At 47.9% G+C, this 52184-nt stretch carries 51 protein-coding genes, 1 tRNA gene, 2 pseudogenes and 1 riboswitch (1 of these 55 only partly in view); of the genes and pseudogenes, 4 read left to right on the top strand and 50 right to left on the bottom strand.

The genetic code is table 11. The features are described 5' to 3' along the window. Positions 1-127 (top strand): annotated as a pseudogene (locus BUA14_RS29020) (IS256 family transposase); the annotation flags it as partial. A 203-nt stretch (positions 128-330) separates the two neighbouring features. Here the strand turns inward: BUA14_RS29020 and BUA14_RS23010 are convergent. From BUA14_RS23010 to BUA14_RS22930, 18 genes are all read right to left on the bottom strand, one after another. Next, entirely contained in the window at positions 331-1683 is a 1353-nt protein-coding gene (locus BUA14_RS23010; RefSeq protein ID WP_242954740.1) for a hypothetical protein, read from the bottom strand. Then, positions 1658-1912 (bottom strand): hypothetical protein, encoded by a 255-nt coding sequence (locus BUA14_RS23005; protein WP_242954739.1) that lies wholly within the window; start codon positions 1910-1912, stop codon positions 1658-1660. The genes BUA14_RS23010 and BUA14_RS23005 overlap by 26 nt, the downstream gene beginning before the upstream one ends. Positions 1913-2035: 123 nt before the next feature. Continuing rightward, positions 2036-2713, bottom strand: coding sequence for a hypothetical protein (locus BUA14_RS23000; RefSeq protein ID WP_242954738.1), 678 nt, complete (start codon positions 2711-2713; stop codon positions 2036-2038). A gap of 370 nt (positions 2714-3083) precedes the next feature. Continuing rightward, a complete protein-coding gene (locus tag BUA14_RS22995; protein WP_072774751.1) occupies positions 3084-3362 on the bottom strand; it encodes a DUF4160 domain-containing protein in 279 nt (92 codons plus the stop codon). Beyond that, positions 3355-3624: a hypothetical protein gene (locus BUA14_RS22990; protein WP_072774750.1), complete on the bottom strand. Its 270-nt coding sequence runs from the start codon at positions 3622-3624 to the stop codon at positions 3355-3357. Before BUA14_RS22990 ends, BUA14_RS22995 begins: the two co-directional genes overlap by 8 nt. Positions 3625-3820: 196 nt before the next feature. Next, complete coding sequence (gene ppdK / locus BUA14_RS22985; RefSeq protein WP_072774749.1) at positions 3821-6463, bottom strand: pyruvate, phosphate dikinase; 2643 nt, start codon at positions 6461-6463, stop codon at positions 3821-3823. Continuing rightward, positions 6456-7277, bottom strand: coding sequence for a pyruvate, water dikinase regulatory protein (locus tag BUA14_RS22980; RefSeq protein WP_072774748.1), 822 nt, complete (start codon positions 7275-7277; stop codon positions 6456-6458). Before BUA14_RS22980 ends, ppdK begins: the two co-directional genes overlap by 8 nt. Before the next feature lie 37 nt (positions 7278-7314). Then, the gene (gene ccpN / locus BUA14_RS22975; RefSeq protein WP_072774747.1) at positions 7315-7962 is read right to left on the bottom strand and encodes a transcriptional regulator CcpN; all 648 of its coding nucleotides are present in this window, start codon (positions 7960-7962) and stop codon (positions 7315-7317) included. Between the two features lie 198 nt (positions 7963-8160). Further along, complete coding sequence (glyS, locus tag BUA14_RS22970) at positions 8161-10233, bottom strand: glycine--tRNA ligase subunit beta (protein WP_072774746.1); 2073 nt, start codon at positions 10231-10233, stop codon at positions 8161-8163. A 1-nt stretch (position 10234) separates the two neighbouring features. Next, positions 10235-11125 (bottom strand): glycine--tRNA ligase subunit alpha, encoded by an 891-nt coding sequence (gene glyQ, locus BUA14_RS22965; RefSeq protein ID WP_005816395.1) that lies wholly within the window; start codon positions 11123-11125, stop codon positions 10235-10237. Positions 11126-11214: 89 nt separating this feature from the next. After that, a complete protein-coding gene (locus tag BUA14_RS28160) occupies positions 11215-11352 on the bottom strand; it encodes a hypothetical protein (protein ID WP_178371781.1) in 138 nt (45 codons plus the stop codon). A gap of 166 nt (positions 11353-11518) precedes the next feature. Continuing rightward, positions 11519-11824, bottom strand: a complete 306-nt coding sequence (locus tag BUA14_RS22960) for a DUF2325 domain-containing protein (RefSeq protein ID WP_072774745.1) — start codon at positions 11822-11824, stop codon at positions 11519-11521. Position 11825: 1 nt separating this feature from the next. Then, positions 11826-12266: a heterodisulfide reductase-related iron-sulfur binding cluster gene (locus BUA14_RS22955; RefSeq protein ID WP_282433390.1), complete on the bottom strand. Its 441-nt coding sequence runs from the start codon at positions 12264-12266 to the stop codon at positions 11826-11828. 126 nt (positions 12267-12392) lie between these two features. Then, positions 12393-12525, bottom strand: a riboswitch (molybdenum cofactor riboswitch). A gap of 78 nt (positions 12526-12603) precedes the next feature. Further along, complete coding sequence (locus BUA14_RS22950) at positions 12604-13122, bottom strand: nucleoside-triphosphatase (RefSeq protein WP_072774743.1); 519 nt, start codon at positions 13120-13122, stop codon at positions 12604-12606. Next, entirely contained in the window at positions 13123-13821 is a 699-nt protein-coding gene (locus BUA14_RS22945; RefSeq protein ID WP_072774742.1) for a class I SAM-dependent methyltransferase, read from the bottom strand. Between the two features lie 15 nt (positions 13822-13836). Beyond that, positions 13837-14592 (bottom strand): DUF364 domain-containing protein, encoded by a 756-nt coding sequence (locus BUA14_RS22940; RefSeq protein WP_072774741.1) that lies wholly within the window; start codon positions 14590-14592, stop codon positions 13837-13839. A 52-nt stretch (positions 14593-14644) separates the two neighbouring features. Further along, positions 14645-15676, bottom strand: a complete 1032-nt coding sequence (locus BUA14_RS22935) for an ATP-binding cassette domain-containing protein (protein ID WP_072774759.1) — start codon at positions 15674-15676, stop codon at positions 14645-14647. Beyond that, complete coding sequence (locus BUA14_RS22930; protein WP_072774740.1) at positions 15663-16361, bottom strand: GTP-binding protein; 699 nt, start codon at positions 16359-16361, stop codon at positions 15663-15665. Before BUA14_RS22930 ends, BUA14_RS22935 begins: the two co-directional genes overlap by 14 nt. 329 nt (positions 16362-16690) lie before the next feature. Between BUA14_RS22930 and BUA14_RS22925 the strand changes: the two genes are divergently transcribed. The 3 genes from BUA14_RS22925 to BUA14_RS22915 are packed head-to-tail and all read left to right on the top strand — an operon-like array spanning position 16691 to position 19672. Further along, positions 16691-17704, top strand: a complete 1014-nt coding sequence (locus BUA14_RS22925) for a FecCD family ABC transporter permease (protein WP_072774739.1) — start codon at positions 16691-16693, stop codon at positions 17702-17704. Beyond that, a complete protein-coding gene (locus BUA14_RS22920) occupies positions 17701-18507 on the top strand; it encodes an ABC transporter ATP-binding protein (protein WP_072774738.1) in 807 nt (268 codons plus the stop codon). Before BUA14_RS22925 ends, BUA14_RS22920 begins: the two co-directional genes overlap by 4 nt. Before the next feature lie 49 nt (positions 18508-18556). Next, positions 18557-19672: an ABC transporter substrate-binding protein gene (locus tag BUA14_RS22915; protein WP_072774737.1), complete on the top strand. Its 1116-nt coding sequence runs from the start codon at positions 18557-18559 to the stop codon at positions 19670-19672. Positions 19673-19924: 252 nt separating this feature from the next. Here the strand turns inward: BUA14_RS22915 and selB are convergent, their stop codons facing one another. The 32 genes and pseudogenes from selB to BUA14_RS22750 form a co-directional block, all read right to left on the bottom strand. Then, a complete protein-coding gene (gene selB, locus BUA14_RS22910; protein WP_072774736.1) occupies positions 19925-21829 on the bottom strand; it encodes a selenocysteine-specific translation elongation factor in 1905 nt (634 codons plus the stop codon). Between the two features lie 4 nt (positions 21830-21833). Continuing rightward, entirely contained in the window at positions 21834-23264 is a 1431-nt protein-coding gene (gene selA, locus BUA14_RS22905) for an L-seryl-tRNA(Sec) selenium transferase (RefSeq protein ID WP_072774735.1), read from the bottom strand. Between the two features lie 90 nt (positions 23265-23354). Continuing rightward, positions 23355-23451, bottom strand: a tRNA-Sec gene (locus BUA14_RS28155). Positions 23452-23516: 65 nt separating this feature from the next. Further along, on the bottom strand, positions 23517-24323 hold the full coding sequence (locus tag BUA14_RS22900) for a formate dehydrogenase accessory protein FdhE domain-containing protein (protein WP_084078810.1): 807 nt from the start codon (positions 24321-24323) through the stop codon (positions 23517-23519). A gap of 41 nt (positions 24324-24364) precedes the next feature. After that, positions 24365-25048, bottom strand: coding sequence for a formate dehydrogenase subunit gamma (locus BUA14_RS22895; protein ID WP_005816420.1), 684 nt, complete (start codon positions 25046-25048; stop codon positions 24365-24367). Next, positions 25048-25863, bottom strand: coding sequence for a 4Fe-4S dicluster domain-containing protein (locus BUA14_RS22890; RefSeq protein WP_011460849.1), 816 nt, complete (start codon positions 25861-25863; stop codon positions 25048-25050). Before BUA14_RS22890 ends, BUA14_RS22895 begins: the two co-directional genes overlap by 1 nt. A 3-nt stretch (positions 25864-25866) precedes the next feature. Continuing rightward, positions 25867-28917, bottom strand: coding sequence for a formate dehydrogenase-N subunit alpha (gene fdnG / locus BUA14_RS22885; protein WP_143153494.1), 3051 nt, complete (start codon positions 28915-28917; stop codon positions 25867-25869). A 360-nt stretch (positions 28918-29277) separates the two neighbouring features. After that, positions 29278-29739 (bottom strand): UBA domain-containing protein, encoded by a 462-nt coding sequence (locus BUA14_RS22875; RefSeq protein ID WP_072774731.1) that lies wholly within the window; start codon positions 29737-29739, stop codon positions 29278-29280. Further along, positions 29702-30523, bottom strand: coding sequence for a DNA repair protein RecO (recO, locus tag BUA14_RS22870; protein WP_072774730.1), 822 nt, complete (start codon positions 30521-30523; stop codon positions 29702-29704). Before recO ends, BUA14_RS22875 begins: the two co-directional genes overlap by 38 nt. A 35-nt stretch (positions 30524-30558) precedes the next feature. Beyond that, on the bottom strand, positions 30559-31215 hold the full coding sequence (gene deoC / locus BUA14_RS22865; protein ID WP_178371780.1) for a deoxyribose-phosphate aldolase: 657 nt from the start codon (positions 31213-31215) through the stop codon (positions 30559-30561). Between the two features lie 5 nt (positions 31216-31220). Next, positions 31221-32132: a GTPase Era gene (gene era, locus BUA14_RS22860; RefSeq protein ID WP_072774728.1), complete on the bottom strand. Its 912-nt coding sequence runs from the start codon at positions 32130-32132 to the stop codon at positions 31221-31223. Positions 32133-32466: 334 nt separating this feature from the next. After that, a pseudogene (locus BUA14_RS22855) lies at positions 32467-32943 on the bottom strand (cytidine deaminase); the annotation flags it as partial. 735 nt (positions 32944-33678) lie between these two features. After that, positions 33679-34062: a diacylglycerol kinase family protein gene (locus tag BUA14_RS22845; protein WP_072774726.1), complete on the bottom strand. Its 384-nt coding sequence runs from the start codon at positions 34060-34062 to the stop codon at positions 33679-33681. Between the two features lie 17 nt (positions 34063-34079). Continuing rightward, positions 34080-34553 (bottom strand): rRNA maturation RNase YbeY, encoded by a 474-nt coding sequence (gene ybeY, locus BUA14_RS22840; protein ID WP_072774725.1) that lies wholly within the window; start codon positions 34551-34553, stop codon positions 34080-34082. 39 nt (positions 34554-34592) lie between these two features. Beyond that, positions 34593-36839 (bottom strand): HD family phosphohydrolase, encoded by a 2247-nt coding sequence (locus BUA14_RS22835; RefSeq protein ID WP_072774724.1) that lies wholly within the window; start codon positions 36837-36839, stop codon positions 34593-34595. 13 nt (positions 36840-36852) lie between these two features. After that, positions 36853-37824: a PhoH family protein gene (locus BUA14_RS22830; protein ID WP_072774723.1), complete on the bottom strand. Its 972-nt coding sequence runs from the start codon at positions 37822-37824 to the stop codon at positions 36853-36855. A gap of 36 nt (positions 37825-37860) precedes the next feature. After that, entirely contained in the window at positions 37861-39072 is a 1212-nt protein-coding gene (gene yqfD / locus BUA14_RS22825; RefSeq protein ID WP_072774722.1) for a sporulation protein YqfD, read from the bottom strand. Between the two features lie 32 nt (positions 39073-39104). Then, positions 39105-39377, bottom strand: a complete 273-nt coding sequence (locus BUA14_RS22820) for a YabP/YqfC family sporulation protein (protein ID WP_018212473.1) — start codon at positions 39375-39377, stop codon at positions 39105-39107. A 117-nt stretch (positions 39378-39494) separates the two neighbouring features. Continuing rightward, positions 39495-39962, bottom strand: a complete 468-nt coding sequence (locus BUA14_RS22815; RefSeq protein ID WP_072774721.1) for an NADH-quinone oxidoreductase subunit B family protein — start codon at positions 39960-39962, stop codon at positions 39495-39497. An 18-nt stretch (positions 39963-39980) separates the two neighbouring features. After that, the gene (locus BUA14_RS22810) at positions 39981-41636 is read right to left on the bottom strand and encodes a hydrogenase large subunit (protein ID WP_072774720.1); all 1656 of its coding nucleotides are present in this window, start codon (positions 41634-41636) and stop codon (positions 39981-39983) included. Beyond that, positions 41602-43101 (bottom strand): hydrogenase 4 subunit F, encoded by a 1500-nt coding sequence (locus BUA14_RS22805; RefSeq protein ID WP_072774719.1) that lies wholly within the window; start codon positions 43099-43101, stop codon positions 41602-41604. Before BUA14_RS22805 ends, BUA14_RS22810 begins: the two co-directional genes overlap by 35 nt. Positions 43102-43110: 9 nt before the next feature. After that, positions 43111-43767 carry a hydrogenase gene (locus BUA14_RS22800; protein WP_072774718.1) on the bottom strand — a complete coding sequence of 219 codons (657 nt, stop codon included), beginning with the start codon at positions 43765-43767 and terminating at the stop codon, positions 43111-43113. A gap of 1 nt (position 43768) precedes the next feature. Continuing rightward, a complete protein-coding gene (locus BUA14_RS22795; RefSeq protein ID WP_072774717.1) occupies positions 43769-44755 on the bottom strand; it encodes a respiratory chain complex I subunit 1 family protein in 987 nt (328 codons plus the stop codon). A gap of 12 nt (positions 44756-44767) precedes the next feature. After that, a complete protein-coding gene (locus BUA14_RS22790) occupies positions 44768-46681 on the bottom strand; it encodes a proton-conducting transporter transmembrane domain-containing protein (RefSeq protein ID WP_072774716.1) in 1914 nt (637 codons plus the stop codon). Positions 46682-46994: 313 nt separating this feature from the next. Continuing rightward, a complete protein-coding gene (locus tag BUA14_RS22785; protein WP_178371779.1) occupies positions 46995-47621 on the bottom strand; it encodes a GDSL-type esterase/lipase family protein in 627 nt (208 codons plus the stop codon). Between the two features lie 55 nt (positions 47622-47676). Further along, the gene (locus tag BUA14_RS22780) at positions 47677-48135 is read right to left on the bottom strand and encodes a YbaK/EbsC family protein (RefSeq protein WP_072774714.1); all 459 of its coding nucleotides are present in this window, start codon (positions 48133-48135) and stop codon (positions 47677-47679) included. Between the two features lie 62 nt (positions 48136-48197). Then, on the bottom strand, positions 48198-48650 hold the full coding sequence (locus BUA14_RS22775) for a GatB/YqeY domain-containing protein (RefSeq protein WP_011460866.1): 453 nt from the start codon (positions 48648-48650) through the stop codon (positions 48198-48200). A gap of 14 nt (positions 48651-48664) precedes the next feature. After that, entirely contained in the window at positions 48665-48841 is a 177-nt protein-coding gene (gene rpsU / locus BUA14_RS22770) for a 30S ribosomal protein S21 (RefSeq protein ID WP_005816464.1), read from the bottom strand. Positions 48842-48930: 89 nt separating this feature from the next. Further along, entirely contained in the window at positions 48931-49275 is a 345-nt protein-coding gene (locus BUA14_RS22765; RefSeq protein WP_072774713.1) for a histidine triad nucleotide-binding protein, read from the bottom strand. Between the two features lie 43 nt (positions 49276-49318). After that, positions 49319-50449, bottom strand: a complete 1131-nt coding sequence (locus tag BUA14_RS22760) for a PEGA domain-containing protein (RefSeq protein WP_072774712.1) — start codon at positions 50447-50449, stop codon at positions 49319-49321. 38 nt (positions 50450-50487) lie between these two features. Further along, positions 50488-51807, bottom strand: a complete 1320-nt coding sequence (mtaB, locus tag BUA14_RS22755; protein WP_072774711.1) for a tRNA (N(6)-L-threonylcarbamoyladenosine(37)-C(2))-methylthiotransferase MtaB — start codon at positions 51805-51807, stop codon at positions 50488-50490. A 24-nt stretch (positions 51808-51831) separates the two neighbouring features. Beyond that, a protein-coding gene (locus BUA14_RS22750; protein ID WP_072774710.1) for an RsmE family RNA methyltransferase crosses the window boundary here: on the bottom strand, positions 51832-52184 show its final stretch. It continues 385 nt past the right edge of the window; only the last 353 of its 738 coding nucleotides appear in the window; its start codon lies beyond the right edge, outside the window; the stop codon is at positions 51832-51834.

Genomic DNA, 52184 nt, shown 5'->3' with positions numbered 1-52184 from the left:
CTCCATTCGGAAAGTGGTCTTTCTTTCGACCAAGGAGATCACAAAAAAATGGACGCAGCCCTCAAGAGACTGGCCCATGGCCTACAGCCAAATGATGATCTTCTTTGCAGACAGGCTGACAGCGTAAGGTCTTGAGGGCGCTGCCCTCAAACTCCCGAGGTTTATCCGCTTGAAGCTTACCGATGAACAAAAAACGGCGGAAGACATCTCCACCGTTCATCGTATAAGCTGCGACAGGCGTTGGGTCGCTCCTCAGCGTGGCCCTAGTTATGCCGCAATAATAGTATTGCCAATTATCTGGATGATTATTCCATTTACACTGAAATAGATTCACACCCCTAAAACCAAGGCGTTAAAGTCAACGTGCAGGGTTATTTCATCTTCCTTTACTTGTTGGACCAGCGCCTTTGCATATCCATTCTCTGCAAAGCAAAAGGTAGGGTAGCCTTCCATGGGCAGAGTGGTGGAATCCGTGAGCTGTGCCAATTTTTTGACCATCAAGTCCTCTTCCTGAGTAAGTTGAACCCCATTCTTTTCAAAATGCTCAAGATAATCCCCGCTAGGAAACTCTAAGTAAACTTTCTCATTTTCTTTATCCTTGAATCGTAGTAAAGATTGAAATAGCTGATCATTGGCAAATTGACTTTGACTCGCCGGATTCTTTCCCATAAGGTAGGCAGATAAGTACTCTTGGTATTTGCCATCTCCCATCAGTTGCAGCAATTCATCTTTGGTGACATGTAGTTCTCCCCTTGCGTCTGCCAGGCAGACCATTTTTAGCAGCATACGCTGAACCGGCTCATATTCTAACTCCAGCCAATACTCCATGAGATAATCGAAGAAGCTTGCTTTATAGTTTGATTTCCTTACGAGGGCCATAGGGAGTACCACATGCTCCATGACCTGCAAGAGTGCATCTGTTACCTCATCCTGCAGCTGAAAGTAATCAGCATAAGTATAGGATGTACTATTAATAGTTTTCATGGCCTCTTCCAAATTGTAAATAACTTTTTTGGCTTTTAAATAGCATGGAAACGCTTTCGGGAACAAAAAGCAGACATCTTTTGCGGTGTTCCCTTGGAGCGCTCGCCTTATCTCACCCAGTGAGAGCTCTGCTTTCTTCTCCATTTTCGCTATAAGCAGCTTAAAAAAATCTCTCTCTACCCTCAGGTTGGTACTTATAATGTGTTTTTCGATTAGATCGTTATCATTTATGGGTTGATTGATTTTCGCTGCTTTGGGGTCTTCTCCCTTTGCGAAACTTTGCAAAGGAATGCACAAAAAATAGTTTATGACCCGTTCTGCCGATTTCTTTTCCAAACTGTTCCTTTGCGGAAAGTCCTTTCTAAAGTGCTTACAGTCACTAAAATTTCTAGGGCTTTTAAAACAGAAAATATCCTGACTTAAGAATAAGTCCGTAATTCTTTTGCCTTCATATACCTTTGTTGCCTTTGTTTCTTTAACTCTTTTAGTAAGATCATCCATAACAACGTACTCGTATTTTCCTAATTGCCTGTTGAGGGTCACGTCCTCATCCAGCTTTAAGGGTTGCTTATAGTATTTGTTTACATAATCACGCTTATGTGAATTTAAATCTTCGTTCGTGTAGACTTGATTCAACAGTTCAATAAAGTCTTCTAAATTTAGTTTTAAAGCATTAAATTCTTTTAATTCCGCTGACATGGTTTTCTGTCCTCCAATCCCATAGCCATACCCATTTTACTTCTAACATTTTAACATTATTTAACATTCTTATGGTAAGGCCTTTCGCTTTTGCTTCTTTCATAAATGACAATCGTTCCATGGATTGATTCATTTTCGTGCGTATTGTATATCTCGGCACATAAGCTACTAACGCATTATTGGCTTTATAGACAACAGGTTCAAATACCGCTTGCTTAAAATGCAGCATCTCTGCTTCCAGGAGTCTCTCTTAACGCTTTTAACTTCGCCATACTCTAACCAATTCCCCTTTTTAATCATAGATACCGGAAAACAAAATCAACCGGAACACATCAAATGTTCTGGTTGAATTCTATTTTTTCAAAAGAGAACCTTCATGATACACATATTGCTCCGGTTTATTTGGCTCGAAGTACACTTGAAATAATTTTTTATCGTTATCTTGCAATAATACCGATTTTGCTCCAATAGATTTATTAATATCAGACCCATATATTGTGCCTTCTTTAAACGTGAATATTTTTGTCTCGGGAATTGTGCCTAAAGTTGAAACTATTTCCTTCTTGCCATCATCATCTAAATCAATTTCCACTGTATACCCGTCTATCTGTATTATTGATTCTTCCAGCTTTTCTTCAACAAGAAAATAAAATGCCTGCGCATAATTGCTACCCAAAATCCCATAAATCTTTACTGCCTTCTTTCCAAACACCTGGACTTCTTCAATTCCCATTAAATCGTCCGGTGTGTTAGCGACTGACACTTCACCTAGATCATAAGATTTATCTTTCAAACTAATTCCACCGTTTATTTGACGATTTTCATTGTCCTTATAAAGAAATACACTAACTCCATTATCAATTCTTTTTTCTTCAATAATTTTATAACTATCATCCAAGTACAGGTTATCTACTTTAACTTTAATTACTTCAAAATAATCTAATTGATATGTATTATCTTCTGCTTTATTACATCCATTAAGTAAAAAAGTCAGAATAAATATTATAACTAATAACCTAAGTCTCATCATTTTCCTCTCCAATGATAATAATCTTTTAATTCTTTCCACGTCAGGAGTAACTTAAAGTTAAGGTCGTAGTTTCGTCCATGTTAGCCTTCTTCTAATAATACTGTAACGCTTTTGTCGTCACCCTTCAATAGGGACTTAACTAGTGTATACAACAAAATAGGATACTGACCCTTATATATTAAGTGTCAGTATCCCCGCTCTATATAGAAGTTTAAAGTCCTAGCGCATAAGGTTCTATAAGCTTTAGCTATTATTTTTTCTAATCCTACTTTGATTGGTCTCGGTTGTTAATCGCCGCCTGAGCTGCAGCTATCAAAATAGACCAATCGACCTTTTTTCACATTATGGAACACTTCTTCAAATTCCTTTATTAACAATAAAATTTAATCTCATTTACCTTAAAATGATTCTTCCACTCATCACATATCATAAAATGTTGGGCAGCTATAATTTCCAAGATCTCGTTTAATTCGTTTTGAGGTATTCTACTGGAATTATTAGCGACAATACAACCCCCTGAAGCCGTCAACCATACCTTAGTTGCGTTAGAGCTGGGTTTTCCTTTACCTATGTGCACATGAATTGGTTCAAAATTTTCATTTGACCAGAAAAATACTAAATAAGAACCAATACGAAACAGGCTAGGCAATTTTTATCCCCCCTGCCGCAGCATATCTATAAAGTAAATGAGCATTGCTGCGAAGAAATCTTTCAAATTTACTAATCTCTTGATCAGTGAAGCCTTCACGCCTAATCCACGTATATGTCGGCAAAACACACCTTGCCATATCAAAGCCTTCTTCGGTAGGGCGCTCAAAGTGAACCTCCACGCGTTGGACTCCATTATCTTCAATGATATGGGAATGCACTATCTCTGTTTCATCAGCAAAAGTCATATATGGATACATCATAAATAATCACTCCCTATTTCTTTTAAAATTCCTTAAAAGAAACAACAATTTACCAATATTCATATATTTCCAGTATAATACATTTCATTTCAATTATCAACTTGTTGATGAGTAACACAAAGAGGGTACCGCCACTTAAAATTAAGTGAGCGATACCCTTGTTCTCGTTGTTTATTCTAAATTTACTTCAAGTGGTCTATTTTGCATTGATTGCCGCCTGGGCTGCAGCCAAGCAAGCGATAGGCACCCGGAACGGAGAACAAGACACATAGTTCAGGCCGATTTGGTGGCAGAATTCGATGGATGAAGGATCTCCCCCATGTTCACCGCAAATGCCCACTTTGAGGCCTGGATTGGCTTCCCGGCCAAGTTGTACTCCCATTTTCATCAGCTTGCCCACGCCAATGCGGTCGAGAACGGCAAAAGGATTGTGTTCAAGGATATTTTGCTCCAGATAAGCCGGAAGGAACTTCCCTTCGGCGTCATCCCTGGAGAAGCCTAAGGTCGTCTGGGTTAGGTCATTGGTGCCGAAGGAGAAGAAATCGGCGGCTGTGGCCACTTCATCAGCGGTCAGGGCAGCCCGGGGGACTTCGATCATGGTGCCTATGGTATAAGAGAAAGTTACACTCTGTTCTGCCATAACAGTTTGGGCCGCCTCCTCGGTGACTTTGCGGAGTTTTGCCAGTTCCTTGACATGGATAACCAGCGGGATCATCACCTCCGGATAGATCTCATAGCCTTCCTTAACAAGGCGGGCCGCTGCCTGGAAAATCGCCCGGGCTTGCATAGCATAGATCTCAGGGAAGGTGATCCCCAGACGGCAGCCCCGATGCCCCAGCATGGGGTTCATTTCGGATAGGGCACGGACTTTTCTCAGGAGAGCCTCTTTCTCATTCAGTTCTTCTTCATGACCTCCCTGCAGTTTCAGCTTGGTGATATCCACCACCAGTTCCTCGACATTGGGGAGGAATTCATGGAGGGGAGGATCGAGAAGACGGATGGTTACCGGGAACCCGGCCATAACTTTAAGAATCCCGTAGAAATCCTCTTCCTGCATAGGCAGAAGTTTGGCTAAGGCTACTTCTCTTTCCGGCAGAGTCTGGGCGAGAATCATTTCCTGAACGATGGGTATACGGGCCGGATCCATAAACATATGCTCAGTCCGGCAAAGCCCGATGCCCTGGGCTCCAAAATCCCGGGCCTTTTGAGCATCACGGGGGTTATCGGCGTTAGCCAGGACCTTAAGTGTGCGAATCTCATCAGCCCAGCCCAGTAACTCCTTGAACTCTTCGCTGAGCTCCGGATCAATCATGGGAACCGCTCCCTTAATGACACGGCCGGTCGTCCCGTCGATGGAGAACAAGGTTCCTTCCGGATAAGTGACCCCATCAATGGTTACCGTATTATGGGCATAATCAATCCGCAGGGCCTCACAGCCGCATACCGCAGGTTTACCCATATGGCGGGCAACCACAGCGGCATGGCTGGTCATGCCCCCCCGGCTGGTCAGAATCCCCTGAGCTGCCAAGATCCCATGGATATCGTCCGGTGTGGTCTCAGTTCGCACTAAGAGGACCTTCTCGCCGGTGTGACCCAGGCGCTCAGCCTCATCGGCATCGAAAATAATCTTGCCGGAAGCTGCCCCCGGTGAAGCGGGAAGTCCTTTGGCAATAACCTCTAGTTTAGCTTCACTGTCCATACGGCGGTGGAGCAACTGGTCTAACTGACCAGGCTCAATCCGGGCAATAGCTTCTTCCTTAGAGATAACTCCTTCCCGGCACAGCTCCACGGCGACGCGGATGGCTGCCGGAGCAGTACGTTTCCCATTCCGGGTCTGGAGAATATAGAGCCGGCCCCGCTCAATGGTAAATTCAATATCCTGCATATCCCGATAATGGGCTTCCAGGCTATTGGAGGTCTCTACGAATTGAGCATAAATCGCTTTGTTCTCATCTTCGAGGCTTTTGATAGGCTGAGGAGTACGGATACCTGCCACCACATCCTCACCCTGAGCATTCATAAGATACTCGCCATAAAGAGCTCTCTCACCTGTGGAGGGATTGCGGGTGAAGGCTACTCCCGTACCGGAGTCGTTGCCCATGTTGCCAAAGACCATGGATTGCACATTGACTGCCGTGCCGATATTATCGGGAATGCTATTGATCCTCCGATAGATAATGGCCCGATCATTGTTCCAGGAACGGAAAACGGCTAAAATAGCCTGTTCCAGTTGCTTCATAGGATCTAACGGGAAAGGGCTGCCTGTACGGCGCTGAATGAGCCTCTTATACCCCTCCACGACTCCTTTGAGGCTCTCTGCCGTAAGCTCCGAGTCGTAATTGACATTTTGTTTTTCCTTGGCTTCTTCCAGAATTCTCTCAAATTCATGATGCTCTACTTCCAGCACCACATCACCGAACATTTGAATAAAACGCCGGTAGCTGTCATAGGCAAAACGGGCATTCTGAGTAGAGGCAGCAAGACCCTCTACTGTCTCATCATTAAGTCCGAGATTAAGGATGGTATCCATCATACCGGGCATGGAGAATTTCGCTCCGGAACGGACGGAGACCAACAAGGGATTGTCTTTGTCCCCGAATTTTTTCCCTGTAGCCTTTTCTATATCTCCTAAAGCCGGACCAATCTGCTCCCATAGCCCTTCCGGCAGGTTGCGACCCAGGGCATAATAGTCATTGCATGCTTCTGTGGTAATAGTGAACCCTGGAGGTACGGGCAGCCCGATATTGGTCATCTCTGCCAAATTGGCACCCTTACCGCCTAATAAATCCCGCATGGAAGCCTGACCTTCACGAAATAAATAAACAAACTTCTTAGACATTTCGCTCCCCCTTATACAATATCTCCAGTATTCTTGATGCCGTTTCTTCAATAGCCTTTCCCGTGGCATCAATGATCGGGCAACCTACTTTACGCATAATCCCCCGGGCATATTCCAGTTCTTCCACAATGCGCTCATAATTTGCATAATCCGCACTGGATCCTAATCCTAAAGTCCTTAACCGTTCCGTGCGAATTTGATTCAATAGATCCGGCTTTAACGTCAAGCCAATGACTTTCTGTGAGGGAACTCTGAAAAGTTCCTGAGGCGGAGAGACTTCAGGGACCAGAGGAATATTGGCCGCCTTGATGCCTTTATGGGCCAGGTACATGCTTAAAGGGGTTTTTGATGTCCGGGAAACTCCGATCAGCACCACATCCGCCAAAAGCACTCCCCGGGGATCCTTGCCATCATCATATTTTACCGCAAATTCAATGGCATCCACTTTACGAAAATACTGTTCATCCAATATATGAGTTACATTAGGAGTATAACTCGGCAAAAGGCCGGTCTGATCGGCAAGCATCTTAATCAGAGGGCCGAGAATATCCACGGTTCGCAATCCATAGTCTTGGGCTTTTTCTTCTAAATAATTCCGCAGTTTTTTTACCACAAGGGTGTAGGCAATAATCGCTTGCTCCTTGGCTGCTTCTTCGAGAATTTCGTCAATGTGGATTTCATCCTGCACATAGGGTACCTTGCGGATTTTGGTCCGAATCCCCGAAAATTGAGCTGCCGCTGCCCGGCTGACATATTCAGCCGTCTCACCCAAAGCATCTGAAATTATGTATATGACAGGCATTTCCTTTGTCACTGTACACCTCCGAGGTCAATTATTAGGGTCCAAAAGGTCATGATTGGGCACCTAATGACCCGATCTGAACAAAGAGTTTTGTAACGTTCGTCTTGGTGAAACGTCCTATGACTTCATAGCGCTCCTCACCTTTTTCATCAATAAAGGCTTCTACAACAGGCAAGGTGTCAATTTGATGCAGGGTTAATTTCCTTGCTGCTTCGAGAACCGGTTCGTCCGCTGTCGTCATAATAATATTAGGCATCCGGGTCATAATGATACTCACGGGAACCTGCTGAAGATCGGTTTTACCCAGGGTAGATTTAAGCAAATCTTTCCGGGACACCATTCCCCTTAAGGTTTGGCCTTCCCCAACCACTGTCAGACTTCCCACATTTTGGGTAAACATAGTGACTATGGCATCATAAATACTGATGCTTTCCCGGATAGATATGGGAAGGGATTTAAAATCACCCACCCTGAGCTGGCGAAGTCGATCCATATAAGGTGATGTTTTCTTCTTCTCCTTATAAAAGTATCCTACCCTCGGTCGGGCTTCGAGGACCCCTGCCATGGTTAAAATCGTCAGGTCAGGACGCAGGGTCGCTCGTGTCAAATCAAGCTTTGCAGCGATTTGTTCCCCAGTAATTGGGCTTGAATTCTTTACGATTTCTACAATTCTTGCTTGACGTTCCGTAAACTCCAACCCTTTTCACCTCATTCATCTCTCACTCGTGTATACATATATTCCTTATACGTGCTAAATGTGACATACTAATCTGCGCAATACAGATAAATATTCCACACAATTTTTCTATTTCCTTCAACTTATAGTATCCAATTCAAAAAAAAATAACGGCGCTTCTGCTGAAATTATGCAAAAGCGCCGCAGTGGTTTATCCAATTATGCTAAGAGGCTGAGATCTCCCAGGCAGCCGAGGATGGCGACGCATTCACCGAGGAGAGCCAGACGGGCTTGCTTGAGGCTCTCATCTTCCACCATGATCATGACCGCATTAAATAATGCTTCAATCATGGGGATGAGTTCAGAAGCCAAAGCATAGGCTTCTGCGTAGTCACCCTTTTCAATCAGGGCGGCAAAAGCTTCCTGTCTCTGGACAAGAGCTGCAGCCAGGGCAATTTCTGTAGGATCGATAAGATTCTTAGGGTCCAAAGGCTGAGTTTGAGCCTTTTTACTGAGATTCAAGCAGCGAATATAAGCTTGGGAGTAGGGAATGAATTCCGTTGTTTCCCGCTTGGCTGCCAGAACTTGGGCCTTCCTGGCTGCCCGCGTGATTTGATTGCTGCCCTGGGCGAGGACCGCATCAAGGGTATCGTAACGCGCCCCTTGCTCCTGAAGCACAAAACGCAGCCGCTGCTGGAAGAAATCCTGGAGAGCACTTTGCAGATCGGCTAAAGGAAGCAGACTGATTCCTTGCTCAGCAAAGCTTACATAAGAAGCAGCAATCAGCTGTTCCAAAGAGATATCCCAGCCTGCTTCCAGAATGATCCCTACGACCCCTTGAGCTTGACGTCTTAAGGCATAGGGGTCCTGAGACCCGGTAGGCTGAATCCCGATGCCAAAGGCACCCACGATCGCATCCAGCTTATCGGCAACACTGACGATTTGTCCGGTGTAGGATTGCGGCAAGTCATCTCCAGCGAAACGCGGCTGATAATGTTCAAGAATGCCTGTGCAGACTTCGGGCTTTTCACCAACCATGCGGGCATAATCCGCTCCCATAATCCCTTGAAGTTCCGGAAAATCATAGACCATCAACGTCACCAGATCCGCTTTGGCCAGCAGTGCCGTCCGCTCAACCAAGTCCTGCTTTTCGCTCTCCATCCCCAGCCGAGCTGCTATCCCCCGGGCCAGGGTCCGCATCCGCTCGACCCGCTGGCGGACACTGCCTAATTTCTCATGGTAGGTGACTTTATCCAGCTTTTCGACTAACTCAGCAAGAGGTGTTTTCTGGTCTTCACGGTAGTAGAAGGCCGCATCTTCCAAGCGGGCTTTGAGAACTTTCTCATTCCCGGCCTTGACCTTCGCCAAGGCATGATCATCCCCATTGCGTACGGTAATGAAATAGGGAAGCAGCTTGCCTTCTTTATCCCGTACGGGGAAATAGCGCTGATGCTCTTTCATCGGAGTGGTGATCACCGGTTCCGGCAGATGCATATAGTTCGAAGCCACTTCGCCGAGCAGAGCGGTAGGATATTCGATGATATGGGTTACTTCATCCAAAAGATCGTCATCCTTTTCCACATCTCCGCCCACTTTAGCGGCGAGGGCATGGATTTGCTCCCAGACGGATTGGCGGCGCTGCTCCGGGTCCACCATGACAAAGGCCTGCAGCATTTGTTTTTCATAGTCCGCCGGATTATCCAAAGTTACAGGTCCGCCTAAGGTACGATGTCCCCGGGAGGCTTTTCCTGCTACCAGCCCCACAAACTCAAAGGGGATGACCTCACTGCCAAATAAGGCAACGATCCAGCGAATGGGGCGGGCAAAGCGGAACTCCAGATCGGCCCAGCGCATGGGCTTGGGAAAATGCAGTCCGGTGATCAGATCGGTGCAAAGCTTGGGTAATAATTGCAAAGTAGACTGGCCCAGCTCAAATTTCCGGGCATAGACATAGGACACGCCGTTTAATTCCTGAACGAAAAGATCCTTGGGCTCCACCCCTTGCCCCCGGGCAAACCCTTGAGCAGCCTTGGTAGGGTTCCCCTCCGCATCATAAGCCGCTTTGACGGCAGGCCCTTTGACCTCTGCTGTAAAATCCGTTTGTTTTTCGGCCAGGCCTTGAATAAGCACGGCAAAACGCCGGGGTGTAGTGTAAACTTTCAGGTCTTGATAATCCAGACGCAGATCCTGACAGTGTTTTTGGGCTTGCTCACGAAGTTGGTTCAGCACTCCCGGGGCAAATTTCGCCGGGATCTCTTCTGTGCCAATCTCTAAGAGAAAATCCTTAGCCATCTTATTCGGCCTCCTTTCCGGACTGTTCTTTGAGTAAGGGGTAGCCTAAGCGTTCACGTTGCTCTACATAGGCCTGAGCGCAAAGACGGGCCAAATTGCGGACCCGGGCGATATAGCCCGTTCGCTCGGTCACACTGATGGCTCCGCGGGCATCGAGAAGGTTGAAGGTATGGGAGCATTTCAGGACATAGTCATAAGCAGGAAGGACCAATCCTTTCTCCACGATCCGAATGGCTTCCTTCTCATACATTTCAAACCAGGTTTGCAGGGCTTCTACATCGGCGGCTTCAAAATTGTAATGAGAATAATCGATTTCGTTTTGGAGGTAGATATCGCCGTAAGTGATATCTCCTACATACTCAATATCATAGACACTCTCTTTGTTTTGAATATACATGGCCAAACGCTCGAGACCATAAGTGATCTCGGCACAGACCGGTTTGCAGTCAATCCCCCCGCATTGTTGAAAGTAGGTGAACTGAGTAACTTCCATGCCATCCAGCCAAACTTCCCAACCTAACCCCCAGGCCCCCAGAGTCGGAGACTCCCAGTTGTCTTCCACAAAGCGAATATCATGCTCTTTGGGATTAACGCCTAAACGCTCCAGACTTTGCAGATAGAGCTCCTGAATATTATCCGGCGAAGGCTTAATAATGACTTGGTATTGGAAATAATGCTGTAAACGGTTGGGGTTTTCCCCATAGCGTCCATCCGTAGGACGACGGGAAGGCTCGATATAAGCCACTTTCCATGGTTCAGGCCCCAGGGCACGTAAAAAGGTGTTGGGATTAAAGGTTCCGGCGCCTTTTTCCATATCATAAGGCTGAGCAATGATGCACCCTTGTTCTCCCCAAAATTGATTCAGGGAAAGGATCATGTCCTGAAATTTCATGGTTAACCTCCCTATTTTTTACTACCTAATCTCTTGAGCTACCACATTAAAGAAAACTTGGCTAGGTGAAGGCGGCTGCCTGGTTGCCTTTATGCTTCCTGTAAAGCAAAAAACTCCCGCCCCGTAGCTTTCGCTACAGGGACGAGAGTATCCTTCCCGCGGTTCCACCCTGCTTGATCTCCATATAAGCCACCTGGTTCCCAAACTCCTGAAAAGGCAGCTTTCAAGGAAATCCTCCTTCTTTAAAACGTGCTCCAAGTGCCCTGATCCGCTTACCCGTCTGGTTTCCACCCTGCCAAACTCTCTTAAGGGATACCCGAATCTTCCTCTCATCATCGCACCATAGGATTCAATTTGGAAATAATTATAGTATGATTTGGTTCTTTTGTCAAACTAAGCTATCCTAATCCCATGCTCTTTTTCAATCATAGTCAGCACTGAAGCAAGTCCCTTCGCCTGGGAGTAGTAGATCTTCTTATTATATTTTCTGGCCACATCTTTGGCATCCCACATGCTGGAATGGGAACAGACCATTTGCACGATAATCACACAATCTGTGTCCTTGATGAGATTTTCCAGTACCTTTTTGTTGTTTTTTTTGGGTACGCCGTCGTGGAAGCGCAGTTCGATATTTTTCAGCTTGCCCATGGATTTGCTGTGCCGCTCAAAATTATATCCGCCTATGATCGCTAACTTCATTTTACCAAACTCCTTCCTGTAAAGTCTGGATACTCGATTTCTTTTCATTGCTCGTCTCAGCCTCATTGTATTGAAACTCATCACAAGGTTCAGAAAGCAGGATAACTTCGAAGTTTCCGCCATACCGGCGATATTTATGCTGGAAGTTATAAAAACAACGGGGACAACTTGTCACGATCTTCTTTATTTTCAACTCATGCCAAGCCGTAATATTTCTTTGGCTTATTAAATCTGAAAGCTCTCCATAGCCCAATTGGCAGGCTTTATCCCCACAACACCACTGATCTTTACCCAGAACGGCAAAATCGATTTTTCTATCCCTAAGCAACTGCATACAGACCATGTTCCATTCCCATTTTGATCTGTCAGCAAAGGAATTACATCCGGGAAAAAACAAATATTCGGCATCAGGTCTTTCTGCAAAAGTCGGTATCCCCAACATTTTTATACAATTTAGTCCCATCGTTGACCAACCTTCTTTCTCCGTGTTTGCGGACTCCAATCCAACCGCCCTTTAAAACGCTAAAAGGCTCCACTTTAACGAAAGTGGAACCTCTATTAAACCCAACATATTGGGAATCCACCTCCTTTTCAAACGTGAAGGCATAGCCATTTCTGGATATACCCCGAGGGCATACAGCCCTGGCCGACCAACCATGGATGACTCTTTAGGTTGTTCCGGCTCGGAGATCATTATGAAATTTTTCTCAATTATTATTTTCATTATATATTGAGTTTAGTTATGTTTCAATAGGTTTTGATCATATTGATTTTAATCATTAAAAACACTGCTGCAGATATAAAGCAATGATGAGAGGGAGAGCATCCCGATTTTCCCGACACACAGAAACCAGCTTTACCTTGGGATGGCATCTTATCCGGTCTGTCCAGCCGCTGCTGGCCTGCTTGAGCACGCCAAGAATCGGAACCGGACCTTCTATGGCCGCTAAGATCTCCTGCTGAAAGACAAGAGCTTCCCGCTCCAGACTGCCGCATTCATCCATCACGATAAGCCGGGCCTGGTTTCCGGCACAGCGAACGAGCTCTGCCCCATACCCATCGAACCGCTCCGTAAAGACTTGGGGGGGACTATTTTCACAAAAATGAACCACACTGTTTTCTTCCTGATAGACTTTCTCTCCCGAGGCCGCAGCCAGATAAAGCCGCCGGTTGGGAGAACCTCTGTCCGGGCCAAAGTAGGTTCTGAATCCTGCGTAGGTTACGTTGCAAAGAGCCAGTGCCTTATCGACGATAGTACTTTTGCCCACTTGGATCTCACCGGTCAAAAAGATGTGCATTTACAGCCTCCCTTCGATTTCAAATATTCCTACAGCCTTTTGGCGCGGCAGATAGAAGGGAAAATCTTCTTTGCCTGTTTCCACAAGACGTTCCGATAGAAAATCTTCCAAATCTCCGGGGTTGATATCATGGGATTGAGTCCTGATAAAGTCCCGGGCATCTTCCTCCGACCGGAAGGGCTGGCCAAATTCAAAAGCCGTTTCGGTAAGGGAATAAGGTATGCCCTTGCTGTTCAAATTTTCCTCTACCTCTTCAGACGTGTTTTTCTGGAATTTCCGATACTTTTCCGGATAGAGCTCTGTCTGGCTCTTTCTGCCCACCACAGCGATAAGTCTTTTACAGCGGGGCAAGAATTGTTCCAACTCACGACTGCCGAAAAAACTGATAAAGATAACATCCCACCGCTCCTCGATGGCGTTGCAATCCATCAGCACAGGGGTGATATTTCTGATCTTTTCAGCCTGAATCCTTTGTCTAAGCATCTCAATGGCATAGGGATGACTGTCGATGCAGGTAATGCGGTCAATGTATTTGCTCAGTTGTGAATCCACCAGTCCTATTCCGCAGCCAATATCACATAAAGAAGAGTACTCAGCCACTTTAGGGCCTACCAACTCAGCAATATTCTTGAAAAAACCGGTATACCTTTCCGCGTCCTGATACCATCTCACCGTATTTTCATTCCATTCGAAATTCATCCTGCTCCCCCTTGCTTATTTTTTTATCGTCACCTTCTGTCCCGCGGAATATATCTTCACTTTCTCGGCCCCGGCTACGATTCGAAAAGCCCGGGCATTATCTTTAACCATAAAGCCTGAAAGCTCTTGAAGCCCATGCTCAAAAAGTACAGGAGCCAACGGGGTCCCCGGGCCAACCAACGTGATCCGTCGGGCGTTCCTTGACAATTCCAGGAGCCTGGGCAGCGTCTTATCCACTACCGAAGCGCAAGTGATATAGACATAGTCACACTCCGGCAGAATAAACTCACTGGCCGGCAGGGGATAGTCCCCTTCCTCCGGACTCCATTCCAGAATAGAAAGATCGCAGATCGGCTCCAGAAGGCTTTCCAAATGGGGGAAGTGACCCACTACTCCAACCTTTTTACCTTTCACTTCATTCTGGGACATGATAAAGGGGTCGTTCATACGGTCCTCGACCCTTTTGGCATCCGGGAAGACGACACCATGTTCTCTTGCTACTTGAGGATTGTTGTAATAGGCGTTGATGGCCGCCAAACCGATGGAAGCTTCAACATAATTCCAGGACTTGACGCAGCCGGCTGCTACCCGCAATGGCAGGCCTAACAAGTTTTGGGTGAGCATGGGCATTCTTGTTTCAAAGGGGCGATTGGGGCCCAGACCCACTCCGTTCCCGCTGCGAATCACCGAATGGGTCGTTCCGCAGACCAGCTCATCCACCAAAAAATCTTCAGGAATCCCGTTGAGCATGGCGTCATAGATTTCCCACATCTTCCGCACCTCTTTTCCTCATTGTTCCATCCTTATAGTTATTGTTCACTCCTTATTCAATGACCGCCCAATCCGGCAGCTGGTCAATCATCTCTCCCAAGCGCAGACGGTTTCTCAATTCCCCCAGGACATTATCCAGTTTTTCGATGGTTTTTAGGCTGGCTCTTTCTTCCTCTGTTGTATGGATGACTTTGGCAATTCCACCGTCCTTAATCACAATCCGTTTATCGGCGCTTAAGCCCAGGAGGGGATCATGAGTGGAAATCAAGATAATCTTTTCCCGATCGGCTAAGAGGGTGATGGCTTGCCTCCGATCAATTCCCGCGTTCTCTATTTCGTCGATCAAGACAATGGGAGACTCGCTGATAAACGCTGTGTCGGCGATCATCAAGGCCCGAGATTGTCCGCCGCTGAGTTGGGTTACTTTTGTCTCCTCGGCAAATTTTTCTCCAGCCAGATTATTGGCGCATTGAAAGCATCGATCAATTATATTCTCCGCATGGTGAATCAACCTGCTCTTGGCATGCATTTCTAGGAACTCACGAACCGTCAAATCCATAACGAAGTTCATGTTTTGGGACAGCTGGGCCACCAATTTCCCTTCCATCTCAAAACGCTGAAGATCATCCAGTTCCGCTCCGTTGATCCGGATCACTCTGCCGGTCGGCGTATCTCCTTGAGCCAGGCACTCGATATCATTAAGCAACCGGCTCTTTCCCGATCCGGTGGGGCCGACAATACTGATAATCTCACCGGGATAAATGGTGAGATTGATGTCCTCAGGTTCTTTCCGCTTATTGTATCCTCCGTGAATGGTCAGAAAAGAAATCCCTTCACGAGAGCCTTTCTGCTGCGAAAAGGTCTCCAGAAACTGGCAAAAACCCTGCACTACTCCGAAAGGATCCATGCCAAACTCGGCGAGAGCTTCCTGATCCGCCTCCTGCAATGCTTCCGGCAGGGTCAGTTCGGCCTTGATATCCCCCAAGCGTAAATTAGTCAGGAAATCGACTCCAATCGGATACTCCTCAAGCACATCCTTTAGGCTTTGGTTATGGACCAGATGCAAAAAATCATTGCTTTTCATCATTGCCAAACTCCATCTTCTTCATCATTCCCATCTGATAGGGCTCCCCAATCCTCGTCTCACCTGTGCAGTAGGAACAGACCGCTGCCGGTGTGGTGAAGCGCAGTTTCATATCCCGGGTGGTTTCAATGTCCCTGGCCTGTTGCAAATGCTTGGCAAGGATAAAGGCCCCCTGTCCGGTGATGCCATTGACAAAGACAATCCGGGCGGCGGGATTAACCTGGGTGATATTAAAGGCAAAGACCTCCCGCTCGGCCTGGGAGACAATATCTCCCTTAGTGACCACAACGATATCGGCAAATTTCAGCATCGGCCCAATTTTGCGGGGGGTATTGATACCGGACAGATTATCGATGACACAAATGGACAGAATGCCTTTTATATAAGGGGAACAACGGTTGCATAACCCCGCACTTTCTGTGATCAGCAGTTCATAACCTGATTGAATCCCCCACTGCACTGCATCTTCAATATTGCTGACAAAGAAATGATCCGGGCAGATTTTCCCCGAAAAGCCGGTCTGCACAGGGATCCCTGCCTCTTCATAGCTCAAATTATCAAAAGAAGTCAAACAGTCAAATTTAACGACACCAATCTTCTTCTTTTCCGGCATAGACTCGACCAGCCTTAAGATGACTGAAGTCTTGCCTGATGACGGGGGCCCCGCCACAGTAATAAGCTTCATGGACAACCTCCTCCAAGCCCGGGTGCCACATCACCCACTATTTTAGGAAATATCTCTGCCAAGAACTGGCCTTCTGCATGAACCCTATATTCAAACTAATATAAATATATATAACAACATATATTTCACTTTGTTTTTATCTTACAACCAATCAAACTCTATTTCCAGTTTATTTTAATCAATTTATATCTATTTTAGTTCGTCCATATTCGTTGACTTAATTTTTTTATACTTGTATAATCTTAGTAAATATTAAATTCCCAACAATTACCCTTCCTAACTTTCCTCGTGAAAAATGTCTCCAGTTAATTTTTAAAGGCGGTACCAAAATGAAGCATAAAAACCAAGGCATCTCTATGGTTATAGGTCTTGGGCTCCTTTTACTGATAACCATCATTATTTCTTTTCAGCTTGGCCGTTATCCCATTCCACCCAAGGAATTGTTCGGAATTCTCTTATCTAAAATTTTTCCCGTCGAACAATTTTGGGCCGACCGTCTAGAGATTGTCCTGATAAACATTCGCTTACCCCGGATCCTTTTGGCTTGTTTAGTCGGCTGCTGCCTATCGGCTGCCGGAGCCGCTTACCAGGGCGTTTTTCAAAATCCCATGGCCTCTCCCGACATTCTGGGAGCTTCATCAGGAGCTGCTTTTGGTGCTGCTCTGGCTATACTTAATCACGGCGGCAATAGCTTAATCATCCTGAGTGCCTTTACGTTCAGCCTCCTTACCGTAGCTATTATTTATTTTATCAGCAAAAAAGCCAAGGGCAATAACCTGCTTGGTCTGATCTTAGCCGGAATTATGGTGAGTTCACTTTTTTCAGCCGGTACCTCGTTTATTAAGTTAGTCGCCGACCCTAATGATCAGCTGCCGGTGATCACGTATTGGCTGATGGGCAGTTTATCCGGGTCGAAACTGAGCGATATTGCTTTCGCTGCTCTGCCCATGGCCGTCGGCTTAATCCCCTTGCTGCTCCTGCGCTGGCGGCTCAACATTCTCACCCTTGGTGATGATGAAGCTAAAACGATGGGGGTTAATGCCAAACAAATCCGCCTGCTGGTCATTATCTGTGCCACCTTTATTACAGCGGCCAGCGTCTCAGTAAGCGGTGTGATCGGCTGGGTCGGTTTGGTCATTCCTCATCTGGCCCGCAGACTTGTGGGAAGCAACTATACGACACTGATGCCGGCTACGATGCTTACGGGAGCAATCTTTCTCCTTATTGTCGACAATTTTTCCCGCAATTTGCTCACCACAGAAATTCCTCTGGGAATTCTTACCGCCTTAGTCGGAGCTCCCTTCTTTATCTATCTGATTACACGAAGGGGGGAGACCTATTGAGTATTGAAGTATCCAACCTTAGCTTTGGCTATGACGAACGGCTTATTCTCAAGGATATTAGTTTCTCAGCAGAGGATTATGAGCTGTTATCGATTTTAGGCCCCAACGGAGTAGGGAAAAGTACTTTATTTCGTTGTATACTCGGTTTGCTTCATGGGTACAAGGGACGAATCTCTCTGAATAACCTGGATGTAAAACATATGGGGATCAAGGACATGGCCAGTTGTGTCGCTTATATCCCGCAGTCTCATTACCCCTCATTTAATTACAGCGTATTTGACATGGTGCTGATGGGGACCGCCATACAGGTATCCACCCTCTCCAAACCAGGCAGCAAGCAAATTCACCTTGCTGAGGCAGCTATGGAAAGGCTGGGAATCACCCATCTTAAAAACAGAGGCTATACTCAGATAAGCGGCGGGGAGAGGCAACTCGTACTCATCGCCCGGGCCTTGGTTCAGGAAGCTAAAATACTTATTCTTGACGAACCTACCGCCAACTTGGATTTTGGCAATCAGATCCGGGTCCTAAACCAGATCAAGGCTCTGGCCAAAGATGGCTACACGGTTGTTCAATCCACCCACAATCCCGATCAAACCTTTCTCTTTTCCGATAAAGTATTGGCGATGAAGGATGGCAAGGTTCTCGCTTATGGACAGCCTCATCAGATCTATTCGGAAAACCTGATTAAAACCCTTTACGGAGTGGACGTTGAGATTCAAAGTCTCTACAAGGATCAGGTAAGAGTCTGCGTTCCCAAGAGCATTCTTAAAGCGGATTCTCTCCGTGAAAGCTGCTCTTAACTATCTTAAAAAACTATATTAAAAAGAAAAAGGAGGCATTATCCACATTATGAGGAAAAAACTTATTTCCATGCTCTTGGCTGCTTCTCTCCTGGTAACCTTCACCACTGCCTGCAGTCCAAGCGCATCCACCCCCGGCGGCAAGGAATCCGCTCCGGAAACTTCCGCTCAGGGAGATCCTGGCCAGGACAAATTGATAAGCTTTACAGATTCAGCCGGGCGCACTGTAGAAGTTCCCGCCAACATCACCCGGATTGCAGCCTCAGGCACCATGGCTCAAATCGTACTCTTTCCTTTAGCCGCCGATCAGTTTGTCGGCTTAGCCGGCAAGTGGGACCCTTCTGCCCAAGAATACCTGGACCAGCAATATGCTAACCTGCCCATACTGGGACAGTTTTATGGCAAAGGCGACCTCAATCTTGAGGAAATCGCCAAAGCAGATCCTCAGATCATTATCGATATTGGCGACACAAAACCCAGCATTGCTGAGGATATGGATGGCATCATGAATCAGGTGGGCATCCCCACAGTCCATATCGGAGCGACCACCGAGACGATGCCCGAAACCTACAGAACTTTAGGCAAGCTGCTTAATAAAGAGGCAGAGGCTGAAGTCCTTGCCCAGTACTGTGAAGAAGTATTTAAGAAGACCGAGGATATTATGGCCAAGGTCGGAGAAGACGGCAAGGCTAATCTGCTTTATTGCCTCGGTGAAAATGGCCTGAATGTCCTGGCGAAAGGCTCTTACCATGCTGAAATTCTCGATCAGATAAGCAATAACGCCGCCGTTATCAATGATGTCTCCAGCAAAGGCAATGGCAACCCTGTGGATATGGAGCAAATCATTTTATGGGACCCCGATGTGATTGTCTTTGCCCCGGATAGCATCTACAGCACTGTCTCCGGAGAAAAATCCTGGCAGGAAGTAAAAGCCATTAAAAACGGCAAATATTATGAAGTTCCCCTGGGTCCCTATAACTGGATGGGAAGCCCCCCTTCAGTCAATCGTTATATCGGCATGATTTGGCTTACCCAGCTTCTCTATCCGGAGCAAGCTCAATACGATCTCTATAAAGAGACAGCACGCTACTATAAGCTATTCTATCATAGTGATCTGACCGAAGAGCAATACAAGGCTCTTGTAGAAAACTCTGTTTTTAAATAATCATCGCACCATTAGCAATGAATAATAGGTAAATAATAGGGACAGGTCCCATTTTTCAAATTAATCGTCATATCATACATAACAATCGTCGCAGGTGTGACAAAAGACGACTTCCACGGAAGCCGTCTTTTGTCATATTCCAGACTGTCTTAACCGCAGCAGCCCTTTTCCTTTATCAAAAATTCAAAAAACGCTGCCATTTGTCATCTTGATCCATGGATTGAAAAATAGGACCTGTCCCCTTAATTCACCCTAGTAGTGAGCTCCCGGTACGCGAACGTCCTCTTTTCTCAAGGTGATTTTCAGTTTGTCTAAATACTCTAAATAAGCGACGACGGTCTTTCTGCCAATATTCAGGGCATCCCTGACTTCCGCCACGCTGATGGTTCCTTGGACGTCCATTAACGAACGGATGGTTTGGCAGACTTTTTGTAAAGCTTCTTTGTGGACGAGAATTCCTTGCCCCAGATCCACCAGGTTGCCTGATTTCAGCAGGAATTTCACTACCTCCTCAACGTCCCCTGTTTTCATCGTTGTATCTTTGGCGGCCTGCTGAATACTTCCTGTATTCATGTCATAGGCCAAAAATGCCTTTTCCATAAGGGCTGTTTCCTTTGCTGCCAGGATTCTGGCTAAGGCTTTACCATCAGGTTCCGACAGGTAGTTTCCATCTGAAAGCAGGCGCTGATTGGCAATAAAATAATTCAGCAATGCTGCAAAATCTTTCGGATCCATCCCGGAAAAAGCCCCGCTTTTCAGTTCTTCCTTATCCATTTGGTAGCGGTAGGGATATTTCTGATACATTTTCCGGAAAGCGGATTGTATTTTATTAAAATATTTTTCATATTGGTTGATGCTTAAGTATTTACGAGTTTCCTTCAAGATAATTAACTTTCCTGAAGAGACTTCCTTATCCAAGGTTTCCTGTAATTCAGCCCGTTCCGTATTCAAAGCCTGCAAAAGGTCACCCGAACTAAGGGGTTTTTCCGAGGAATTTAAGATTAAGGTGACTAACTCTTCCCTGGTGCCATGCTCACCGATGCTCATAGCATTCATACTTTCCTGAGAAAACCGCTGTCTGTTTTTCGTGGTATGATACAAAACCCAGCCCCCGCCGATGGTCACAGCAGGCGAGTAGCTGCGGATAATAAATCGATCTTTACGCAGGATGACGATGGGTTCTTCAAAACGCAACTGTGCGTAACCTTTCTCCCCCTCAGGGATTTCATCAGTACCCAGAAGCCTGACCCGGGCCAGAACCTCTTTCGTTCCGGTGTGCACATGAACTCTTTGATTGTGTACCAAATTTCCTTTGCCTTTGACGATATAAATCAACACATCCGCAATCCGGATTGGGATCAGGGTTCCTTCACGAGCAATGGTGTCGCCCCGCTGTATTTCAGATTTTTCGATCCCGGTGAGATTCAAGGCGCACCGATCGCCGGCAGTCCCTTCGTCGACACTCATATTATGGACCTGAATTCCCTTGACCCGTGCATTAAGTCCGGAAGGATAGATGGCCAGGGTATCGCCTTTGCGAACCACTCCGCTGGTTATCGTGCCGGTGATTACAGTCCCGTGACCTGACATAGAAAAGACTCTGTCTATGGGCAATCGGAACAGTTCCTGGCTTTCCTTGGTTTGAACTTTCCGGGCAAGCTGATCCAAGGTTTCCCTCAGTTGAGAAATCCCTTCCCCGGTCACGGAAGATACATGGACCATGGGGCTTTCTGCCAAAGTTGTCCCTTGCAGTGTATTCTGAATATCTTCAATGATCATTTCCAGCCACTCGTCGTCCACAAGATCCGTTTTGGTCAGGGCGATAACCCCGGTTGTAACATTGAGCAGGTTTAAAATATCCAGATGCTCTCTGGTTTGCGGCATAATACCTTCATCAGCGGCAATGACCAACATCACAAGATCGATACCGGTGACACCGGCCACCATGGTCTTCACGAATTTCTCATGTCCGGGCACATCAATGATGGATACAGTTTGACCTGAGGGCAGGGTCAGGGAGGCAAAGCCCAGTTCAATGGTCATCCCCCGCCGCTTCTCTTCCTCAAGGCGATCTGTATCAATACCAGTCAGTTTTCTCACTAAGGATGTTTTGCCGTGGTCAATATGCCCGGCGGTTCCTAAGACAATCTTTTTCATCAATTCACCCCACGATGCTCTGCATGGTTTGCGTAATGAGGGGAAATTCCTTTTCTGACAGAGTGCGGACATTCAGCAGGACTTTGTCTTTAACGATCCGGCAAATAATCGGGATGGGCTCTTGTCTGAGGAGGTCCTGGAGCCGGTTGGCCGATAAACCGTCGATCGTTAAGGATACAGCCTTGCCTTTTAACAGAACATCCGGCAAAGAACCACCCCCTGCTTCATCATCAACATCCACGATTTCCATTTGACAACGTTTACCCAGGGCGGTCTGGAGCTGCCGTTCCAGTTCCTCCGCCCGCAGCAGCAAATCTACCTCTTTTAAGGCCAGCATGTTTAAGGCGGGGATCTGGGCAAGGGCTTTTTCAGGATTCAGATAGAGTTTCAGAACTGCAGTTAAAGCCGCAATAGAGCTTTTATCGCAACGGACAATGCGGGCAAAAGGATTCTTTTTAATCTTGTCGATCAAGGTCTTTTTGCCGGCGATGACACCAATCTGCGGACCGCCCAGCAATTTATCCCCACTAAAGGTGACAAGATCCGCACCGCCGGCGATGACTTCCTGTACGGTCGGTTCATGGGGCAGTCCGATTCTGGTCAGATCATAAAGGCAGCCACTGCCCAAATCCTCCATCACCAGTACATTTTTTATTTTGCCCAGCTCCACTAAATCCTGAAGTGGCACTTCTTCCGTGAAACCGGAGATTTTATAATTGCTAGTATGAACTTTCAACAATACGGCCGTATTTTCCGTAATCGCTTTGGCATAATCATCTCGCTTCGTTTTGTTCGTTGTGCCGACTTCGAGCATCGTGCAGCCACTGGAGGCGATAATATCCGGTATACGGAAGCTTCCGCCAATTTCCACCTGTTGCCCTCTGGAAATAATGACGTCTCTCTGCTTAGCTAAGGTATTAAGGCTTATAAACACTGCCGCAGCATTATTGTTGACCACCATGGCGCTCTCAGCGCCGGTTAAACGGGTAATCAGAGGTTCGATATGGGTATGGCGGGAACCCCTGTTGCCGGTTTCCAGATCAAATTCAAGATTGCTGTAACCTTCATTGACTTCTTGAATTAAGCCGATGGCTGAATCAGGCAGAGGGGCCCTGCCCAGATTCGTATGCAGAACAATTCCTGTGGCATTGATCAATTTTTTCAGGCAGGTACTATCCTGTGCATCGAGCTTATCTTTGAGTTCCTGAACCAAATGCAAGGTGATCTCCTGGCGGGACTGGTGGGACATAGATGCCGCAAAGGACTTATCTCCAAGCAACTGTTTTCTGTAATCATCGATGACCTGGGTTATTGTTTCACCAAGCACAGCTTTGCCAATCCGCTCGGCCAAGGCCGCAACTTCAGGATGATCCAGGATTTCATTCATCGGAGCGATGGTTCTCAGCGCCTTTAATCGTTCTAAATCCTTCTCCAAAAACAGTGCCTCCTCATAGCAAAGGGACATGAATTGAGCAGAGAGCACACTGCGTTGATCATGTCCGCAAATCACCATTATTACATTCTTTGGCGGGAATGTGTAGGAGTCGAACCTACCTCGGCCGGATCACCCACCCGACAACGGATTTGAAGTCCGCGGAACCCACCGGGATCCATCCATTCCCATAGTGTATTATATATCATACCTGGTATGCTTTTCAAATAGGCATCTCAATTTCTTAAATGTTACCTAATTCCAACCATGTTGCCCGGCCAGCCATTTTTCGGCAGCATAGTTGAGTGGCATAGTCCGTATATCCTCCCAGACCAGATCGTCGACACTTAATTCTCTCAGATCCACCTGCTTGAAATAAGAGCCGCAGTCAGCACAGACCGCTACTTCCATCCCAGGATACTGTTCAGATTTAAGGTAGGTTTGTTTTTTGGCATCCATGCTGCCGCAACAAGCACAGCCGGAAGCATCAACAGGCCGCTGATAACCGCAGACCAGGCATTGCTGGTAGCGTTTGCCGACCGGCGGAGCCAAAAGGGTCATAAAATGTTTTTCTCCGCAGACCGGGCAAGTCCCAAAGGGTTGATTATCTTCCCCGGGTTTGGGAACCAAGTGTTGGCAGAGCATCTGGGCAACACCGGCCAGAGCCAGTTGCAATCGGGCAGCAGCTGGATTATCCAGAGGATCGCCCTGCTTAAATTGTTCCAGGAGGGTGCGCAAATCAGCTTTTTCCTGTGGTTCATCGGCAACTTGATTGAGTCTTTGCCACAAATCAATAATGCTTTCTTCAGGCAAATTATCCAAAGTAAACCGCGGGGAGGCAGGCTTAAGCTGGAAATCAGCCGCCAGGCTGGAAGCATGCTCCTGCTGCCAAAGCTTTATTTCCCCCTGCAACTTCAGATAGTTATCTTTTACTGCAACCAAATGCTGTTCTTCTTGTTCAGTGGTCAGAATATTTTTCCGCACAACGTTTCCTCCTATAGGAAGTCTGCCGCCAACCCTTAAGCCCAAACCGGCACCCGGGCCGGCAGCAGACCGGATCATTTATTTGCTGATGAAGCTATCATTATAAGCAGCTGATCAACCTATTTCCCCGCCTTTTCCTGCTTTTCAATCTCCTCATACCAAGCGCCATGATGGGACTTAGCAAAGCCTTTGGATACATAACCCTTAAGCATGCCCGGCAGAGCAGCCCGTGATTCCGGATGGATCAGGGCCAGGTAGAGATGCCCGATCAGAGCCGTGGTCATGAAAATCATGGATAGGTCGTGAACAGGATAGGCTATGCGCACTAAGCCTATGGGGAAGTACTGGGGAAACCACATGATCAACCCGCTGATGGTGATAAAGATAGAGCCAAAAATCGTGAAGAGGGAGTTGATTTTTTCCCCTCCGTTGAATTTTGCCTGGGGAGGGTAATTGCCATGCCCGCCGAAGAATTCCACGGCAAAGGCTTTGACATGCATCACATCGGCCTTCGTCCAAGTAAAGACAGAACGAATCCACCCCCAGTGATGTTTGGTGTCACCGATAAAGAACTTCATGCCGACAGCAACGGCAAAGAAGAGGGCCGCAACCCGGTGAATCATGCGGGCGTTGTCAATTCCTCCGACGATGGCCATAGCCGGCCGAAAGGTTACAGAGAGAACCGCTAAACCCGTAAAGAGAAGAATTAAAAAGGAAACTGCATGAACCCAGTGACTGAATCGTTCCCCATCTGTAAATCTCAGAACTTTTCCTTCCGGGACTTGTTTGGAGTTTTGTGCCATTACAGTGACCCTCCTTTCCCCTGGTGGTCATCTTCAACAAAATGCTCCTTGCTGTAATTTCCTTTAGCCACATTGACCAAAGTTCCAACAAGAACTGCTGCCGCCGCGCCACCGCAAGCAATCGCACCCAGCGGGCGGGCGATATCCTTCCAAAGGGTCAGGGTAAAGGGAACCGTGGGATTGGCCGGCAAACCATAGGATTCCGGAGTATCCAGGAGGATGTACTTATAAAGTGTTCCTCCTACGACATCCTTGCCATAGAGATTGGCCTTGGGATATCTCTGCTTCAGCTCAGACAAGCGCTGTTCAGCCTTTTGCATCATTTCGGCATCATCCCCAAAGGTCAGGGTTCCCGGCTGGCAAATGGCGACACAGGCGGGCTCAAGGCCATTTTCCACCCGTTCCCAGCAGCCGGTGCACTTGGTGGCCTTTTGGGTTGTCTGATCAATCCTGGGAATATCAAAGGGGCAGTTGGTCACGCAGTATCCGCAGCCGATGCATTTGTCCTCATCAATGATTGTAAATCCGGTCTCCGTTTTGGAGATAGCCTCAGAGGAGCAGGCTTTTAAGCAGGCAGCATCGGCACAATGAAAGCATTGAGCTTTCCTCATCATCCAAAGCATGGTATTGTTTTCGTATTTTTCATCGAAGGCAATATAAGTGTAGGTGTTAGGATCCAAATCTTTGGTCGACTGATAACTTTTGACCAATGATGTCTTAACAGCCGGTAGCTCATTCCATTCCTTGCAGGCTGCGGAACAGGCCTTGCAGCCGGTACATTTAGAGGTGTCCACGAGAATCATTTTTTTACTCATCTGCTACGCCCTCCTTATGTTGACCAGGCAGCATTTATATTCCGGGGTGCCTGCCGTGGGATCGATGGCGCTGATGGTCAGGTTGTTGGTCGTCGGTCCGGGACTTAGGGATGCGAAGCCCCAACTCCAAGGCATACCAATGGTTTCGGAATCCTGACCGTTGATCTTTAAGGTCTGAATTCTGTCCGTTACCAGTGCAACTACTTGAACTTTGCCACGGGCAGAAGATACTTCTACCATGTCCCCTTCTTTGACTCCGATCTTTTGGGCCAGATTTTTGCTGATCTCGGCAAAGGGCTGCGGCATCAGCTCATTGAGCATGGGAATATTTCTCGTAATCCCGCCTGCGCAGAAATGCTCAACTAAGGCATAGGTCGTTAGTACATAAGGGAAATCTTCCTTGCTGCCATGGTTCGTAACACCAGGCAGGAAGTTCGGGATGGGCACGGTAGGATTAGAGCTTACATCCGGATGCAGACTATTGACCGTCGGGCTTTCCACCGGCTCATAAAACTCCGGCAAAGGACCGTCATTACATTGACCGGCCGGCCTAACGCCAATATGCGGCAAGCCATCTGCTGCGGGTGTGGCAGGAATTCCACTGAAATATTTCGCAGTGAATAAACGTCCTACTCCTTCAGGATTCATGCGGAAAACTTGTTTTCCTTCCGGGGTATCCGGGCCTTTGGTTTTGTCCGGTACATCAGCACCGTCATTGCCTTCCCAAGAATTCTTGGCCGCATCCCACCAAATCAGCTTGCGGTTTTCATCCAGTGGCTGACCGTTCATATCACAGGAGCCACGGTTATAGAGGATGCGGATGTTACCCGGCCAGGAGAAGCTCCAATTACGGTATAAACCGAGCTCCGAGGGATCACTGTTGTCCCGGCGGGCAGCCAGATTACCGTTGCCTGTAACACCTGCATAAATCCAACAGCCTGAGGAGGCTGAACCGATAGGAGCCTTTAAATAATCAGCCAAGGTAGGCAGCACTTTACCGGTTGTTTCATCATAACCACTGATCTCCTGAAGAACTTTCAGCGGATCCGGTTCATGACCATAATCCCACCGGGCCTTGAGAATAGGCTCATCCTTAGGATCGGTACTGCCGGCATAAAGCTCTTTAAGCTTATGATAGATATGGTCCAGAATATCCAGGTCGGGCTTGGCTTCCCCGGGCGGCTTCAAGGCAGCATCCTTCCACTGAATCCAGCGGCCGGAATTGGATAGTGTTCCCCCTTTTTCATAAACAAAAGCTGCGGGAAGCAGAATAACCTCCGTGTTGATTTTGGCCGGATCGACCAGGAGCTCGCCTGTGGTCGGATCCTTTTCACGCCAGAATTGGGCGGTTTCAACCTCATAAACATCCGCGATGACCAGCATATCCAGCTTTGCCAAGCCTTCACGGACGATTTGCCGGTTAGGGATGGATACCATGGAATTCGAGCCAAAATTAAGCAGCATTTTGAATTGTCCGCTATTGGCAGCTTCCCAAAGTTTTACCATGCTGTAATTCTTGCCTGAGTTGTACTTAGGCAGGTAATTAAAGCAATAATCATTTTCTTTGGTGGCATTTTCGCCAAACCAAGCTTTGAGCTGAGAGACAATATGCCTTTCAAAAGCCGAGCCGCTGCGCACCAGATAACTGCGCAGATCCTTATCCGTATGAACCGGGGCCGGCAAGTAACCCGGCAGGTTATTAAAGAGATTGGCCATATCGGTGGAGCCTTGAACATTGGGCTCACCACGCAAGGCTTGGATGCCGCTGCCTGCTTTACCCACATTGCCCAAAAGCAGCTGGATGATTGCGTAGCTGCGGATTCCCTGAACACCGGTGGTGTGTTGGGTCATGCCCAGTGCATAAAGAATACTCCCCGGTCTGGTGTTGCAGAAGGTATCCGCGATCTCTTTGATCTTTTCGGCAGGTATACCGCTGATATCGGCTCCTACTTCCAGAGTGTAACGGGAAAAATGCTCTTTAAGCTTGCCAAATACGCAATCAGGATCATCCAGACTTTCCGCCATGACCGGTTTGTTTTCAGCATTGAGCTGGTAAGCCCAGCTATCAAAATTGTACTTTTTGTTCTCGGGATCAAATCCGGAAAACAGTCCATCGTCAAATTTAAAGTCTTTACTGATCTTGTACAGTGCATTGGTGTGGTTGAGTACATACTCTTCATCATAGAGTTTGTTCTCCAGAATATAATTGATAATTGCATTTAAATAAGCAATATCTGCACCGGGACGAACCTGGGCAAAAATATCTGCTTGGGAGGCGGTACGGGTAAACCTTGGATCCACCACGATCACCTTGGCGCCGTTTTCTTTGGCTTTATTGATCCAACGCATGGCTATGGGATGGTTCTCCGCACAGTTGCTGCCGGCAATCAGGAAGCATTTCGTGTTTTGCATATCCGTCCATGAGTTGGTCATAGCTCCGCGGCCAAATGAAGGTGACAAACTTGCCACCGTGGGAGCGTGTCATATCCGGGCCTGGTGTTCGTTATAAGGTGTTCCGATCAGCTCGGACAGCTTTTTGATCAGGTAGGACTCTTCATTATCCACTTCGGCTGAACCCAAAACGGCAATACCCTCGGCGCGATTTACAGCATAAGTCTTACCGCCGATTTCCTCCGTGTCCATCCAGGTCGCCTCACGCACTTCCTTGATCTTTGAAGCAATCTTATTAATCGCTTCATCCCAGGAAATATCCTGCCACTCACTGGACCCGGGAGCTCTGTATCTGGGCTTTGTGACACGGTCCTTAGAATTGGCCACGTGACCCAGACTGGCCCCTTTCGGACACAGGGCACCGGAATTCACTGGATTATCCGGGTCTCCATCCAGATAAACGAGTTTTCCATCTTTAATATGAAGCAGCAAGCCGCACCCACCAGAACAGAAATGGCAGATGCTAGGAATCTTTGTTGTTCCTTCAATTCTAAGACTAAATCCCTGGGCTTGGGCGATCTGTGGATCAAAGCCAAGACCGGAAGCCAAAGCAAACAGAGATGCCCCAGAAAGCTTCAGGAACCCACGACGAGTTACTTCCATTTTCTCTCCCCCTCTTATTATTACAATTGCTCCGGCTTTCGCCGAAACAAAAATTTACGTAAAACCCCTCTTTAGCCGTCTTTTCCAGTGTTGAGAAAGCAGCTTTGTATGTGAATAGTTTAAATAACTATCTTTTTTTAAATACAAAAATCACTCCTATGAATTTTAGATTTATTTTTAATAACGAAAAAATATATTTTCTATTTTGCCATAGGATATAGAAATTGTCAAACAATTTAGACAATAAAGAAAGTGATAACTTTCAGTTACTTTCTGTTTATTCCGTAAATAGTACAGATAAGCACTGAGGACTTCAATAAGAAAAGACTCCGGAGAGTACATTTCTCCGAAGTCTTTTGCTTATTGAAGTCCTATTTCATTTTCATGATAGTTCATTGGGTAAGATGCATGATAATAGGGTTCAAATTCATGATCATCCATCATGGATTCCAGTTCCAGTTCATAATTCTGCATAGCTGCCATGGCTGCCCCCGCCAAGCCGAGTACCCGCAGAGCAGGCCGTCTCCACATCATATACCCTATAGCAAGGCCAAGAGGGGCAGAGATGCTGAATACGGTATGGTCATTGTGCTTGAGTTTAACCTGGGTTTGCCAAATCTTGTTGAAACGATTCTTGGTGCCGCTCCACATCTTTCCCATCATCCCATCTTCAAGGGCTTTCTCTCTTTCGCAATCTGCCAACGCTTGAATTACATCCCCGTTGGACCTTAGCAGGGCACGGCGTGCTTCTTCATAGCTTAGATTTAAGCGGTCGCATAGAATATCAACTTTCTCCAGTTCCGTCCACATCTCTTCGCTCATTTAAATCATCCTTTCCGCTTGGGTTTTGTCCCACGTTAACCAAGCGGTTCCCCATACTCCAAGATCTTAAGGGCTTATCTAAGGTTTGTTCGCAAAAATACTGTGAGGCATCAAGGATTTCTTTTTTGCTCCATTGGTTCCAGCGCAGTCGGTTCAATTTTTCCAGCTCTCCTTGAAGAAGCTGGCGCATCAGCCCAAGGCTTCCCCCACTGACCCATCTCCCGACGGCGGGAGAGCTCCCCTGAGTTTGACATTGCCGGCAAACCACCCCGCCGGCGTTCGGGCTGAATAATAACCGCTCCCCTTGAACTCTTTGCCCGCACTCAGCGCATTCCATTAAACGCGGGCGATAGCCGAGATAATTCATCAGCTTCAAAGCGTAGGTACACTGAACCAAAGCCGGATCACAGCTTTCCACAAGAAATAAACTGGAAAAGGTGAGGGTAAACAGTTCCGGATGAGGTTGTCCGGGAAGAGTTGCCAGATCGAGAAGCTCTGCCATTGCCGTAGCCGCCATGCTCATATCTAAGTCCGTCCATAAATGGGGAAAGCTCTCCCTGGGGCTGACCTGGTTGACAGTATCCAGCGACTTACCCTTATGTAATAGGTATTCTGCATAGGTAAATAGCTGGGCTCCTGCTCTTTGACGGCTTTTCGGTTTACGCACCCCTTTAGCAATAGCTTGGATTTTCCCGTGTTCTCTTGAAAATAAAGTGAGTAAACGGTCTGATTCTCCATACTCCCGGCTTCGAATCACCAAAGCATCGGCGTGGTAAACTCCCACATCTTCACCTCATAGTCTTTGTAAATATCCCGTTCTTATACCGTGATTATTTGCACGCCGGAACTCGTTCCCAGGCGATCAGCTCCGGCCTCCACCATCTGCAAAGCGGTCTTACGGGAACGTATTCCTCCTGAAGCCTTCACTTTGACGGATTGACCCACCCAGGCTTTCAGATTGCGTACATCTTCCACGGTAGCTCCGCCGCCGGCAAAGCCTGTGGAGGTTTTGATATAGTCCGCTCCCGATGCCTTGACGATCTCTGCCGCCTTTTGCTTCTCCTCTTCAGTAAGCAAAGAGGTTTCGATGATGACCTTGATCGTGACACCACAGCAATGAGCCGCTTCCACAGCCCGTGTTATATCTTTCGCCACGGCTTCCCAATTACCCGATTTCGCCCAGCCTATATTGATCACGATATCCACTTCCCGGGCACCATGAGCTTTAGCGGCGAAAATTTCCTGAACTTTAATCTCCGTCATGGTCGCTCCCAGAGGAAAGCCGATGACTGTGGCTACTCCCACACCGCTGCCGTGTAAAAGCTTGGCGGCAGTGCAGATATAGGCCGGATTAATACAGACTGTGGCAAATTTGTGCTGCTTGGCTTCATGGCATAGATTTACGATATCTTTTTCCGTGGCCTCCGGTTTAAGAAGTGTATGATCGATCATGCCTGCTAAATTCATTGTTCTCATCCTTTCTAGCTCCGATCGGAATATCCGAATTCCCGGAGACTTCTTCCCCGATTGCGCCAATCTTTCTCAACCTTGACAAAGAGCTCCAGAAAGACCTTGCTGCCCAACAGGGTCTCAATATCCTGGCGGGCCAAGCGACCGATTTCTTTGAGGAGACTTCCCCCATGGCCGATGATAATGCCTTTTTGGGAGTCCCGTTCCACTACAATAAGGGCACGGACCTTGATCAGGGTTTTCTTTTCTTCCACACTCTCCACAACGACGGCAATAGAATGAGGGACTTCATCCCGGGTAAGCTGAAGCACCTTTTCCCTCACCAGCTCCGCCATAATAAAGCGTTCCGGCTGATCCGTAACTTCATCCTCTGGGTAATACATAGGACCTTGAGGCATTTCTTTGAAAATCAGCTTCAGCAGTTCATCCTTATTCTCTCCGGTTTTAGCTGAAATAGGAAGAATCGCCAGAAAATCTTTCAAAGCAGAGTAGTCCTTGATCAGCTTCAATAACTTATCTTTTTCAATAAGATCGATTTTATTCAATAGAAGAATACAGGGAGTCTTTACATGCTTGAGATTTTCCAATATGTATTCCTCACCGGCACCGAATTCAGCGGTCGTATCCACCATATACAGGATAAGATCCACTTCCCGGAGAGATTCTAAAGCTGAGTCAACCATAAACTCGCCTAATTTGTGTTTAGGTTTATGGATTCCCGGCGTATCCAGAAAAACGATCTGCCCTCTTTCCTCGGTCAGGATACAATGAATCTTATTCCTGGTGGTCTGAGGTTTATCGGACATGATTAAAATCTTTTGCCCTAAAAGTTGGTTAAGCAATGTGGATTTTCCGGCATTAGGACGGCCCACCACTGTGACAAATCCCGAGCGAAAATCTTTATTGGGTTCAGAACCGTGCAAATTTGCTCACTTCCTTAATGTTTTATTGTCATGAATGTTTAATTGTTATGAGCCTTGGTATCTATGTTAAGGATAGGCTGCAAAGGCAGTTAAAAAATCCGGCCATTCTGAATTCTACTAAGCTAGCTTCGCAAATTTCCGCAAAGGGCAATTTTAACGGACTAGCCCCGTTTGAATAAGAAAACCCGACCTCGCCCGCATTATCTTCACACTTTGCTTGCCTTAACCCTATACTCATAAATGAAGCGAAGGCGCTGGTTGCACTTATCCTTGGCAAGTTATCCAGCGCCAGCCTATGCTTTCTGACCGTTTTAGAAAAGTTCAAGCCAATCACTTAACCTAAAAATTCGGGACCAAAGGAATCAGGGAGTAAAACGCTCAAGCGGGTTGTCTTAGTTTGCCCCTTGCCATTGACTAAAATAACCAGGCAATCTTGAGAAAACTCCCGTAATACTTGGCGACAGGCACCGCAGGGTGAAGGAAAGGTATCCGTCGGCACCGCCACCGCCACCGCCTTCAAGCGGCGCTCCCCGTGATAGGCACCGTGAAAAACAGCATTGCGCTCAGCGCAGATGGTCAATCCATAGCTGGCATTTTCCACATTACATCCGGCTGAGATCCGCCCGGATTCCCAGAGGGTAGCGGCTCCTACCGGATAGTGGGAATAGGGGACATAGGCGCTTTGATAGGCTGCCTGGGCCCGTCGGATTAGTTCTTCGATTAGCTCCGGAGAAATTTGTTCTGGTGAGTCCATAGCGGCTCCTTTCGTTTGCTTGGGTTTTAGCCCCAGGTCTTGGATCTTAGAACTTTGGGTCCTGAATCTTGGTTTTGCCCGGGTCGCGTAGCTTTACGCACAACGGTCACTCCATAGCTCCAGGGCTGGTTCACTCGCTTTCCTAACAGCATCTGCGGCGGATAAGTATGCTTTGTAGCATGCCGCCTTGAGCGAAACTGTCCACCGGACACTTTCGTCGCCAAACCTCCAGGTAATACCTGATGTGAACCGTGGCTCCGCTACGTTAAGAAAGCTTCGTTCACCCGACCGCCCCTCCGCTAAAGCCGTTCCCTTTTGTGCGTAAAGCTACGGCTTACGGGTTTTTTTCAAAGCTGTGTTTGCGGGTCTTTTTCAGCTCTGCTGTTCAGCTTTCCCGAGACCTTCCTGGAGCTTTCTCCAGGTCGCCGACCCTGCCGCTTAAGCGGCATCGGTAAAGACGGAAAAAGCCGCTCAGGCAGGCTTCCTCCCCCGCATTTCCCACAACGGCTTCCCCACTCAAACCTGCAAAGCAGCCCAAGGATTTTGCTTTACGTATAGGAAGCGAATTTAAGCGAGCGGAGACAAAACTTCGCGAAAAGCATGCAGCGGAGAAAGGTTGGAAACAGGACGTTTCCAACCCGCCATTGAGCAGTAGCGATTTGGCGGGGCACCTTTCGGAGCGGCAGGCTTTTCGCGGTAGTTTTGTCCGCGCAGTTTATGGAGCGACCGGTGTAAAGCAAAATCCTGGAGATCTCCGGAGTCCTCTGGAAACTCCGCTTCCGAAGACCTTTTTCAACCCAGCCCCAACAGACCGGCTAAACGCGGCCCAAAAATCACAACCCCGACAGCAACCGCTATGATCGCCGTAATCAAAACCGCCCCCGCCGCCACATCCTTAGCTAACCCGGCCTGTGGATTAAAGTCCGGCTCAGCTAAATCCACAGCAATCTCCACCGCCGTATTAAAAGCCTCTGCCGCCATGACACTGCCGATGGTCAGCAATAAAACCACCCATTCCCAGCGCTCCAGTCTCAGCCAAACAGCAATGAGCAGGACCAATGCGGCGGTGAATACGTGGAAGCGAAAATGTCTCTGGGTTTTGCAGTTATAGAGAATTCCCTGAAAAGCATCGCCAAAGCTTTCCCAGTTGGAAGGTTTTTTATGATGTTGTCCCATAGTCATCTTCCTTTACTTTAACGCAAAAGACCGATTTGACTCATTACCGCTTCTTCCTGCCGGCGCATTTCCTCTTTATCCTCTTCTTCCAGATGATCATAGCCCAGAAGGTGGAGAGTTCCATGGACCGCTAAATAGACCAGTTCCCGTTCAAAAGAATGCCCATAATCAGCAGCCTGAGCTCTGGCCCGCTCCACTGAAATAATTATATCACCCAACAGATGGTCCTCGTAATCCAGGATGTCTGGTTCATCTTCTGTTTCCTCCTGCAGGGCAAAAGACAACACATCCGTCGGCCGATCCACGCCACGATAATCTCGATTCAGTTCATGGATTCTGGCATCATCCACTAAAGTCAGGCTGACCTCAGCTTCCTCCGACCCCGCCGATAAATGGACGGCCTTGGCAATTCCCTGTTCTAAAAGCCCTGTAAGTGATCCGCGCTCATTTTCAGGAATGGAGTCTTCTTCCCAATTAATATCCAAATACATCGGTGTGGAACCGCCTAAACGGCTCCTCACCCCCTTCCATTACGAATTATCCGCTTTTCCCGTCTCTTCTGCAGATTCTCCTTTTGCTCCCGTGGATTCTCCCTCCGCAGCAAGTTCCTTTTGCTCCATCTCCCGGACATCCTCAAGCTTCCCCGGTTCCGGCAGCTGTTTGGTTTGCATATCAGGGTACTCTACCCGGGAATGGAAAATGCCGCTCAGAATCCGGACAAAAGCGGTGGCAATTTTATCTAAATCCTGGAAGGTCAAATTACACTGACTAAGCTGATCATCATTAAGCTTGTCCTTGATGATTTTACGAACCAAGCCTTCAACACGCCCTGGCGTGGGCTGCTTCATAGCACGAACTGCCGCTTCCACACTATCGGCCAGAAGGACCAGGGCGGCCTCTTTGGTCTGGGGTTTAGGCCCTTCGTAGTGAAAGGCTTCTTCGGGAACATTAGCGTTATCTTCCATAGCTTTATGGTAGAAGAAGCTGACTACACTATCCCCATGGTGTTGTGCGATAATGTCCTGGAGAACCTGGGGCAGATTCTCTTCCTTGGCCATCTCCAGCCCGTCTTTTATATGGGAGGTGATGATCAAGGCGCTGAGAGTGGGAGCTATTTTATCATGGGGGTTATCCTGAGCGAACTGATTTTCAATAAAGAAATAGGGCCGCTTCAGCTTGCCGATGTCGTGATATAGGGACCCTACCCGAACCAAAATTGCATTGGCCTGTACCTCTTCTGCCGCTGCTTCCGCCAGGTTGCCCACCAGCACGCTATGGTGATAGGTACCCGGAGCCTCCATCAAAAGCCGCTTCAACAAAGGGCGGTTAGGATTGGATAGCTCCAATAAGCGCACTGCCGACGTAATTCCAAAACCGGTCTCAAACCAATGAAGGGTTCCTACTGCAAGAACTGAGGAAAAGATCCCGTTCACGATCCCTAAGCCTATGCTGACCAGCCAGGCGGATATGCCCATCCCTGAGATCAGAGCAATACAGCTGGCCGTAATCACATTGAACGCTGCAATATAAAGTCCTGCCCGGGCCAAATCGGATCGCTGGCTTAATAGGGAGACACTATGAACACCGATAAAGCCGCCAAACAAGGCGATCAGAGAAATCAGCCAGCCTGAATTGGTAGACATGGTGGGATCAGCCAATAACCCGACAAATACAGACAAAAGTGCCGCCGAAAAATAGGCTATCTCCACATCCACCAGAATGGCGATGGTCATGGTGGCCCAAGCTACAGGGATCAAGATGCCGGTCATGGCATTATATTCGGCATCCCCCAGATTCAGGGAGATGACCGCCTTACCCATAACCAGAACCAGGAACATCATTAAAGCAATGAGCAGCAATTTTTTAGATATATCGGCAACGTTTTTCCGGTATTGATAAGCATAGAATGTCATAGTAACGATACTGGCTAAGACAATCAAGGCGATACCGGCAACAGAACGCCAAGGAGACCGGTTCTCAACCAGTCCGTAGCCCACCAGAACCTGCATGATTTTCTCGTCAACAATTTCTCCCGGTCCGACGATCTTTTGATTGGCTTTATAACGCTGCGATTCCATGAGTACCGAAGCCCGGGCATTCTGCCTTAATTTCTCTGTAGCCTCTGTATCTTCCAGCAAGGTGGGTTGAGTGATTTTAGCATCCACGAACTCGCTGAGAAAAGCCTTGAACTCATCCGGGAAAGAGGCTTCATTAATATCCTGCTTAATCTTTTGGCGTAAGGCAGGGACATCTTGAGGACTGCGGGCACCTGTCTCCTCACCGCGGGCATTCACTAAAATAACTTCCGTGGCTTTCTGTTCTTTTTCTTCCAATAAATCCAGGGAGGAATCCAACAGGCCTTCCAGTGCTTCCTGGGGCAGAACATTAAAAGGAGCAACTTGACGCAGTTTTTTCAGCGCATCTGCCTTATCTTCATTGCTGGCTATTGCTTCCTCCAAAGCAATAAAAGCCGTGCTCAAATCCCGGGAAATGCTGGTCAGATACTCTTCATCCTGGGTATAAACCGGCTTAACCGCCTCAGCCGCCGCTTCTTGATCCTGGTAATACTTTTTTAAATCCTCAATATTCTTTTCATAAGGAGCCGTCACAAGCTGAGGGCTGGGATCACCCAGCTTCAGGTGAAGTTTGGAGACAAAGAGTCCTGAAGACAGAATACTTGTGAACAGCACAAAACACACCACCAGTACCTGGATATGCCGCCAAGTGGTGCTTATATCAGAAAAAAGCTTTAAGGAGCCTAATCTACGAATGTTCAAACGCATCCTTCTTTCACTGACCTGGTTCCGAAGTTTCTTCAGCCTTTTCATAAGCCTGAATAATTTTTTGAACGAGAGGATTGCGTACTACATCGGCAGCAGTAAAGTAATGAAAAGAAATATCCGGTAGGCCTTTGAGAATATTTTGGACTTCTTTTAAACCGGAATAATGACCCCGGGGCAAATCCACCTGAGTCACATCTCCGGTAACCACGGCATGGGATCCATACCCCAGACGGGTCAGGAACATCTTCATCTGCTCAGGAGTAGTGTTCTGAGCTTCGTCCAAAATCATAAAAGAACCATCCAGAGTACGGCCCCGCATATAGGCTAAAGGAGCAATCTCAATGGTTCCCTTTTCAACATAGCGCTGAGTCGTCTCCGGTCCAAGCAAGTCATAAAGGGCATCATAGAGAGGCCTTAAATAAGGGTCCACCTTTTCCTGCAGATCTCCTGGCAAAAAACCGAGCTTTTCCCCTGCCTCAACTGCCGGCCGGGTCAGCACAATCCGGTTAATCTCTTTAGCCCGCAAAGCCAATACGGCCATCACTACCGCTAAATAGGTCTTTCCCGTACCTGCCGGTCCGATGCCGAAGACAATGGAGTGATTTTCCAATGCTTCAAGGTACTTTGCCTGGCCCAATGTCTTCGCCTTAATGGGGCGCCCCCTGTGAGTGGTGGCAATCACCTTGGCGAGAGCATCGGCCATGCCTTGACCATGACCTTCTTCCACTTGGGAGATAACATAAGCAACGCCTGCAGGAGTCAAAAGGTGCCCTTGCCGGACCATGTCCAACAGCTCCTTAACCACAGCTTCCGTCATGTCAACCACATCGACACTTCCAGTAATGGTCATTTCTTCCCCCCGCACCACCAGCCGTGCCCCCAAGTGTTTCTCCAACATCTTCAAATGAGCATCTTCCGCCCCCAGCAAGTTCATTGCTTCAGTGGCATCCTGCAAATAGACCTTTGCTTCTTTCGTCAATTTTTCGCCCCCTGGTGCTAAAACTCCTTACACGAATTATTCCTCCGGGTAAACCGCTAAATCCTCATACGACTCTACTTCAATGCGCACGCGCTCACCGTCGGCCTGTGCCAAGACACGAACCTTTTCCTCCAAAATACGGGCTCCCGGGGAAATCGTCTCATGGACTTCCGCCCGTGCCAATTCCTCTGCAGCCTGGCGAGCTTCCATTTCATTTCGTTCAATCTGCTTCTTCTGCAGTTCATTATACTGCACAGATACTATTTCGACAGGAAGCCGCCAATTCCTCCATAAGGTTACCCCATGATATTGAACTTCCTCTTTGACTAAATTAAAAGGCGATTCCGGTGTTGTTACCATTATGACTCGTGCACCGAATTTTATACCCCATCCCTTGGCAACATTTCCGCTCTCAATAATTCGTTCCTCATAATAAGGCACCACAGCTTCGGCACTGTACCAGACCCTCCCACGCACAAAACCTTTAGCAGCGGGAACTATTTCAGGAATATAATCCTTTTGTTGCAGCTGGCGGTCCGTTCGCGGCCTGGCACTGGGATTGTGGATAGCTCTTGGTGCTTGAATCAGGACCTGCCCCGGCTTGACAATTTCCCCTTCATGAACCAGCGGCGTCCCTTGGATGACCATAACCTGCTGAACCAATCCAGCTTTGCTCGCCACCAAATTCCCCGCTTCACCCGGAACCTGGGGGCGGACTTTTTGCACTACTTTAATCTCCACACGAGTGCCATGTTTGCTGATACCGACCCAGGCGGCATCCGGGAATTCCTCAACCAATAGTTTGGAAACTTCATTTAAATCCACTGAATCCTGCCGTGTCCACGTCTTGAGCCCATGTTTTTCGGCGCTGTCAAAAATCTCCTGACTGGAAATCGTCGTATTCCCCGACACGGAAATAGAAAGAATCATCTGGGACAAAATAGCCAGTGCCACACCGATAATCATAATCCCAGCTAATAAGAACTTCCGCCGCCACCAGCGTGCGGCTACAAAAGGCCATCCGTATTTTGCCACGATGCGCACTCGGGTATGAGTCATGCGGGCAGGCCGCTTTAAGCGGCGAAAGTCCTGAATCTTCACTTGGGCTCTTACGCCTTTTTCTGAGCGCTGGGTTTTATAGAATACAATGCCCTGGCGTATTCCCTCATTAATAAATCGAGGCAGCTGATTTCCCCGGGCCACAAAAAGAACACGCCCTTGCAGAAACTCTCGGAACCTAGCAATCATTTGGAGTCCCCTCCTCTATAGTATACAAAAACTCAACCTTTCGCATAGGCTAAAGCTGTAAATTGTCCGACAATCCATAGCTCTGTTGCCAATACTGTCTTAAGCACGAGTTCCTTGCCGGTAATCGTTAACTGGCCTTCCGTTGTATGTAAAAGAATCTCTTCTGGCGTAAATTCAACGATTTCCAAGTAGTTTTCCACAAGAACTTCCTGACGGCCGGTAACAGTAATACGCGGCCCGTTTCCGGCAACATCCGGGGGAAAATCCAGCGCTTCCCCTACATTTTTGGTGAGTTTATCCAACATAAATAACCTCCTCCCTTCTAAAACCATGTTTATGAAGGAAGGAGGTCAAATAGTCCAAGCTTGAAGGACAAAGCAAGCAAAAGATCTTTACGGATTATGTCTGGTTCCACCATCTGTTCACTTTAACTGAAGCAGGACCTTCAGCAGCTGATCCGGTGAAGGGGGGCAGCCCGGAATCTTAATATCCACGGGCAACACTTCTCCCACACCATCATGGGCTGCATAGGCCTCTTTAAACATCCCCCCATCCAGGGCACAATCCCCTACGGCAATGATCCGTTTGGGGTTAGGGGTCCCTTCATAGGTTGCCAGCGCAGCCTGAATCAGATGAGTGGACATAGGGCCGGTGCACATCAAAATATCCGCATGGCGCGGAGAAGCTACAAAATCCAACCCAAAGCGCTGCAAATCATAGATGGGGTTGAGAAGGGCGGACATTTCCCAATCACACCCGTTGCAGGAACCGCAATCCAGGTGCCGGATATGCCAGGATTGACGGAGGGAATGGAGGTGGGCCTCACCCTGCTCCCATCGTTTTTCACTTAACCGTCCCATCTTCAAGCTTCGTTTCAGCAAATTCCACATGAGCCTTTTCCTCCCTTCCTAACGGTCACAGCAGCTGTAGCATAGCTCAAAGCTCTTATTAATCAACGGGAAATCCGGAACAATGTTCCCCAGCACAGCCAAGGGAACCGCAGCCCAATTGGCATAGGAGGCTGAACGAATCCGGCAGCGATAAATCTTTCCTTCATCATCCAGCATCAGCCAGATCACATCCGTTCCCCGGGGAGATTCGGCACAACCCCAGGCGAAAGAATAGGGCTGGGGCGAAAAAGGTTCTGAACCCTTAAGAGCAAAACCGCCCTGCTCCATAGTATCCTGTAAAAAGTCTCCCCCAAAAAGTTCAGCAAGTAAGGCAAAACTTTGTTTCACTTCCCGCACCCGAACCATCAACCGACTCCAGACATCCCCTTCCTGCTCCACCTGAGGCTCCACCTTCAGCTCCCCATACAAAAGATGAGCATGGCGCTCCCGCCAATCCTGGGAGATTCCTGAAGCACGAGCCGCCGGACCGGTAACTCCCAGGTCCAGGGCACTTTGCCTGCTTAGAACTCCGGTGGTTATCGCTCTCTGACGAAACCCGTCATGCTCCAGAATCAGCGGCAGCCACTCTTCAAAATCCTGCTCCAGTTCAGCCAACCGCCCCTGCAGGTATGACCTTTCTTCCTGTTGGAGGATCCTCTTGATCCCGCCGGGGGTGATGTTTCCCCGCAGGAAACGGTGCCCGAACAGCTGATGATTGAGACGCTGGAGCTGCTCTTTATGCTGTAAAGCATTCCCATTACCCAGGGCAAAGCCCACTCCGGCACAGAGGTTGCCAATATCCCCCACGTGATTATAAAGCCTTTCCAGCTCCGCCAGCACAGTCCGCCAGCCCAATATCCAGCGGGGAACCTGCATTCCCTTAAGCTTCTCCACCGCTTCACAATAGGCCAGAGCATGACTGACCGCACACACTCCACACACCCGCTCCACAATTTTTAATCCCTCTTCAAGATCCTTGCCTTCCAGAAGCTTCTCAATCCCTTTGTGAGTATAAAAAAGCTGGGCATCAAGATGAAGAACCGTTTCCCCAATGGTTTGAAAGCGGAAATGACCCGGTTCAATGATCCCGGCATGAATAGGCCCTACCGGAATCTCGAAGGTCCCCTCACCTTCAGCTTCAGTAAATGAAAGGGGCTGAGGATTGAAGGAGACTTCTTTCAGTGCCTCCCCTGGGCATTCGTCGCCTATAGAGGCGGGGGTCTCAGGACGAGGTTTTCGCAAAGGATAAAAGCCTTCAGCCCAGCCTGGATGAAGGACCAGAGGGCGCGGATCAGGATGCCCCTCAGGGTGAAGCCCCAGCAGATCCCTTACCTCACGTTCCGGCCAGTTCAGAGCCGGACAAAGAAGGGTTAAAGAAGGAAAGCTCTTCTCAATTCCCTGTGCCCCTAAAGTAAGGGTGAAATCACCGGGAAAATGGAGGAGCAGATAGATCACAAAACCATGACCTAAGCTGCGTTCATCATTTCCTGTATGGGTCATCAGCAAGGGACGGGTTGGAACCTTCAACCAAAGATGCTCCATGACCTCAGGCAGGCAAGCAGGCTTCAGCCAAACCAGTCCTTCATTTTTTGTCCAGAGACCAAAGGAAAAATCCTCCGGTTGCTTAAGTACCCGCTCTTCAAAATAATTGCGTAAGCTTGCCGAACTCTCCATACTCCCCACCCCTTCCCAGAATCAATTCCACAACCTGATTTAAGGCCTGATTAAGAGGTTCCGGAATGAACACTCCCAAAATCAGGACCAGAATCATGGGAACAGCTAACCAAAGCACTTCCTTGCCTTCTCCCTTATCTTTCAAGCAGCGTTCACCCGGTGTACCAAAAAGCATCCCCAAAAAGTGATAGAGGAACCCCGCAAAAATAACCGCTAAAAATAAAGCCGTTAGAAAACCTAAGATCGGGTGATGATTCTGGAAGAATCCGGCCATGATGCTGATTTCAGAGCGAAAGGTTCCAAAGGGCGGCGTTCCCGTAATGGCCAGCAAACCCATAAAAAGAATCCCACCCGTATAAGGCCATAAGCTCATAACACCTCGAATTTTGGGGATCTGGCGAGTACCCATCATCTGCACCACACGGCCAACAACCACAAAGAGATTTGCCTTTGTCAAAGCATGAAGAATGAGATGAAAACAGGCTCCCCACACAGCAAGAGGAGTGCCCAGTCCAAAGCCCAAAGCGATAATCCCCATATGCTCCACACTGGAGTAAGCCAGGAGGCGTTTAATGTCTTTTTGCAAAAGAATAAAAGCAACCATAGCACCAAGAGAGATAAACCCAAAGACAAGCAGCAGCTTTCCGGAAAAATCCGGGCCCAGACCCGTTTGGCGGACCAGGATATGCCAGCGCAGAATGGCATATAAAGCACAGTTAAGCAAAACCCCGGATAATAAGGCACTGACCGGAGAAGGGGCTTGGCTATGAGCATCCGGCAGCCAGGGATGCATAGGAACAAAGCCAACCTTGGCCCCATACCCGATAAAAGCAAAAATACAACCCAACTTGACTAAGGCCGGATCCAATTGGGCGGCCATCCCTACCAGAAGCCTCCAGTCCAGAGCAGCCAGGCTATAGCCATTGATCCGCCCTGATGCTGCATAGAGAATCATCGTCCCCAACAAAGCAAAGCTGATGCCTACCGTGCAAAGAACGATATATTTCCAGGCGGCTTCAACAGCGGTTTTTTGCCGATAAAAGCCCACCAGGAGAGCCGTCGCCAAAGTCGTTCCTTCTATGCCTACCCACAAGAGTCCCAAGTTCGGAGTACTGACCACCCAAAGCATGGTACCGATAAACATCCAGACCCAGAAGTAATACCGGGGCAGCCGGCTTTGGGGGACCTTCCCTGCTGCTACCTCATGCTCCATATAAGAAAAGGAATACACAATCACATAAGCGGCAATCACCACAATCACACCGAGAAGCAAGGCACTCAAAGCATCCCAGAAAAAAAATCCTCCCCAAATGCTTTGCGGGCCCTGGCAGAACACCCGCAGAATCATTTCCCCAGCCAGGCCAAGCAGGGCTATGAGCGCCAAACTATTGAACAGCCTCAATGCCCGGCTGCTTGTGGAGATCAACATACAAAAAGCTGCCACAATGGCAACAACTATAAACATTCAGCTTTCCTACCCTTTCAAAGAATTAAGCCGCTCAACATTCAGCGAATCAAACTTCAGAATCATCCGCTGGGCCAGGACCCCTAAAATCAAAACCCCGATCAAAGCATCGAAGATCACCCCTACTTCCACTAAAAGAGGCATACCGCTGGTGAGCAGGAAACCCGCTAAGAAGATTCCATTATCAATCAAGAGGATTCCCACCACTTGAACCAAGGCTACTTTGCGAATCACCATAAGCAACAGCCCATAAAAAAGCAAGGCAAAAGCAATCGCCAAACCATTACGCAGTGCAGGCTCCACTAAGGAGAGCAGCGGTTGAGTTATGGCATAGGCCAGGATGGTTAAGGCCGCTGCCGCCACCAGGGAAGAGGTTCGGTGAAGAAAGACTTCTCCTACCCATTGAGTGTGGGATAGATCGGCGGTACGTTTTAGCACCCAAGGAATCACTCCTCCCTTGACCAATAAAGAGAGGAGAGCAATGGCAAGGATCTCCCACTCGGATTCTTTTACTCCTTCCAGGAAAATCAGCGCTGAGAGAAATACTGCCTGCCAAGTCCAACCCATCAGCGCTTTCTTCAGTTTGACACAACCGACTATATAGAGACCGAGGGCTAAAAGAGCAAAGAGCACCAGCTGTTGAAGATTTTCCAACGTTCCTTCCACGTCATATCCCCCCTTTCGTAATCCAAAGAGTTAATAGAGCCAAGACAGCCGCGGCCAAACCCATAGCCAGGACATTGGGAATCCGAAAAAGTCTGACTTTAACATTGATGCTCTCCAGGGTAGCAAAGAAGGTACCCAGTAAAGCGAGGAAACCGATCTGGAGAATTCCGTGGCTAAGCAACATCCCAAAAGGAATTCCCCCGCTCCAGCTGTTCATAACCTGGATATTCACAGGTAAAATCAAGAAAGTCAGAAGTTGCAGCAAAAGCAATTGCTTCAATTGTTCCGCCCACGTCAGAAAACCTAAAGAGGGACCCGAGTAATCCAAGAGCATTCCTTCATGAATCATCGTCAACTCCAGATGGGTGTCGGGGTTATCGACCGGAATCCTCCCCAGCTCGGCGATGGCGATAACAAAAAGAGCGAACAAGGCAAGAACCCGGGGAGTTTCAAAGATGGATAGGCCTTGCAGCGCAGCGCTCATTCCCATGAGCGAAGTCGTCTCTGTCATCAGGGCCAGGACGGCCAGACTCAGAATAAATCCAGGTTCCACTAAAGCTGCTACGAAAACCTCACGACTGCTTCCCATACCACCAAAGGTTCCCCCCGCATCCAGGCCGGCAAGAGCCAGAAAGAACCGGGCCAGACCAAGGCTTGCCGCCAGCCAAAACATGGAACCCAAGGAGTGGATGGGTGCCCATCCCCAGGGACCGGGAACAACACAACTGGCAAGGATCGTACTTCCTAAAACAAGTGAAGGCGTAACCAGGAAGATCCAGGAAGCATGCTCTGAGACAACCTCCTCTTTCCTCATGTACTTCCAAAGATCCCGGTAAGGCTGGAAGAGGGACGGTCCCTGGCGCATCTGCCAAAAGGCTTTTACTTTCTTTATCCAGCCTTGCAGCAAAGGCGCAGCCAGCAAAAATATCAACAAGTGCAGCAAAGAAAAGAAGATTATTCCACCATTCCATTCTCCAAAATTCAACATCCGCTTTCCCCCTTACATAGTCCAAATCAACACAACCACTAAGGTGATCAGCATATACGCTAAATAGGTGTGAATACTGCCGGTTTGCAGGATGCGAATTCGTTCCGCACACTGCAAAAGCAACTTCATGGCAGGCCGATAGAACACTTCCTCCGTCATCTCGCGGGTTCGGCCACGATAGTGCAGGGACTGTAACACATAGGGGGTTTCCCCAAACTTTTTATCAATGATGGGGCGAAAGGCCAAAACCTTTTTCATGACTATCCGCAAAGGCATAGTTATCCCTAAGCCCGTGTATTGCATACGAGGGGTTAAAGGCATACCACAATTCCAGGTCCCTGCTACCCTCTTGCGCTTTCTTGCGGATAACTGATAGAGTGTTACGGAAAAAAGGCCTAAAAGCAAGATGTAAGGGGTGATCAGGTTAAAGAAATCTGCCCAAAGCGGCAGAGCTAAACCGGCGGTGAGTGGAGAATCGCTTGTGTCTTTTAACACGTAAATGGGAACACTGATTAGTTTCCAAAGGCCTTGAGGATACAGCGTTGCCAGGAGGGTCAACATCATGGCTACTCCCATAGATACCGTCTGAAGCCAAGGCAGCTCCTGGGCATTTGCAGCATTTGCCGACCGAGCCTGTCCCAGGAAGGCTCCGGCAAACCACTTCACCATCGTTGCCAGGGCTAAGGCAGAAATAAACGCCAACGCCGCCAGACTTAAGGGCAGGGCCAGCTTGAACAATCCCCCTTCCACTTGAACGGAAGTTTTCCATAAGGCGTGAAATAACAACCATTCACCCCAAAAACCTCCCAAGGGTGGAAGTGCGGAAAGCCCCACAGCGCCAACCATTGCCCACAAGCCCGTCCTGGGCATTCTCTTAAGTAAACCGCCCATATGGTCAAGTTTTTTTGTATGTGTTGCCTGGATGATATTTCCCGCGGCCATAAACAAGCCCGACTTAAAAAGGAGGTGATGAATCCCATGCCAGAAGAAGGCTGCCAAGGCAAGGACCACCAGGTCCGAATAGCCCAGGGTCCGGGCAATCATGGCCGTCCCTAAAGCCATCGTAAGAATACCCATATTCTCTACTGTAGAATAAGCCAGCAGACGCTTTACGTCCTGTTCTACACAGGCATAGAGAATTCCGATAAAAGCAGAGAGCACTCCGAGTGCCAGCATTAACCCGCCCCACCATAGCTCCATGGGTGCCAGGGTCAACCACACCCATCTCATCATCATATAGAGAGCAATTTTGACCATCACCCCGGACATTAATGCGGACACTGGAGAAGGGGCAACGGGATGAGCATAGGGCAGCCAGATATGAAAAGGCACCAATCCTGCCTTCGTGCCAAAACCAATCAGAAAGCAGAGAAAAAGACCGTTCTTTTCCCCCAGACTTAGAGTCGGGGTTATGGCAGCCCAATCCCCATAGAGAAAACTTCCGGCCTTACTGTAAAGAAACAGGACCGCCGCAATCAAAAAAACTGTTCCCACATGGGTCATGACAAAATAAATGAACGCCGCTGTGCGATTGGAACTCTCTTCGTGTTCATATATTACCAGCAAGAAGGAAAAAAGGGACATGAGTTCCCAAAGAAAAAGAAAATAGAAGCCATTATTGACGATTAAAACCCCAGCCATACTCACCAGAAAAGCTGCCCAGGATAAGGAAAAGGAGAGGAGAGAACGCTTCCCCTCATACTCTTTCATATAGCCCAGACCATAGAGAGATGCAATACCCTGCCCAAGCAAGAGCACTAAAAGGAAAAAGGCTGTCAATCCATCGAAAGAAAAGCCATCCCCATGCCATTGACCTGAAAAGTTGTCCATATGGAAATTCCAACCCAGAAAGAGAATACCAAAGACTGCTATCATCAAGGATAGACCCATGGTTCCTACCCGAATACCCCGCTCTATGTTTACCATCACAACCTCATTCCTTCCAGCATAAAAATAATTGTACTACAACACAAACAACTTCTAAGGTTGGACAAGTTGCCTATAAGTAATTGTTATATAACACGCACCTCCTAATCTTACCCCTTTTCCATCTCAACACACAAGTAGCGAAAGCTTGCATTTTCCTGCTTATTCCCCCTGATCCATAGCTCCTGCGTAATTGAGCCGTCATTCCACTCCCTAGCCTTCTAAATCAAGCTTAAACCCGCAAATTCATTTTATTGCGCAAAAAGACACACCCGAAAACGTGGGTGTGTTTTCTGCCTATTCAGATGACTCATTAATACCGGGCAAAGAGCTCTGCCATTACCTGGTGTCCCGCCAGATTAGGATGGATATGGTCGGAGCTGAGAAGCAGCATTTCCTGGCCGCTAAATGCCTTGGCAACCGGCACCACGATTCCTCCGTATTGTCTGGCCATTTGCGTGACACTATGATTGGCATGTTTGAGCAAAGTATAAGCAAAAAGATTGGTTTGCTTATCCATAGGGGGTAAGGGATTATAGATACTGGCTATCTTGAGCACGGTTAATGAATTAACCCTTCTTATCTTATCCCCCAATAACATAAGATTTTGTTGGAAATCCCGCAAAGTCAGCTCAGGGTTGACCCATTGGCCTAAAGCTAAACCCTTGCCGAGGGCGAGCAGATCGTTTGAGCCAATGGTCACCGTAATGACTCTGGCCTGCATAATTAAACGCTGTACGTGGGGCTGTTCGACCATATCAACCAGTTGGCTGCTTGTCAGACCATTAACCCCCAGATTCTCATAGCCTAGATTCGGAAAACAGGACAGCAAGGTTGAATAATACAGGGTAGCAAACGAACGATTGAGCCCCACCCCATAACCTGTCGTTAATGAATCACCTAAGGCCAGATAGATACCATGCATAGGGCTTGCTACCACCTTTCAATGTGCTCCTTACATAAATTATGCACCAAGCACCCGATGTGGTAATCAATTACTCCTGAGCCACGTTCACCCAATCTGTTGCCACAAGCTCTGCCAATTCCGCGACGGTCAGCTTTACAGCCGCATCAGGAGCGCCTGCAGCCGGATAGACTACAGCGTACTCCTTTAATGATTGATCCAAATAAACGGGAATTTCCTGTCTTAAGCCAAAAGGACAGACCCCTCCCACCGGATGCCCGGTCATCGCCAATACCTGCTCAACCGCAGGCATTTTGGGCTTCCCTTTGAAGATATCCTTAAACTTCCGGTTATCCAGCCTCTTATCCCCGGCCATAAGCACCATGACAAAATCATCATGAACCTGCAGCAGGAGAGATTTGGCAATTTCCCCCGGGGTAACACCCAAGGATTCGGCAGCTTTCACAACAGTACTGATATCTTTAAATTTCAGAATAGGTACTTCCATTTCTTTACTATGAAAAAATTCCTTCACCGTTTCGATTGACATAATGACCTCCTTAACATGTTAAAAGCCTGATTGCTAAACTATGCAATCAGGCTTTTAGTGAGCTAAGATCCTAGAAGTTCACGCACGATCTGGTTAACCAGTTTGCCGTCAGCGCGTCCTTTTGTCTTCGGAGTAATTTTGCCCATGACTTTCCCCAAGTCTTTCGGTCCTTGAGCACCGACTTCGGTAATCGTCTCTTGGGCTAACTGACGTATCTCCCCTTCAGAAAGCTGCTGAGGAAGGTATTCCATGAGAACGGAGATTTCCTTTTCCAGGGCTTTCACTGTATCGGGGCGATTCGCCTTAGAAAACTCTTCGATCGAATCACGACGCATTTTAACTTCTTTAGCTAAGACTTCGATGACTTGCTCATCGTTAAATTCAACTTGCTTATCTATTTCAGCATTTTTAATGGCGGCCCGAGCCATGCGGATGACGGAAAGTCTGACCTTCCCCTCCTCTTTGGCCTTCATGGCAACCTTCATATCCTCAACGAGGCGTTCTTTCAGAGACAATTCAGTGCAACTCCTTATTTGAACTTACGTTTACGCGCAGCTTCGGATTTTTTCTTCCGCTTAACACTAGGCTTTTCATAATGCTCATGTTTACGAGCCTCTGATAATACGCCTGCACGCTGACAAGTACGCTTGAACCGGCGGAGTGCGCTATCCAGGGATTCGTTTTTACCGACTTTAATTTCGCTCATTATCTTATCCCTCCCTCCACTGGATCATGTACAGATATACTAGATAATTATACTGGATGAGATGGAGTGCGTCAAGTTCTGAAAGCTTCTCAACAGATTTTTACACCCAAAGGCTGTCCGCCAATCACGTGGAAATGCAAATGCTTCACCACCTGACCTCCATCGTCACCACAATTGTTGACCACACGATAACCTGAATCAGCGATACCCAACTCTTGAGCCAGTTTTTTAGCCACTATCAAAATGTGCCCTAACCAAGCTTCATCCGTGACATCGATGTCATTGAGGCTTTCCCTATGTTTTTTGGGAACCACAAGCAGATGTACCGGGGCTACAGGATTAATATCCTTAAAAGCCAACACATGCTCATCCTCGAAAATAACCTGACTGGGAATTTCTTTATTGATTATTTTGCAAAAGATGCATTCCGACATAAAAACCCTCCCTCTATGTTATATGCAAAAAGCTCACTGTTCGCTAATCTTCAGAGAAACTTGAAGCCCAATGAATAGGATGGATGAGAAAATAAAACGGTCCTTTATTATCCTCTAACTGCGGATAGGGAAACGGTTCCCAGATGCCGCCCACATCACTGGCATAAGTGAACTTTTCTATGATCGCTCCATAAGCTGTGCCGATGATGCCATAGTCCAAAGGATTTTCTCCTTCCATAACTGCCTGAAAATTGGTAAGTTTCAGCTGCCTGTTCTCTTCCGCTCCATGGGAGGCGATGGTATAGATATCCCCATAGAGTCGTTCGAATTCAGCTATTTCAAATTTCAGGCGTCTCCTCAGCTCCTGCCGGACAGCGGGAGTTACTTCATCGGCTGATTTTAAGCCCATCTCCTGGGCGTAGAAAGCCAACGTCTCATAGTGCAGCCCCACTTCATGCCCCATGGCCTTCACTTTCCGGATCACTTCCGGATCAGCAGTGCGCCACCGGAAATAGTAGGTGCTTTTGACTCCCCGGGTCTGTTCTATTTCTGCCATTTTTAAGGCATAATCCGCCACTTCATCCACATCATGCCTTAGGATAAGGGTTTTATCCGTTATGGGAACATGGTTATAGTAATCCATTACTCTTATGGGGGTATAACCGAGACGAAGAATCTCGTCCAGGTAATCCTGATAATGATGTTCATCCACTGGCAAGGTGACCTGTTTATCCTTAGGATACTCGTTGGTCAGCTTCAGATGCCGGATCGAGCCCATATATCCGGGAGGTTTAGCTACAATTTCATATTTACCGGGAAAAAGACGCTTATTCAAGGGCGATTTCCCCACATAACTGCCATTGATATAGATGGGTATTTTCCGAATCCGGTCAGTATCGATATGAAGCTTTATACTGTCCCCAGTCTTTTCGATGGTCATTTCGCCCTTGGCTTTATTCCAGGTTGCAACTTTCCCTCCAGATTCAACCATAGTTACGAAAGGGGGAATGGTGTGCCGGTTGAATACCAGATGGGGCGCGGGAAAGGTCACTGGAGGCATCATCAAAAAAGCGCCCAAGCCCAGTAAGATAACGAGAACTAATAGAAAACCTGTAATTTTCCACCGTCTTGCCTTAAAAAACCGTTCTTTTGAAAAAGGGCTGTCTTTTTTCATGTGGTTTTCCCCCCAAAAACTTGGCTAACCCTATAAAGTTATCCATTAAGCCGCACATGGTTTTTTTCCAGTACGCACTCTACCAATTCGCCGCCTTCCCAGGGTTTTCCTTCACGGGGAGGCAAGTGCACTTGAATATAGTTCCCCGTATGGCCTGCAGCTACTCCTTCCGGACTGACCCGCTCGATCAAGACTTCCACCCTCTGCCCGATAAATCTGCGGACATAGTCTTCCTGGCTCTTCCTGGCCACTTCCAGGAGAGCTTTGACACGTACCTCTTTGATTTTATTGGGGATCTGCTCAGGATACTTGGCAGCGGGAGTTCCTTCGCGCTTGGAATAAGGAAAGACATGAATTCCGGAAAAGCCGCAGGAACGAACTGTCTCCAGCGTCTCCTGAAAATTTTGCTCCGTCTCCCCCGGAAAACCTACGATCACGTCCGTGGTAATGGCAATCCCCGGCTGTAGACTCGTTAAGCGTTGCATGAGCTCTTTGAACGCCTTTACGGTATAAGGTCTTTTCATGCGAGTTAAAATGGCATCACTGCCACATTGCAAAGGAATATGAAGGTGGGGGCAGACCGCAGGATAATTGATGATCACATCGATCAGCTCAGGGATAAATTCCATAGGTTCAATAGAACTCAAGCGCAAACGGTGCAGCCCTTTAATCTGAGCAAGCACCTTGACCAGCCGGGCCAAATCCCAATCCTCTCCCAGATCCTCTCCATAAGATCCTGTATGGATTCCTGTTAATACGATCTCCTTATAACCCGCTGCAACCAGCTTTTCCGCCTCCGTGACGGCATTCTCAGGAATTCTGCTTCTAACCGGTCCCCGGGCATAAGGGATAATACAATAGGTGCAAAATTGATTACACCCCTCCTGTATTTTTAACGTCGCCCTTGTCCGGCTTTCCTCTTCGATCAAAGGCAGTTCTTCAAAGGTTTTTGCATCCCAGATGGCACGAACACTGCTCTTCGGCTGCTGGTCCTGCTTCACTTGGTCGATCAGCTCCAGGATTTTTCCCCGATCCTGAGTTCCCAGGACCAGGTCAACCCCTTCAATTTCGAGAATCTCTCCCGGAGCGGTCTGCGCATAACACCCCATAACCACCACGAAAGCATCAGGATGAGCCTTGACCATACGCCGGATGGTTTGCCGGGACTTAGCATCTCCTGTATTGGTCACGGTGCATGTATTGACCACCACCACATCCGCCTTCTCCGTGGAAGACACCACATGATAGCCATTATTTCGAAACAGCTGCCCTAAGGCCTCACTCTCGGTCTGATTCACTTTGCACCCAAGGGTAACAAAACACACCGACGCTGGATTTTTTTGCTGTAATGTACTCATAGTCACCCCCGCAGGTCATTGTATTCAGCCCAAATCACCATAATGCCCTAACACCAAGGCCAAAGAGGCAAGGGCCGCCGTCTCTGCCCGGAGGATACGCGGGCCCAGGGAGATGCTTTGGGCTTTGAGATGTTCCTGAGCCCAAAGAACCTCCCCTTCCTCGAAGCCCCCTTCCGGGCCGATAATCAGTGCGATCGGCTCTTGTGAGCTGAAGTCCTTCAGCACCGAGGAGAGGGTCCTGGTTTTCTCGTTTTCATAAGGAATAAGCCACTGGGTAGTTAACGGAAGCAGAGCCTTTAGCCCCTGCCAATCTGTTACAGAAAAAATCTGCGGTTCCCGGACCCGGTGGGATTGCTTAGCCGCCTCACCGGAGATTT

It is taken from the genome of Desulfitobacterium chlororespirans DSM 11544 (genome assembly GCF_900143285.1).
GTDB lineage: Bacteria > Bacillota > Desulfitobacteriia > Desulfitobacteriales > Desulfitobacteriaceae > Desulfitobacterium > Desulfitobacterium chlororespirans.
The sequence above is the reverse complement of the archived record's forward strand: the minus strand, read 5'-3'. Positions and strand labels throughout refer to the sequence as shown.

Excerpts from the sequence above, each read along its gene's own strand:
- BUA14_RS23010 (WP_242954740.1), bottom strand. The coding sequence starts at position 1,683 with ATGTCAGCGGAATTAAAAGAATTTAATGCTTTAAAACTAAATTTAGAA.
- BUA14_RS23005 (WP_242954739.1), bottom strand. The coding sequence starts at position 1,912 with ATGCTGCATTTTAAGCAAGCGGTATTTGAACCTGTTGTCTATAAAGCC.
- BUA14_RS23000 (WP_242954738.1), bottom strand. The coding sequence starts at position 2,713 with ATGATGAGACTTAGGTTATTAGTTATAATATTTATTCTGACTTTTTTA.
- BUA14_RS22990 (WP_072774750.1), bottom strand. The coding sequence starts at position 3,624 with ATGATGTATCCATATATGACTTTTGCTGATGAAACAGAGATAGTGCAT.
- ppdK (WP_072774749.1), bottom strand. The coding sequence starts at position 6,463 with ATGTCTAAGAAGTTTGTTTATTTATTTCGTGAAGGTCAGGCTTCCATG.
- glyS (WP_072774746.1), bottom strand. The coding sequence starts at position 10,233 with ATGGCTAAGGATTTTCTCTTAGAGATTGGCACAGAAGAGATCCCGGCG.
- glyQ (WP_005816395.1), bottom strand. The coding sequence starts at position 11,125 with ATGAAATTTCAGGACATGATCCTTTCCCTGAATCAATTTTGGGGAGAA.
- BUA14_RS22960 (WP_072774745.1), bottom strand. The coding sequence starts at position 11,824 with ATGAAGTTAGCGATCATAGGCGGATATAATTTTGAGCGGCACAGCAAA.
- BUA14_RS22955 (WP_282433390.1), bottom strand. The coding sequence starts at position 12,266 with ATGTTGGGGATACCGACTTTTGCAGAAAGACCTGATGCCGAATATTTG.
- BUA14_RS22950 (WP_072774743.1), bottom strand. The coding sequence starts at position 13,122 with ATGCACATCTTTTTGACCGGTGAGATCCAAGTGGGCAAAAGTACTATC.
- BUA14_RS22945 (WP_072774742.1), bottom strand. The coding sequence starts at position 13,821 with ATGAATTTCGAATGGAATGAAAATACGGTGAGATGGTATCAGGACGCG.
- BUA14_RS22940 (WP_072774741.1), bottom strand. The coding sequence starts at position 14,592 with ATGTGGGAAATCTATGACGCCATGCTCAACGGGATTCCTGAAGATTTT.
- BUA14_RS22935 (WP_072774759.1), bottom strand. The coding sequence starts at position 15,676 with ATGAAAAGCAATGATTTTTTGCATCTGGTCCATAACCAAAGCCTAAAG.
- BUA14_RS22930 (WP_072774740.1), bottom strand. The coding sequence starts at position 16,361 with ATGAAGCTTATTACTGTGGCGGGGCCCCCGTCATCAGGCAAGACTTCA.
- BUA14_RS22925 (WP_072774739.1), top strand. The coding sequence starts at position 16,691 with ATGAAGCATAAAAACCAAGGCATCTCTATGGTTATAGGTCTTGGGCTC.
- BUA14_RS22915 (WP_072774737.1), top strand. The coding sequence starts at position 18,557 with ATGAGGAAAAAACTTATTTCCATGCTCTTGGCTGCTTCTCTCCTGGTA.
- selB (WP_072774736.1), bottom strand. The coding sequence starts at position 21,829 with ATGAAAAAGATTGTCTTAGGAACCGCCGGGCATATTGACCACGGCAAA.
- BUA14_RS22900 (WP_084078810.1), bottom strand. The coding sequence starts at position 24,323 with ATGATCCGGTCTGCTGCCGGCCCGGGTGCCGGTTTGGGCTTAAGGGTT.
- BUA14_RS22895 (WP_005816420.1), bottom strand. The coding sequence starts at position 25,048 with ATGGCACAAAACTCCAAACAAGTCCCGGAAGGAAAAGTTCTGAGATTT.
- BUA14_RS22890 (WP_011460849.1), bottom strand. The coding sequence starts at position 25,863 with ATGAGTAAAAAAATGATTCTCGTGGACACCTCTAAATGTACCGGCTGC.
- BUA14_RS22875 (WP_072774731.1), bottom strand. The coding sequence starts at position 29,739 with ATGAGCGAAGAGATGTGGACGGAACTGGAGAAAGTTGATATTCTATGC.
- deoC (WP_178371780.1), bottom strand. The coding sequence starts at position 31,215 with ATGAGAACAATGAATTTAGCAGGCATGATCGATCATACACTTCTTAAA.
- BUA14_RS22845 (WP_072774726.1), bottom strand. The coding sequence starts at position 34,062 with ATGGGACAACATCATAAAAAACCTTCCAACTGGGAAAGCTTTGGCGAT.
- ybeY (WP_072774725.1), bottom strand. The coding sequence starts at position 34,553 with ATGTATTTGGATATTAATTGGGAAGAAGACTCCATTCCTGAAAATGAG.
- yqfD (WP_072774722.1), bottom strand. The coding sequence starts at position 39,072 with ATGATTGCTAGGTTCCGAGAGTTTCTGCAAGGGCGTGTTCTTTTTGTG.
- BUA14_RS22820 (WP_018212473.1), bottom strand. The coding sequence starts at position 39,377 with ATGTTGGATAAACTCACCAAAAATGTAGGGGAAGCGCTGGATTTTCCC.
- BUA14_RS22815 (WP_072774721.1), bottom strand. The coding sequence starts at position 39,962 with ATGTGGAATTTGCTGAAACGAAGCTTGAAGATGGGACGGTTAAGTGAA.
- BUA14_RS22810 (WP_072774720.1), bottom strand. The coding sequence starts at position 41,636 with ATGGAGAGTTCGGCAAGCTTACGCAATTATTTTGAAGAGCGGGTACTT.
- BUA14_RS22805 (WP_072774719.1), bottom strand. The coding sequence starts at position 43,101 with ATGTTTATAGTTGTTGCCATTGTGGCAGCTTTTTGTATGTTGATCTCC.
- BUA14_RS22795 (WP_072774717.1), bottom strand. The coding sequence starts at position 44,755 with ATGTTGAATTTTGGAGAATGGAATGGTGGAATAATCTTCTTTTCTTTG.
- BUA14_RS22790 (WP_072774716.1), bottom strand. The coding sequence starts at position 46,681 with ATGGTAAACATAGAGCGGGGTATTCGGGTAGGAACCATGGGTCTATCC.
- BUA14_RS22780 (WP_072774714.1), bottom strand. The coding sequence starts at position 48,135 with ATGTCAATCGAAACGGTGAAGGAATTTTTTCATAGTAAAGAAATGGAA.
- rpsU (WP_005816464.1), bottom strand. The coding sequence starts at position 48,841 with ATGAGCGAAATTAAAGTCGGTAAAAACGAATCCCTGGATAGCGCACTC.
- BUA14_RS22765 (WP_072774713.1), bottom strand. The coding sequence starts at position 49,275 with ATGTCGGAATGCATCTTTTGCAAAATAATCAATAAAGAAATTCCCAGT.
- BUA14_RS22760 (WP_072774712.1), bottom strand. The coding sequence starts at position 50,449 with ATGAAAAAAGACAGCCCTTTTTCAAAAGAACGGTTTTTTAAGGCAAGA.
- mtaB (WP_072774711.1), bottom strand. The coding sequence starts at position 51,807 with ATGAGTACATTACAGCAAAAAAATCCAGCGTCGGTGTGTTTTGTTACC.